Source organism: Pseudomonas sp. RW409 (genome assembly GCF_003184125.1).
GTDB classification, from domain to species: Bacteria; Pseudomonadota; Gammaproteobacteria; order Pseudomonadales; family Pseudomonadaceae; genus Aquipseudomonas; species Aquipseudomonas chlororaphis_I.
In genome coordinates this window covers 512,072-567,655 of the sequence record NZ_QHHP01000021.1, presented here as the reverse complement: position 1 = coordinate 567,655, position 55,584 = coordinate 512,072, and the positions used below count along the sequence as shown (strand labels likewise).

The 55,584-nt window shown below is 62.0% G+C and carries 57 protein-coding genes and 1 tRNA gene (1 of these 58 running past the window's edge); 19 read left to right on the top strand and 39 right to left on the bottom strand.

The features are described from left to right. Nucleotides 1-35 (top strand) — tRNA-Asp (locus DK261_RS11355) (it extends 42 nt beyond the left edge of the window). Nucleotides 36-164: 129 nt separating this feature from the next. On the opposite strand, the gene DK261_RS11350 is transcribed toward DK261_RS11355, so the two are convergent. Further along, nucleotides 165-1,301 (bottom strand): catalase family protein, encoded by a 1,137-nt coding sequence (locus DK261_RS11350; RefSeq protein WP_110175711.1) that lies wholly within the window; start codon nucleotides 1,299-1,301, stop codon nucleotides 165-167. A 28-nt stretch (nucleotides 1,302-1,329) separates the two neighbouring features. Beyond that, the gene (locus DK261_RS11345) at nucleotides 1,330-3,138 is read right to left on the bottom strand and encodes a di-heme-cytochrome C peroxidase (RefSeq protein WP_110175710.1); all 1,809 of its coding nucleotides are present in this window, start codon (nucleotides 3,136-3,138) and stop codon (nucleotides 1,330-1,332) included. 258 nt (nucleotides 3,139-3,396) lie between these two features. Between DK261_RS11345 and DK261_RS11340 the strand changes: the two genes are divergently transcribed. The 5 genes from DK261_RS11340 to DK261_RS11320 all read left to right on the top strand — a co-directional run bounded on the left by DK261_RS11340 (nucleotide 3,397) and on the right by DK261_RS11320 (nucleotide 6,104). After that, nucleotides 3,397-4,110: an FKBP-type peptidyl-prolyl cis-trans isomerase gene (locus DK261_RS11340; RefSeq protein ID WP_007927823.1), complete on the top strand. Its 714-nt coding sequence runs from the start codon at nucleotides 3,397-3,399 to the stop codon at nucleotides 4,108-4,110. 289 nt (nucleotides 4,111-4,399) lie between these two features. Continuing rightward, nucleotides 4,400-4,855, top strand: coding sequence for a YkvA family protein (locus tag DK261_RS11335; protein ID WP_007927824.1), 456 nt, complete (start codon nucleotides 4,400-4,402; stop codon nucleotides 4,853-4,855). 107 nt (nucleotides 4,856-4,962) lie between these two features. Beyond that, nucleotides 4,963-5,304 (top strand): helix-turn-helix domain-containing protein, encoded by a 342-nt coding sequence (locus DK261_RS11330; RefSeq protein WP_028683112.1) that lies wholly within the window; start codon nucleotides 4,963-4,965, stop codon nucleotides 5,302-5,304. Next, nucleotides 5,301-5,672, top strand: coding sequence for a hypothetical protein (locus DK261_RS11325; RefSeq protein WP_003179080.1), 372 nt, complete (start codon nucleotides 5,301-5,303; stop codon nucleotides 5,670-5,672). The genes DK261_RS11330 and DK261_RS11325 overlap by 4 nt, the downstream gene beginning before the upstream one ends. Beyond that, the gene (locus DK261_RS11320) at nucleotides 5,673-6,104 is read left to right on the top strand and encodes a hypothetical protein (protein WP_038634234.1); all 432 of its coding nucleotides are present in this window, start codon (nucleotides 5,673-5,675) and stop codon (nucleotides 6,102-6,104) included. Here DK261_RS11320 and DK261_RS11315 read toward each other — a convergent pair. Continuing rightward, complete coding sequence (locus tag DK261_RS11315; RefSeq protein ID WP_110175709.1) at nucleotides 6,040-7,866, bottom strand: bifunctional diguanylate cyclase/phosphodiesterase; 1,827 nt, start codon at nucleotides 7,864-7,866, stop codon at nucleotides 6,040-6,042. The genes DK261_RS11320 and DK261_RS11315 overlap by 65 nt on opposite strands. 133 nt (nucleotides 7,867-7,999) lie before the next feature. Further along, a complete protein-coding gene (locus DK261_RS11310) occupies nucleotides 8,000-10,084 on the bottom strand; it encodes a carboxy terminal-processing peptidase (RefSeq protein WP_164485204.1) in 2,085 nt (694 codons plus the stop codon). Nucleotides 10,085-10,222: 138 nt separating this feature from the next. On the opposite strand from DK261_RS11310, the gene DK261_RS11305 reads away from it, so the two are divergent. Next, nucleotides 10,223-11,185, top strand: a complete 963-nt coding sequence (locus DK261_RS11305) for a zinc-binding dehydrogenase (protein WP_009050232.1) — start codon at nucleotides 10,223-10,225, stop codon at nucleotides 11,183-11,185. A gap of 112 nt (nucleotides 11,186-11,297) precedes the next feature. Here DK261_RS11305 and DK261_RS11300 read toward each other — a convergent pair whose 3' ends face one another. The 6 genes from DK261_RS11300 to DK261_RS11275 all read right to left on the bottom strand — a co-directional run bounded on the left by DK261_RS11300 (nucleotide 11,298) and on the right by DK261_RS11275 (nucleotide 16,687). Then, on the bottom strand, nucleotides 11,298-11,951 hold the full coding sequence (locus tag DK261_RS11300; RefSeq protein WP_009045076.1) for an HAD family phosphatase: 654 nt from the start codon (nucleotides 11,949-11,951) through the stop codon (nucleotides 11,298-11,300). A 120-nt stretch (nucleotides 11,952-12,071) separates the two neighbouring features. Next, entirely contained in the window at nucleotides 12,072-13,061 is a 990-nt protein-coding gene (locus DK261_RS11295) for an ABC transporter ATP-binding protein (RefSeq protein WP_016704401.1), read from the bottom strand. Further along, nucleotides 13,058-13,858 carry an ABC transporter permease gene (locus DK261_RS11290; RefSeq protein WP_009050230.1) on the bottom strand — a complete coding sequence of 267 codons (801 nt, stop codon included), beginning with the start codon at nucleotides 13,856-13,858 and terminating at the stop codon, nucleotides 13,058-13,060. Before DK261_RS11290 ends, DK261_RS11295 begins: the two co-directional genes overlap by 4 nt. Continuing rightward, complete coding sequence (locus tag DK261_RS11285; protein ID WP_164485203.1) at nucleotides 13,845-14,708, bottom strand: ABC transporter permease subunit; 864 nt, start codon at nucleotides 14,706-14,708, stop codon at nucleotides 13,845-13,847. Before DK261_RS11285 ends, DK261_RS11290 begins: the two co-directional genes overlap by 14 nt. Further along, nucleotides 14,687-15,493, bottom strand: coding sequence for an alkaline phosphatase family protein (locus tag DK261_RS11280; RefSeq protein ID WP_009050228.1), 807 nt, complete (start codon nucleotides 15,491-15,493; stop codon nucleotides 14,687-14,689). The genes DK261_RS11285 and DK261_RS11280 overlap by 22 nt, the downstream gene beginning before the upstream one ends. A gap of 126 nt (nucleotides 15,494-15,619) precedes the next feature. Then, on the bottom strand, nucleotides 15,620-16,687 hold the full coding sequence (locus tag DK261_RS11275) for an ABC transporter substrate-binding protein (protein WP_009050227.1): 1,068 nt from the start codon (nucleotides 16,685-16,687) through the stop codon (nucleotides 15,620-15,622). A 352-nt stretch (nucleotides 16,688-17,039) separates the two neighbouring features. Between DK261_RS11275 and phnR the strand changes: the two genes are divergently transcribed. Further along, nucleotides 17,040-17,753, top strand: a complete 714-nt coding sequence (phnR, locus tag DK261_RS11270) for a phosphonate utilization transcriptional regulator PhnR (RefSeq protein WP_009050226.1) — start codon at nucleotides 17,040-17,042, stop codon at nucleotides 17,751-17,753. Between the two features lie 58 nt (nucleotides 17,754-17,811). Here phnR and DK261_RS11265 read toward each other — a convergent pair whose 3' ends face one another. From DK261_RS11265 to minC, 9 genes are all read right to left on the bottom strand, one after another. Continuing rightward, nucleotides 17,812-19,158, bottom strand: a complete 1,347-nt coding sequence (locus DK261_RS11265; RefSeq protein WP_038634229.1) for an amidohydrolase — start codon at nucleotides 19,156-19,158, stop codon at nucleotides 17,812-17,814. A 107-nt stretch (nucleotides 19,159-19,265) separates the two neighbouring features. Beyond that, nucleotides 19,266-21,422 carry a mechanosensitive ion channel family protein gene (locus DK261_RS11260; protein ID WP_009050224.1) on the bottom strand — a complete coding sequence of 719 codons (2,157 nt, stop codon included), beginning with the start codon at nucleotides 21,420-21,422 and terminating at the stop codon, nucleotides 19,266-19,268. A gap of 79 nt (nucleotides 21,423-21,501) precedes the next feature. Further along, nucleotides 21,502-21,678, bottom strand: coding sequence for a hypothetical protein (locus tag DK261_RS33180; RefSeq protein WP_007927853.1), 177 nt, complete (start codon nucleotides 21,676-21,678; stop codon nucleotides 21,502-21,504). 202 nt (nucleotides 21,679-21,880) lie between these two features. Then, a complete protein-coding gene (locus tag DK261_RS11255; RefSeq protein WP_007928670.1) occupies nucleotides 21,881-23,170 on the bottom strand; it encodes a M18 family aminopeptidase in 1,290 nt (429 codons plus the stop codon). 105 nt (nucleotides 23,171-23,275) lie between these two features. Next, nucleotides 23,276-24,112 (bottom strand): hypothetical protein, encoded by an 837-nt coding sequence (locus DK261_RS11250; protein ID WP_009050223.1) that lies wholly within the window; start codon nucleotides 24,110-24,112, stop codon nucleotides 23,276-23,278. A 157-nt stretch (nucleotides 24,113-24,269) separates the two neighbouring features. Then, complete coding sequence (locus tag DK261_RS11245) at nucleotides 24,270-24,905, bottom strand: RluA family pseudouridine synthase (RefSeq protein ID WP_007928667.1); 636 nt, start codon at nucleotides 24,903-24,905, stop codon at nucleotides 24,270-24,272. 117 nt (nucleotides 24,906-25,022) lie between these two features. Then, nucleotides 25,023-25,277, bottom strand: a complete 255-nt coding sequence (gene minE, locus DK261_RS11240) for a cell division topological specificity factor MinE (RefSeq protein ID WP_007928666.1) — start codon at nucleotides 25,275-25,277, stop codon at nucleotides 25,023-25,025. Further along, the gene (gene minD / locus DK261_RS11235) at nucleotides 25,278-26,090 is read right to left on the bottom strand and encodes a septum site-determining protein MinD (protein WP_009050222.1); all 813 of its coding nucleotides are present in this window, start codon (nucleotides 26,088-26,090) and stop codon (nucleotides 25,278-25,280) included. Between the two features lie 168 nt (nucleotides 26,091-26,258). Then, nucleotides 26,259-26,996 (bottom strand): septum site-determining protein MinC, encoded by a 738-nt coding sequence (gene minC / locus DK261_RS11230; protein ID WP_009045065.1) that lies wholly within the window; start codon nucleotides 26,994-26,996, stop codon nucleotides 26,259-26,261. Nucleotides 26,997-27,117: 121 nt separating this feature from the next. On the opposite strand from minC, the gene DK261_RS11225 reads away from it, so the two are divergent. Then, nucleotides 27,118-28,050 (top strand): lipid A biosynthesis lauroyl acyltransferase, encoded by a 933-nt coding sequence (locus DK261_RS11225; RefSeq protein ID WP_009050221.1) that lies wholly within the window; start codon nucleotides 27,118-27,120, stop codon nucleotides 28,048-28,050. A gap of 193 nt (nucleotides 28,051-28,243) precedes the next feature. Next, nucleotides 28,244-29,416 carry a patatin-like phospholipase family protein gene (locus DK261_RS11220; RefSeq protein ID WP_103331204.1) on the top strand — a complete coding sequence of 391 codons (1,173 nt, stop codon included), beginning with the start codon at nucleotides 28,244-28,246 and terminating at the stop codon, nucleotides 29,414-29,416. Between the two features lie 90 nt (nucleotides 29,417-29,506). Here DK261_RS11220 and DK261_RS11215 read toward each other — a convergent pair whose 3' ends face one another. From DK261_RS11215 to puuE, 9 genes are all read right to left on the bottom strand, one after another. Beyond that, complete coding sequence (locus tag DK261_RS11215) at nucleotides 29,507-30,361, bottom strand: pirin family protein (protein WP_016704393.1); 855 nt, start codon at nucleotides 30,359-30,361, stop codon at nucleotides 29,507-29,509. Between the two features lie 142 nt (nucleotides 30,362-30,503). Further along, nucleotides 30,504-31,289, bottom strand: a complete 786-nt coding sequence (locus DK261_RS11210; RefSeq protein WP_009050218.1) for an outer membrane protein OmpK — start codon at nucleotides 31,287-31,289, stop codon at nucleotides 30,504-30,506. Between the two features lie 385 nt (nucleotides 31,290-31,674). Then, nucleotides 31,675-32,460: an outer membrane protein OmpK gene (locus tag DK261_RS11205; protein ID WP_110175708.1), complete on the bottom strand. Its 786-nt coding sequence runs from the start codon at nucleotides 32,458-32,460 to the stop codon at nucleotides 31,675-31,677. 145 nt (nucleotides 32,461-32,605) lie between these two features. Next, nucleotides 32,606-33,964: a nucleobase:cation symporter-2 family protein gene (locus tag DK261_RS11200; RefSeq protein WP_053269693.1), complete on the bottom strand. Its 1,359-nt coding sequence runs from the start codon at nucleotides 33,962-33,964 to the stop codon at nucleotides 32,606-32,608. Nucleotides 33,965-34,132: 168 nt separating this feature from the next. Beyond that, on the bottom strand, nucleotides 34,133-35,443 hold the full coding sequence (locus DK261_RS11195) for a urate hydroxylase PuuD (RefSeq protein ID WP_028683104.1): 1,311 nt from the start codon (nucleotides 35,441-35,443) through the stop codon (nucleotides 34,133-34,135). 51 nt (nucleotides 35,444-35,494) lie between these two features. Next, nucleotides 35,495-35,998 carry an ureidoglycolate lyase gene (locus DK261_RS11190; RefSeq protein WP_009050214.1) on the bottom strand — a complete coding sequence of 168 codons (504 nt, stop codon included), beginning with the start codon at nucleotides 35,996-35,998 and terminating at the stop codon, nucleotides 35,495-35,497. A gap of 148 nt (nucleotides 35,999-36,146) precedes the next feature. Further along, complete coding sequence (alc, locus tag DK261_RS11185; protein WP_009050213.1) at nucleotides 36,147-37,142, bottom strand: allantoicase; 996 nt, start codon at nucleotides 37,140-37,142, stop codon at nucleotides 36,147-36,149. A 78-nt stretch (nucleotides 37,143-37,220) separates the two neighbouring features. Continuing rightward, the gene (gene uraD, locus DK261_RS11180; protein ID WP_009050212.1) at nucleotides 37,221-37,736 is read right to left on the bottom strand and encodes a 2-oxo-4-hydroxy-4-carboxy-5-ureidoimidazoline decarboxylase; all 516 of its coding nucleotides are present in this window, start codon (nucleotides 37,734-37,736) and stop codon (nucleotides 37,221-37,223) included. Then, nucleotides 37,733-38,659, bottom strand: a complete 927-nt coding sequence (gene puuE / locus DK261_RS11175) for an allantoinase PuuE (protein WP_023966466.1) — start codon at nucleotides 38,657-38,659, stop codon at nucleotides 37,733-37,735. Before puuE ends, uraD begins: the two co-directional genes overlap by 4 nt. Nucleotides 38,660-39,080: 421 nt before the next feature. On the opposite strand from puuE, the gene uraH reads away from it, so the two are divergent. Next, a complete protein-coding gene (uraH, locus tag DK261_RS11170; protein WP_009050210.1) occupies nucleotides 39,081-39,434 on the top strand; it encodes a hydroxyisourate hydrolase in 354 nt (117 codons plus the stop codon). 189 nt (nucleotides 39,435-39,623) lie between these two features. On the opposite strand, the gene DK261_RS11165 is transcribed toward uraH, so the two are convergent. From DK261_RS11165 to DK261_RS11155, 3 genes are all read right to left on the bottom strand, one after another. Then, nucleotides 39,624-40,250 carry a LysE family translocator gene (locus DK261_RS11165; protein ID WP_009050209.1) on the bottom strand — a complete coding sequence of 209 codons (627 nt, stop codon included), beginning with the start codon at nucleotides 40,248-40,250 and terminating at the stop codon, nucleotides 39,624-39,626. Nucleotides 40,251-40,313: 63 nt separating this feature from the next. Continuing rightward, nucleotides 40,314-41,663, bottom strand: a complete 1,350-nt coding sequence (locus tag DK261_RS11160) for an NCS2 family permease (RefSeq protein WP_009050208.1) — start codon at nucleotides 41,661-41,663, stop codon at nucleotides 40,314-40,316. A gap of 328 nt (nucleotides 41,664-41,991) precedes the next feature. Next, the gene (locus DK261_RS11155; protein ID WP_009050207.1) at nucleotides 41,992-42,426 is read right to left on the bottom strand and encodes a MarR family transcriptional regulator; all 435 of its coding nucleotides are present in this window, start codon (nucleotides 42,424-42,426) and stop codon (nucleotides 41,992-41,994) included. Between the two features lie 82 nt (nucleotides 42,427-42,508). Here DK261_RS11155 and DK261_RS11150 point away from each other — a divergent pair, with 82 nt between their 5' ends. Both DK261_RS11150 and DK261_RS11145 read left to right on the top strand, forming a co-directional pair. After that, nucleotides 42,509-43,675, top strand: coding sequence for a PLP-dependent aminotransferase family protein (locus DK261_RS11150; protein ID WP_110175707.1), 1,167 nt, complete (start codon nucleotides 42,509-42,511; stop codon nucleotides 43,673-43,675). Nucleotides 43,676-43,687: 12 nt separating this feature from the next. Beyond that, nucleotides 43,688-44,290 (top strand): glutathione S-transferase family protein, encoded by a 603-nt coding sequence (locus DK261_RS11145; protein ID WP_023966454.1) that lies wholly within the window; start codon nucleotides 43,688-43,690, stop codon nucleotides 44,288-44,290. A 172-nt stretch (nucleotides 44,291-44,462) separates the two neighbouring features. Here the strand turns inward: DK261_RS11145 and DK261_RS11140 are convergent, their stop codons facing one another. From DK261_RS11140 to DK261_RS11120, 5 genes are all read right to left on the bottom strand, one after another. Beyond that, complete coding sequence (locus DK261_RS11140) at nucleotides 44,463-44,834, bottom strand: glutathione S-transferase N-terminal domain-containing protein (protein WP_009050204.1); 372 nt, start codon at nucleotides 44,832-44,834, stop codon at nucleotides 44,463-44,465. Between the two features lie 101 nt (nucleotides 44,835-44,935). Beyond that, nucleotides 44,936-45,481: a GTP cyclohydrolase I FolE gene (folE, locus tag DK261_RS11135; protein WP_003204506.1), complete on the bottom strand. Its 546-nt coding sequence runs from the start codon at nucleotides 45,479-45,481 to the stop codon at nucleotides 44,936-44,938. Nucleotides 45,482-45,558: 77 nt separating this feature from the next. Beyond that, entirely contained in the window at nucleotides 45,559-46,116 is a 558-nt protein-coding gene (locus DK261_RS11130) for a Smr/MutS family protein (protein WP_110175706.1), read from the bottom strand. 75 nt (nucleotides 46,117-46,191) lie between these two features. After that, nucleotides 46,192-46,512, bottom strand: coding sequence for a hypothetical protein (locus tag DK261_RS11125; RefSeq protein WP_007932271.1), 321 nt, complete (start codon nucleotides 46,510-46,512; stop codon nucleotides 46,192-46,194). Between the two features lie 130 nt (nucleotides 46,513-46,642). Further along, nucleotides 46,643-47,233: a cysteine hydrolase family protein gene (locus DK261_RS11120; RefSeq protein ID WP_009050202.1), complete on the bottom strand. Its 591-nt coding sequence runs from the start codon at nucleotides 47,231-47,233 to the stop codon at nucleotides 46,643-46,645. Between the two features lie 237 nt (nucleotides 47,234-47,470). Here DK261_RS11120 and prmB point away from each other — a divergent pair, with 237 nt between their 5' ends. Continuing rightward, on the top strand, nucleotides 47,471-48,379 hold the full coding sequence (gene prmB, locus DK261_RS11115; RefSeq protein WP_009050201.1) for a 50S ribosomal protein L3 N(5)-glutamine methyltransferase: 909 nt from the start codon (nucleotides 47,471-47,473) through the stop codon (nucleotides 48,377-48,379). Between the two features lie 126 nt (nucleotides 48,380-48,505). On the opposite strand, the gene DK261_RS11110 is transcribed toward prmB, so the two are convergent. Then, nucleotides 48,506-49,294, bottom strand: a complete 789-nt coding sequence (locus DK261_RS11110) for a hypothetical protein (RefSeq protein ID WP_028683100.1) — start codon at nucleotides 49,292-49,294, stop codon at nucleotides 48,506-48,508. Nucleotides 49,295-49,392: 98 nt separating this feature from the next. Beyond that, complete coding sequence (locus tag DK261_RS11105; RefSeq protein ID WP_009050199.1) at nucleotides 49,393-50,346, bottom strand: alpha/beta hydrolase; 954 nt, start codon at nucleotides 50,344-50,346, stop codon at nucleotides 49,393-49,395. A 141-nt stretch (nucleotides 50,347-50,487) separates the two neighbouring features. Here DK261_RS11105 and aroC point away from each other — a divergent pair, with 141 nt between their 5' ends. From aroC to mtnC, 5 genes are all read left to right on the top strand, one after another. Further along, on the top strand, nucleotides 50,488-51,579 hold the full coding sequence (gene aroC, locus DK261_RS11100) for a chorismate synthase (protein WP_007932265.1): 1,092 nt from the start codon (nucleotides 50,488-50,490) through the stop codon (nucleotides 51,577-51,579). 34 nt (nucleotides 51,580-51,613) lie between these two features. After that, complete coding sequence (locus DK261_RS11095; RefSeq protein ID WP_110175705.1) at nucleotides 51,614-52,762, top strand: MFS transporter; 1,149 nt, start codon at nucleotides 51,614-51,616, stop codon at nucleotides 52,760-52,762. Further along, nucleotides 52,759-53,379 carry a methylthioribulose 1-phosphate dehydratase gene (locus DK261_RS11090; RefSeq protein ID WP_101283133.1) on the top strand — a complete coding sequence of 207 codons (621 nt, stop codon included), beginning with the start codon at nucleotides 52,759-52,761 and terminating at the stop codon, nucleotides 53,377-53,379. The genes DK261_RS11095 and DK261_RS11090 overlap by 4 nt, the downstream gene beginning before the upstream one ends. Before the next feature lie 97 nt (nucleotides 53,380-53,476). Then, nucleotides 53,477-54,022, top strand: a complete 546-nt coding sequence (locus DK261_RS11085) for an acireductone dioxygenase (protein ID WP_053269685.1) — start codon at nucleotides 53,477-53,479, stop codon at nucleotides 54,020-54,022. A 4-nt stretch (nucleotides 54,023-54,026) separates the two neighbouring features. After that, complete coding sequence (mtnC, locus tag DK261_RS11080) at nucleotides 54,027-54,710, top strand: acireductone synthase (protein ID WP_110175704.1); 684 nt, start codon at nucleotides 54,027-54,029, stop codon at nucleotides 54,708-54,710. Nucleotides 54,711-54,805: 95 nt separating this feature from the next. Here mtnC and DK261_RS11075 read toward each other — a convergent pair whose 3' ends face one another. Continuing rightward, a complete protein-coding gene (locus tag DK261_RS11075) occupies nucleotides 54,806-55,084 on the bottom strand; it encodes a DUF3509 domain-containing protein (RefSeq protein ID WP_016704385.1) in 279 nt (92 codons plus the stop codon). Between the last annotated feature and the right edge of the window lie 500 nt (nucleotides 55,085-55,584).

Below are 55,584 nucleotides of genomic sequence, written 5' to 3'. Positions count from 1 at the left end.
GGGGGTCGCGGGTTCGAGTCCCGTCCGCTGCGCCATATTCGATGAGTTGGAACACTGAACGCCAGCTCATTACAGAAAGCCCGCTAACGCGGGCTTTTTGCTGTCTGGGGTATGCAAATACTCCCCAAAAAAGCGGCCTGCGGGCCGCTTTTTTCGTTTGTGGCTCACTGCTCGGCGTTGCGGCTGTGCCGGTAGTCGCTGACCGCTTCGTACACCGCCTTGCGCAGGCGGTTGATGCCGCCGATAGGGCGGTGCGCCTCCAGGCCGAACCAGGGGTTGAAGGACAGGTTGTCGCATTGCAGGTTCTGCTGCGGGGTATCGAAGTCCTGGGCGGGAATCCTGATCCGTGCCACGGTTTCGAAGGGCGCATCGCTTTCTCGCCATTCGATGCTGGTGTCTTCGATGGGCATGTAGTGGCTCGGGTCCTGGCGTTGCACCTGCAATACGAAGCAGGCCGGCACCCGGTCGGTCGACAGCTGCTGGTTCAGGGCGTTGCGCAGAAAGTTGGGCAGGGCCTGGTTCTGTGGGGGCAGGTTGTACGCCGGGCAGCTGTCCGGATCCGGTGCGACGCGGAACTTGGCGTTGGCACTGCCGAACTTGTAGGGCGAAACCGAAAAATAGCGGGTTTGCGTCGGGCTGGCCGGGGGCGGCGACAGGGTGGCCAAGGCGATGAACAGATGACGAACCTGCCAGGTGCGTGGGTCCCAGCCGGGGAAAAAGGCCCCGACCTTTTTTCCGTCCGCCTGCGCGGCGACATTCTGCCGATACTCGGCGACATCGCTGACGAAGAAGTTCGGATGGTTGAACATCACGAAATCCTGCTCGCCACGGCCCTGTTGCTCCTTCAATAGCTGGGTGCCGGGCACATTCAACAATTTGATCGCCATCCCGCGCGCATCACGAATGCTGTCGAACTGTGGATAAGCATTGCCGTTGGACAGCCGTACCATGGCTTGCCAGGTCTTGCCGGGTTCGGCGAACACGCCCTGGCGCAACGGCGGCGTCAGTTGCTCGAGCACCTGGACCTCGGCCTTTACGCAGCCGTGGGCCTTGGCGTGGGCGTCGCGCAGGTAACGGGTGTTATCCCGGTGCTGATCGACGATGCGCACGGCGGTCTGGATGATGTCCTGGGTCATGGCGGCTTCGCCGGGCGGGACCTGTTCTTCGGTCGAGACCGGCCCATGGTAGCGCCAGATCGACCAGGCGCTGCTCAGCGCCCAGCCGAGCAACGCGATCAGCACCAGCAGCACAAGTGTCTTGAGCAGCAGCGCACCGATGCGCAGCCATAAGGTGATCAGCATGAAAGCATCCTTTCGATGAGGGCCAGGGTCATGGCAGCTGCGCCTCCAGCGCCCCGCCCAGCACTTTCAGGTATTCCAGCAGCGCCCAGCGTTCCTCGGGTTGCAGCAAGCGGCCGATCACCCCGTCGCCACGCTTGCCCGAGCGGAACTCATGTCCACCGTTGTGGTTGCCACTGATCCGCGTATCGAACAGGAAGCCGTTCTTGAACGGCTCGGTGCGGTAGCCCAGGTGCTTTGGATCGTATTCGAAGGTGCCTTTATAGAAGGTGCTGGCGCGTTCGGCCTGAGGCGAGAGCAACTGGTACAGGCTGGGCACCGAACCGTTATGCAGGAAGGGCGGGGTGGCCCATACCCCAGCCAGCGGCCGGGCCTTGTAGGCACGCAGTTCGCGGACACCGATCGGCAGGCCGTAGCCGTCGAGTCGCGGGCGTTCGGCCGGGGTCACCTGGGCGTCCCGATAGGCGCGTTCCTCGACGAAGGCCGTGACATAGGCCAGGCCCTTGGCCACGGACAGCTGACGCATGTCCAGCGGTTCGCCGGGCGTTGGGTGCAGCTCGACATTCGACTGGGCCAGCTCGGCGGCATCCCATTGCAGCGCGCTCAGGTCATAGCGCTGGTCGGCAATATTGTTGGCGGTATTGGGGTCGGTACCGATCACCGCAACCGGCAACATCTTCAGCTGCTGCACCGGGCGCCCGTTGACCTCGGTGACCGGCGGGACATGGCAACCCGCGCAGTTTTCCGCGAACAGTGCTCGCCCCTTGGCCGCCAGCGGCTTGTCGATGCTGCCGAACAGGCCTTCCGGCCAGGTCGGCGGTTTCAGCCGTTGCAGGGTTTCTTCGATGCGATTGAGGTCGCGCACCCGAACGCTCGACGGGTAGCGGGCATCGCCCTTGAGCGGCTGACCCTGGGCATCGAAGAAATTCAGGGTGGCGCCGACGCCCAGCGCCTCGCCGATATTGCGGGCCATGGGTTGCTGGGCCGAGCCGTTCCACTGCACCCAGTCGAAGCTCCAGATGTCCCACAGCTGGGGGTAATCCACCGGCGCGTTGGACACCCGATAGTTGTCCGGGGAGATGGCGTCGCCGAAGCTGGCGTTGGCGATCCGGCCAAAGGCATCGGTACGCCCGGGGCCTTCTTCGGTGGGGTAGAGGCCACGATGCGTGTCGTTCCAGGCGACGCGCAGGAAGGTGTCCAGCGATGCCTTGAAGTCCTTGCGCAGCTGTTCATGCTCGGCGTCGTAATTCTGGCCCAGCACGTTGCGGGCGAACCGCTCGAATTTCCACGGGTTGTAATAGGTCGACGCCAGGCTGGCGACCAGCGCCTGGCCGAAGCTGCCGCCGCGCAAGGTCGGCACGCTGGAGGGCAGTACATGCTGCGCCGAGCCGCCGTCGATCCGCAGGGCCTGCTGGTTGTAGCGCAGCTCGCCGGTGTGGCAGGCGGCGCAGGTGATGTCCAGGTGCTGTTGCGGGCTGCCAGGGTTCTGATGACGGGTGAAGCCGACCGGCAGGTTCGCCGGGTTATCGGCGCTGGCCCGCTGCGCCGGATCCACCAGGAAGCCGAAGCGGGCCAGGTACTGCGGGGCGGCGAAGCGTTGCGTGGAGAAGGGCAGTTCCAGGGCGGCGAACCACTCATAGCGCAAGCCTTTCACCTGAGTGCCCTGGGGCGTGAAGTAATAGGTCTGGCGGTCGGCGGCGCTCCATTGATCCTGATAATGCACCTGCCGGGCGGGCACATAGTCGGGCAATTTCGGATTGGCCACGTAATACAGGACCACGGCCAGGGCGACGCCGATCAGGGCGAGGATCAGCAGCAAAACACGGGATAAGAGGCGCAAGATAAACATCCTTGTCGAGTTGTGGCTCTCTTATGCCTCAGGGCAAACTGCCGGGCAAGTGGCCATTACGTCCGGTGTCATGACTTTGTGTTCGAGGCGTTCTTTCCCGCACTCGTAGTATTGGCTGGCGAAATGCTTTTAAACACGTGAACTTATCGGACTAATCCGGCTCTCATGCCGGTAGCCATTGGTCGTGGCCGCCTGATAAGCTCGCGGCTTTACTCGAATGCCCTTTAGGCGCATGAACAAGGAAATAGCATGAAACAGCATCGGTTAGCGGCGGCGGTAGCCCTGGTTAGCCTGGTACTCGCGGGTTGTGACTCGCAGACCAGCGTGGAGCTGAAAACCCCGGCGCAGAAAGCTTCCTATGGTATCGGCCTGAACATGGGTAAAAGCCTTGCCCAGGAAGGTATGGATGACCTGGATTCCAAAGCGGTAGCCCAGGGCATCGAAGATGCCATCGGCAAGAAAGAACAGAAGCTGAAAGACGACGAACTGGTCGAAGCCTTCGCCGCACTGCAAAAGCGTGCTGAAGAGCGCATGGCCAAGATCAGCGAAGAGTCGGCAGCAGCCGGCAAGAAATTCCTCGAAGAAAACGGCAAGAAGGCTGGCGTGACCACTACCGCCTCGGGCCTGCAGTACGAAGTGCTGAAGAAGGCCGATGGCGCCCAGCCTAAGCCGACTGACGTGGTGACCGTTCACTACACCGGCACCCTGACCAACGGCACTGTGTTCGACAGCTCGGTCGAGCGCGGCAGCCCGATCGATCTGCCGGTCAGCGGCGTGATTCCGGGCTGGGTCGAAGGCCTGCAACTGATGCACGTCGGCGAGAAGTACAAACTGTACATCCCGAGCGATCTGGCCTACGGCGCACAGAGCCCGAGCCCGGCCATTCCGGCCAACTCGGTGCTGGTGTTCGAGCTGGAACTGCTGGGTATCAAGGATCCAGCGAAACAAGACGACGCCAAGTAATCTTCGTCTGGTTCAATGACAACGCCCCGTCCTTACGGGGCGTTGTCGTATCTGGTCGTTGGTCCGGGAAAAAATGCGAACCCACGGCATAAGGCATAGTCTTAACAAGACGCGCTGCGGCTAGCCGCATGAAGCTGCCAAGTCAATGAAATTATGGGTTTTTTTATGTGAGTAAAAAACGCCCGATCTGAGCCGAGCCCTTGTAAAACGGGGCTTTCAGCTGTGAAAAGCGGCTCTGTTCACAAGGTTATCCACAATTTGTGTGGATAACATTTCAGTGGGAGTGACGATGAAAGCACCCTGGAATTTCGCCCGCTTCCTGCCCCTGGCCGGCCGCTTGCTCAGCCGTGGCCGGCTGCCGACCCTGTTGTTCGCCGTGGCCAGCAAAGGCGCCTTGCAAGGCGGCCGTCTCGGCAAGCTCAAGGACGATCTGCGCCTGCTGCAGGCCCTGTGCCTGGCTTACTGGCGTGGCGAGTACCGCGCCATCAGCCCCAAGGCGCTGCTGTCGGTGGTCGCGGGCCTGATGTACTTCCTCAGTCCGCTGGATGCCATCCCGGACTTCCTGCCCATGTTCGGCATGCTCGATGATATCGCTGTGCTGGCCTGGATCATGAAAACCCTGGACGGCGAACTCAGCGCCTTCCGCGCCTGGCGCAATCGCCAGCAACCGGAGAAGCTGGCGGTGGTGGAGCGTTTGCCCGACACCCCGGAACAACTGCAATTGGAAGGTCCGAAGAAAAACTGAGGTGAATTCGGATCCATACAACGATGCCCCCGCGACCTTAGTGACTGTTAGGATTACACTTCATAAGGAAAAGTCCGACTCGTTATGTGTCGTCCTACGGGGTAGTAATGGATATTCAGATAATTGCACGCGATGGCGAGCCCGAGTATGCGGTGCTGCCATGGGCTCAGTATCAGGCTTTGCTAAAGGCCGCAGGTATCACCGATCAATCTCCGCGAGAGGCCAGGGGACCTGTCGCGACCGCAGCCGACCAGCCACTTCCGGGTCTGGATCAACTCCGCAGTTTGCGTGAAACCAAGGGCATCGCCATCGAGGCGCTTGCCCGTACGGTAGGTATCAGTCCGTCATATCTGGCCATGATTGAAAGCGGTGAGCGTCAACCGGACGCCGCTATACGCCGTAGCCTGGCCTGGGAATTGACGGTTCCGGGTTGGAGGGATGAATCGTGAGCGTAAGGATCAGTCGTCAACATTGGGATGGCCTGTTGGGGGAACTCGACCAGGCCCGTCGGCAACGCCATCTTTTGACCTATCGCGCTCTGCTTGAGCGCTTGCAGCTACCCAGCCCCGCCATGCAGACCCTGACAGCGGCCCTCGAGCATCTGGCCGCGCTGGATGCGCGTGCGGAGCAGCCGTTGCGCAGTTCGCTGGTGATCAGCCAGGGGGCGAGCCGTTTGCCGCGCACCGGTTTTTTCGAGTGTGTGGAGCGCCTCGGGCGTTTTTCCGGGCCTTCCGACGGGGTGGCGGCCGCCTCATGGCATGCCTCGGAAGTGGTGCGTGTATTCGAGTACGAATACCCTGAGTCGGCGGAGGCCTGAGTGTACTGGCGCCTCAAGGCGCGGGCCGGCTACTGGCTGGCCCGCCGGTTGTTTCATTGGCCCTGGTTTGTGCGTCAACCCCGGGGCTGGCACTGGCTGGAGGGGCAACTGGCGCGCATGGCGAACCTGGGGGACGTCGGCGCGCAGAGCTTTTATGGCCATATCCTGACCTTTCGTGGCCAGGGCCTGGGGGCCCGTGAAGAAGGCATACGCCTGTTGCGTCTTGCCGGCTTGGCCGGGGACGCCAAGGCGGCCTATCAGATGGGCGTCATCAGCCTGGCCGGTTCACCCAGCAAGGCGGCGGATGCGGCAGAAGCGGCCCGTTGGTGGACCCTGGCGGCGAAGGCCGGGCACCCCTTGGCCGAGGTCAAGCTGGCGCAGCTGAATCCGTCGAGTACGCCGGATCCGCTAGCCGGTCCGCGCCAGCCGTAAAGCCGCCGGCCACCTGGCGGCTGTCGATCACATGAATGCTGTAGCCCGGCACGTTCTTGGCGTGGTGCTTGGCTTGCGAGGCCAGTTCGGCCAGCTGGCTGGCATCGAGTTTTCCACAGGCCTGTGGATACAGATGCACCACGCCAATGGACAGTGACAGCAAGGCGAACTCCTGGCGAATGCCCTGGCGGTTCGGGGCGATGAAACAGCCGGCTTCCAGGTGTTCGCTGCGATAGAAGCGCCGGCACTGGCTGTGGAAATCGTCCAGCAGCTGGTTCAGGCGCTTTTGCCAGTCCTCGGGGCCCAATACCAGGAGAAAGTCGTCGCCGCCGATATGGCCGACGAAATCGCGGCTGGGGTCCACCCGGTCATTCAGGCACTGCGCCAGACACAGCAGCACTTCATCGCCACGGCCGTAGCCATAGATATCGTTGAAGGGCTTGAAGCTGTCGATATCCACGTAACAGATCAGTGATTCCCGCCCTTGTTGCAGCAGGTGGGTCAGGCACTGCTGGATCGGCACGTTGCCAGGCAGCAGGGTCAACGGGTTGGCATAACGCGCCTGCTGGATCTTCAGTTCGGTTATCAGCTTGAGCACATCGATCACCCGTCCCAGGCCCAGGTAGCCGCCGTTGAGGGTGATGATGAAATCCTCCTCGATCCGTTGCCGCGCGCGGCTGGTGATCAGGCGGCTGACCTGTTGCAGCGACTGGCTGAGCTCCACCGCGAGGAAGTCGTCGTTCATCAGGCGGCTGATGGGCTTGCGGGCAAACAGGTCGGTGGCGAAGGGCTTGAGCAGGGCGTCGGACAACGAATGGCGGTGCACGATGCCGCAGGGCTGGCCCTGTTCATCGAGCACCGCCAGCGAATTGAGGTTGGCCTGGCGGCGGAAGGCTTCCAGCACCGTGGCCGTCGGTATGTCGCGTGCTACCGCTGGTTGTTCGTTGAGCAGGGCACTGAGGTCGCTGCCTTCGTCGTTGAGCGTCGCGGGAGTGCTTTCGCGCTTGGGCAGCAGGTTGCGGCCATCGCGGGGCGGGTGCTCCTGGGGGCGGCAGAGCAGGTAACCCTGCAGCAGGTCCACGCCCATTTCCGTGAGCACCGCCAGCTCTTCCGCCACTTCGATGCCCTCGGCGATCACCTGGGCGCGGGAGGCCTTGGCAATTTGCAGGATCGAACCGACGAACTCGCGCTTGAGGGCATCCTGGTGAATGCCGTCGATAAAGTGCCGGTCGATCTTCACGTAGTCCGGGCGCAGCTCGGACCACAGGCGCAGGCTCGAATAACCGGCGCCGAGGTCGTCCAGCGCGATCGAGAACCCCATGTCCCGATAGTGATGCAGCGCATCGTGCAGCAGCTGGAAGTCATCGATCGGCGTCTGTTCGGTGAGTTCGATCACCACCTGGCTCGGCGGGATACCGAAGTCCTGCAGCAATTGCAGGGTGCGCCCTGGCTGGTGGGCGGCTTCCAGCAGCGATTCCGGAGAGACGTTGAGAAACAGCTTGCCGGGCAACCGCTGCTCGCTGAAGCCCTTGCAGGCGCTCTGGCGGCAGGCGATTTCCAACTCGCTGAGGCGTCCGACCTGGCGGGCCACGGCAAACAGGGCGACAGGGGAGTGCAGCGGGCTGTTGGACGGGCCGCGGGTCAAGGCTTCGTAGCCGAGAATGCGCCGCTCGGAGAGACAGATGATCGGCTGGAACAGACTGTGCAAACCGCTTTGAGCCAGGATTGAGCTCAAGGCACTCAGCTGTTCGGTCGTGGTCATGGCGATCTCTGTCGATAAAAAAAGGACCGGGCGTGCCCTTGATTCAAGAGCAGCGCCCGGTCCTTTATTTCACGACAGAATGATGACTGTTTGATGACGCTCCGAGGAGCGTCAGCATTAAATTGCCATCATCTCAGTGCTTGGCTACCGCGGTGTTGAGCTTCAGGTAATCGAGGAGGATTCGCCCGGTTTCGCTCAGGTAAGCATCGTCTTCCGGCTTGGTCTTGTCCGGATCGGCGGCCGCGATGGCGTCTTCGTCTTCTTTCTTCAACTCCTTGAGCGGCTCTTCACCCTTGGCCTTGCGGCGGATGTTTTCCAGCGTCAGCTGCTTGGCCTCGATGTCGGCATGCTGCGCCCGACGCTCGGCTTCGTTGAGGCTGACGGTTTTTTCCGCCATCAGCTTCTTGGCCAGGGCCAGCTTGTCGCGGATGAAGACGAATTCGGCGTCCTTGGCCGAGCGCACGTCATGCTCGGATTTCAGCTGCGCGAGGAATGGCTTGAACGGATCCACCGCCGGCTTGATGGCCGGGCGAATGGTGTCCCACGGCATGGCTTCGGGCAGGGCGCTTTCGCCGATTTCCTTGGTGTCGATGATCGACGGGTAATCGATGTCCGGCAGCACGCCCTGATGCTGGGTGCTCTGCCCGGAAACCCGGTAGAACTTGGCCAGGGTCAGTTTCAGCTCGCCATGGTTGAGCGGCTGGATGGTCTGCACGGTGCCTTTGCCGAAGGTCTGGCCACCGATGATCAGCGCACGGTGATAGTCCTGCATCGCACCGGCGAAAATCTCCGAGGCCGAAGCCGAGAGACGGTTGACCAGCAGCGCCATCGGCCCTTTGTAGAAGGCACCAGGGTTTTCGTCTTCGAGCACGTCGACCCGGCCGTCGGCGTTACGCACCAGCACGGTAGGGCCCTTGTCGATGAACAGGCTGGTCAGCTCGGTGGCTTCCTGCAGGGAGCCGCCGCCGTTGTTGCGCAGGTCAATGACCACGCCGTCGACCTTGTCTTTCTGCAACTCGGTCAGCAGCTTCTTCACGTCACGGGTGGTGCTCTTGTAGTCCGGATCGCCGGCACGGAAGGCCTTGAAGTCCAGGTAGAAGGCCGGGATCTCGATGACCCCGAGCTTGTAGTCCTTGCCATCCTGCTTGAGGTTGAGGATCGACTTCTTCGCCGCCTGCTCCTCCAGCTTCACCGCTTCGCGGGTGATGGAGACGATCTTGCTGGTCTGGTCGTTCGGCGCGTTGCTCGCCGGGATGATTTCCAGGCGCACCACCGAGCCTTTCGGACCGCGGATCAGCTTGACCACTTCGTCCAGGCGCCAGCCGACCACGTCGACCATTTCCTTGTCGCCCTGGGCCACGCCGATGATCTTGTCCGCCGGAGCCACCTGCTTGGTCTTGTCCGCCGGGCCGGCCGGCACCAGGCGCACGACCTTGACCTGGTCGTTGTCGCTCTGCAACACGGCGCCGATGCCTTCCAGCGACAGGCTCATGTTGATGTCGAAGTTCTCCGCGTTATCCGGCGACAGATAGTTGGTGTGCGGGTCGTAGGACATGGCGAAGGTGTTGATGTACGCCTGGAAGATATCTTCGGCGCGGGTCTGGTCCAGGCGGGCGAGCTGATTCTTGTAGCGCTTGGTCAGCGTTTCCTGAATCTGCTTGGGTTCCTTGCCAGCGATCTTCATGCGCAGGACTTCGTCCTTGACGCGCTTGCGCCACAGGTCGTCGAGTTCCGCGGTGGTCTTGAGCCAAGGCGCGTCCTTGCGATCGATCAGCAAGGATTCCTTGGTAGTGAAGTCGAATTTGTCGACGCCTTTGCCCAGCTCGGCCAGGGCGAAGTCCAGACGCGCCTTGACGCGGTCCAGGTAGCGCTTGTAGATGATGAAGCCGGCGTTCAGGTCACCGCTTTTCAGGAAGTCGTCGAACTGGGTTTTCCACTTGTCGAATTCCGCGATGTCACTGGCCATGAAGTAGCTGCGCGACGGGTCCAGCAGCTTCAGGTAGCTGTCATAGATGATCGCCGAGCGCGCGTCGTCCAGCGGTGGCTTGCTGTAGTGATGACGCTTGAGCAGCTCGACGACATTGAGGCTGGCAATTACCTCGTCGCGATCCGGCTGAAGTTTGTCCCAGCTATTGGCTGCGAACGTATTGGTCGACATCGGCAGCAGACCGAGACCAATGAAAAGAGCGAGGGCGGTGCTGGGGAACAAATGCTTCATGCTGATTCGACGCGGGGGCAATTGATAACGCATATTAGGCCGTCTTTGAAGTCGCCGGTTCCACAAGGGCCGGTCGCATAATGCAAAAAGCCCGGTGCTACAGCTCCGGGCTCAGTCCAGACTCACTATGGAGGCACTGTGAAAGCATTGCAAGGCGTTGAAGGTCATGTGGAGTGGGTTGAAGAGCCAAGTCCGACGTGCGACGTAGGACAAGTGCGAATCCGCGTGGCGGCCGCAGGGTTGAACCGGGCCGACCTGTTGCAACGGGCCGGGCTCTATCCGCCGCCACCGGGCGCCAGCAAGGTGCTGGGCCTGGAGTGCTCGGGCGTGATCAGCGAGGTCGGGCCGGGTTCGGCGTGGCAGGTCGGCGATCGGGTCTGCGCGCTGCTGGCTGGGGGCGGCATGGCCGAGGAAGTGGTGGTCGACGCCCGTCATGTCCTGCCGGTGCCGGAAGGACTGTCCCTGGCGGAAGCGGCGGCGCTGCCGGAGGTGTACAGCACCGCCTGGCTGAACCTGTTCCAGCTGGCGGCCCTCAAGCCGGGGGAAAAGGTGTTGCTGCACGCTGGCGCCAGCGGCGTCGGTTCGGCCGCGATCCAGTTGTGCAAGGCGTTTGGCAACCCATGCTGGGTCAGCGTCGGTTCCGCCGACCGCCTGGCCTACTGTGAAGCGCTGGGCGCCCAGGGCGGCGTGGTGCGCACCGATGGCCTGGAAGGCCTGCGGGATTTCGGGCCGTTCGATGTGATCCTGGATCCGGTCGGCGCCAACTATGCGGCGCACAACGTCAAGCTGCTGGCCCTGGACGGGCGCTGGGTGCTGATCGGGCTGATGGGCGGGCGCGAGGCCCAACTGGACCTGGCGCAGATCCTCGGCAAGCGCATCCAGTTGCTGGGCTCGACCCTGCGCAGCCGCAACGAACAGTTCAAGGCCGATCTGTTCAGCGACCTCAGCCAGCATGTGTGGCCGCTGTTCGCCGAAGGACGTTTGAGCCCGCAACTGGCCATGACCTTCCCGATCAAGGACGCCGAGGCGGCCTTTGCCGAGCTGGCGACCAACCAGGTGTCGGGCAAGCTGGTGCTGCTGATCGACGAAACGTTGGTCTGATCCTGTAGCCGCTGCCGCAGGCTGCGATCGCCCACAACGTGGGCGCAAGATCTGAAGATCACTGAAGCCCTTCGGGCTTATCGCAGCCTGCGGCAGCGGCTTACAGTGGCGCTTATTTCCACTGGTGAATCGGCCAGCCGGCCTTTTCCGCGTGTTCGCGCAGCACCGGGTCCGGGTTGACCACGTGCGGGTAATCGACCTTCAGCAGCAACGGCAAATCGTTGCGCGAATCGGAATAGAAGCTCGCGCCCTCGAGGTTTTCTTCTTCGGCATCCAGCCATTCCAGCAGGCGGGTGACCTTGCCTTCGCGGTAGGTCAGGGTGCCCAGGGTATTACCGCTGTAGACCCCGTGCAGCACCTCCAGCTCGATCCCCAGGACTTCATCGATGCCCAGGCGTTCGGCGATGGGCTGGACCAGATGAGTGCCCGAGGCCGAGATCACCAGGATCCGGTCGCCGGCCTTGCGGTGTGCGGCGATGGCCTTGCAGGCGTCGCTGAAAATGATCGGCTCGATCACGTCCTCGACCCAGGGGCCGACCAGGTGCCCGACCTCTTCCGGGGTGCGGCCGGCCATCGGCTCCAGGCTGAAGGCCATGAACTCCTCCATGGCCAGCTTGCCATGGCTGTAGGCGTCCATCAGTTCATTGTTGCGGCGCATGAAAGACTCGCTGTCGACCCAGCCCAGGCGCCCCATCTGTTCGCTCCAGAGGGTGGCGCAGTCGCCGTGGATCAGGGTCTCGTCCAGATCAAAAATTGCCAGGGCCATTAGTGCAGTTCTCTCCGAGAACAGCTTCAAGCTATAAGCTTCAAGCTGCAAGAATTGGTTTTAGGTGCTTAGCAGTCTATCTATAACTTGAAGCTCGCTGCTTGAAGCTTATCGCTGCCGTCAAGCTACCTCACAGAGGGCCGCGGGATCGATGGAAAGGGCCAGGCGTTGACCGTCGGGGTGCAGATCGTCCGGCGAGCGATTCAATACATCCACCACCAGCTCCACGCCACGGGCCTCGACCCGGTAGCGGATCACGTTGCCCAGCAGGCTGTGGCTGCGGATCTGCGCGTCGGGTTCGCCGTCCTTGCGCAGTTCGATGGCTTCGGGGCGTATCGCGATACGCCCGTTGATCGGCCGCTGCAACAGCTTGCTGGCGCTTTCGGCGTCCAGCAGGTTGTAGTTGCCGATGAAGCCTGCGGCGAACACATCCACCGGGGCGGTGTAGAGCGTCTCGGCGTCACCGCTCTGGACGATCTTGCCCTGGTTCATCAGGAAGATGCGGTCGGACATGGTCAGGGCTTCTTCCTGGTCGTGGGTGACGAAAATCGTGGTCAGCCCCAGTTCGCGCTGGATCTGCCGGATCTGCTCGCGCAGGTGCTTGCGGATCCGTGCGTCCAGCGCCGACAGCGGCTCGTCCAGCAGCAACAGGCGCGGGCGGGTCACCAGCGAGCGGGCCAGGGCCACGCGCTGGCACTGGCCCCCGGACAGTTGATGGGGATAACGGCTGGCGAAGTCGTGCAGCTCCACCAGGCGCAGGACTTCGAGCACGCGCTTGTGGCTCTCGTCGGCGTTGACCTTCTGCATGCGCAGGCCGAAAGCCACGTTCTGTTCCACGGTCATGTTGGGGAACAGCGCATAGCTCTGGAACACCATGCCGATCCCGCGTTTCTGCGGGCTCAGGGGCACGATGTCGTGGCCGTCGAGGAGGATCTTGCCGGCGTCCACCGGGGTCAGGCCGGCGATGCAGCGCAGCAGGGTGGACTTGCCGCAGCCGGAGGGGCCGAGCAGGGTGACGAATTCGCCCTTGTGGATTTCGCAGTTGATGTCGCTGAACACCGGGGTGCCACTGTAATTTTTCTGCAGGTGTTGGACGCTGACGAAGCTCATTGGCTTTTGTCCTTGTTCAAGATGTTGGCGGCCCAGGTCAGAACCAGCACAAAGAAGAAGTAGGAAATCACCAGCGCGCTGGTGAAGTGGCCGCTGCTGTTGCGCATGTTGTTCAGGTAGACCTGCAGGGTTTCATAGCGGGTGCCCACCAGGATGTTGGCGAACACGAATTCGCCGAACAGGAACGAGAACGACAGCAACAGGGCCACCATCAGGCCCTTGCGCAGGTTCGGCAGCACCACCAGGAAGGCCGCCTGCCAGGTGCTGGCGCCCAGCAGCTGGGCGGCGTCCATCAGGTCGCGCAGGTTGATCGCCTGCAGGTTGTTGGTGATCGCCCGGTACATGAAGGGCAGGGCCACGGTGAAGTAGCAGCCGACGAGGATCCACGGCGTGCCAACCATGGCGAACGGCCCTGAACCGTAGAGTTGCAGCAGGCCCACCGAGGACACCACCGGCGGCACCGCGAACGGCAGCAGGATCAGGATGTTCATCAGCGCATCGAGCCGCGGGAAGTGGTAGTGCACCACGAACAGCAACGGCAGGATCAGCACCACCGACAGGATCAGGGCGCCGACGCAGACCAGCAGCGACTGGCCGAAAGCGTGCAGGAAGCGCGGGTCGCTCCACAGCTGGATGTACCACTTGAAGGTAAAGCCGCTGGGCAGGATGGTCGCCGACCAACTGCTGGCGATGGAGTAGACCAGGGTCCCGGCCAGCGGCAGCAGGAGGATGGCGAACAGCAGGTACACCACAAGCCGGTGATAGAGGGCGGCGGAGCCGGGTTCAGCGCGAGACATGGTAGCTCCTCTTCAACAGCAGCTGATGGACGATGGTCACCAGGGTCATCAGCGCCACCAGGACCACGGCCAGGGCGCTGGCCATGTTCGGGTCCAGGGAGATGTCGCCGGAAACCATGGCGGCGATGCGGATCGGCAGCACGTTGAAGTTGCCGGTAGTTAGCGCATAGACCGTGGCATAGGCGCCCAGGGCGTTGGCCAGCAGGATGACGAAGGTCCCCAGCAGCGCCGGGGTCAGCACTGGCAGGCCGATGTGGCGCCAGAACTGCCAGCCGCTGGCGCCGAGTAAGGCCGCGGACTCGCGCCAGTCTTCGCGCAGGGCGTCGAAGGCCGGGTAGAGCAGCAGCACGCCGAGGGGGATCTGGAAGTAGGTGTAAAGGATGATCAGGCCGGTCTTGGAGTACAGGTTGAAGTCCTGAATGATCCCCGCCTGTTTGAGCATGATGGTGATGCTGCCGTTGAAACCCAGCAGGATGATGAAGGCGAACGCCAGGGGCACGCCGGCGAAGTTGCTGGTCATGTTGGCGAAGGCGTTGACGAAGTTGCGCAGCTTCGAGTCGACCCGGCGCAGCGAATAGCTGCCGAGGATCGCGATGACGATACCGAACAGGCTCGACCAGAAGCTGATTTCCAGGCTGTATTGGATGGCTTGCAGATAGAACCTGGAACTGAAGATCTTGTTGAAGTTGGCCAGGCCCCAGCCGAACTCTTCCGATTGCAGGCTGTTGACCAGCACCCAGAGCAGCGGGGCGATCTGGAACACGATGAAGAACAGGGCAAAGGGCAAGAGGCACAGGATCGCCAGCCATTTGCCACGGGTGAATGCATTCACTTCAGCAACTCCCGGCATACAGGTTTGTCGTGGGGCGCGCCGAGCAATTCGCAGATGGTGCCGCACAGCTCGGTCTGATCCGGGGTGGCGACGGGGCTGAAGCTGAACGCATCGCCGAGGACGAACAGCGGCACTTCCCGCTCCTCGGGTAACAGGCCGTTGTGGGAACGGTCGTTGTTCATGCCGTGGTCAGCCGTCACCAGCACCTGGTAGCCGGCGTCGAGCCAGCCTTGCAGGTAGTCGGCGAGGATGATGTCGGCCGAGCGTGCGCTGTTGCGGTATTGCGGGCTGTCGAGGCCATGCTTGTGCCCGGCATCGTCGATGTTCATCGGGTGCACCAGCAGAAAGTTCGGCGCATGGCGCAGCCGCAGGTGCTCGGCATCGGCGAACAGATGGGAATCGGGATAGTGGTCGTTCCAGTAGAAATGCCCGTGCTGGATCGGCAGCTTCTTGTTGTCGGTATGCCGGTCCCGGGCTGGCTCGAACGGTGAGCGGTTGTACAGCTCGCTGACCCAGTGATAGGCCGCGGCGGCGGTGCTGAGCCCGGCGGCGCTGGCATAGTGGAAAATGCTGCGCTGGTTGGACAGGCGCGAGACGTTGTTGTGCACGATGCCGCTGTCCAGCGGTGGCACCCCGGTCAGGATGCATTCGTAGAGCGGTCGGGACAGGGCCGGCAGTTCACATTCCAGCTTGTACAGCGCGGCGCGTCCTGCGCCGACGTAGGCCTGAAGGTGTCCCATGGCATGGCGGGCGACCTCGTGGTTGAGGCCGTCGAGCACGACAAGGATGACGTTGTGTGGCATGGGGGAGGACTCCGCAAGACAACCAGGTGCCTGTAGGAGCGAGCTTGCTCGCGATGGCGTCTCTGCGGTTCCAGGGCAGACCGCAGTGCCTGGATCGCGAGCAAGCTCGCTCCTACAGATGCAGCATTACTGCATGTTGATGATCACTTCTTCCTGCCATTTCTGTGGCAGGGCCTTGGAGGTCTTCTCCCAGGCATCGGCGTCCTTGATCGGCGTGACTTTCTTGTACTGCTCGTTGGGCAGCAGGTTGGCCTGGACTTCGGCGGGCAGGGTCAGGTGCTCGGCGCGGATCGGACGCGCATTGCCGCGTGCCAGGTTGATCTGCCCGGCATCGCTGAAGATGTATTCACGGGTCAGCTTGGCTGCGTTCGGGTGCTTGGCGTATTTGTTGATGATAGTGGTGTAGCCGGAGATCACCGAGCCGTCCGACGGGATCAGCACGATGTAGTCGTCCTTGTTGACCATCTTGTTGCGGTAGCTCAGGCCGTTGAAGTCCCAGACCACGCCGACTTCCACTTCACCCTTTTCCATGGTGGCGATGGTCGGGTTGGCCAGCGACAGGCGCCCTTGCTTGGCGATCTCGGCGAACATCAGCAGGGCGGGCTGGATGTTCTTTTCATCGCCGCCCTTGGCGATGGCCGCGGCCAGCACGCCGTTGGCGGCCTGGGCGGCGGTGCTTACGTCGCCGATGGAGACCTTGTATTTGCCTTTCTCCAGGTCGGCCCAGCTTTTCGGCGCTTCGGAACCGTGCAGCAGCTTCTTGTTGATGATGAAGGCGATGGTGCCGGTATAGGCCAGCGCCCAGTTGCCGTCCTTGTCCTTGGCCCAGTCCGGGACCTGGTCCCAGGTGCTTGGCTTGTAAGGCTGGACCACGCCCTGCTTGACCGCGATCGGGCCGAAGGCCGCGCCGACGTCGCCGATGTCGGCGCTGGCGTTGTCTTTCTCGGCGGCGAACTTGGCGATCTCTTGGGCCGAACTCATGTCGGTGTCGATGTGCTTGAGGCCGTAGTTCCTGGCCAGGTCTTCCCAGGTCCCTTTCCAGTTGGCCCAGTCGTCGGGCATGCCGACGCTGTTGACGGCGCCTTCGGCTTTCGCCGCGGCTTCCAGGGTCTTCAAGTCGGTATCAGCGGCCATGGCGGCGGTGCACAGGGCGATGGTCGAGCCTAACAGTGATGCCAGGAAAAGCTGTTTCATCCGAAGCTCCTTTGGGCGTGTTCAACGCTGTGTTTGTCTAACGTTGTTGGTCTAGGTCAGCAATACCTGAGCCAATTTAAGCCGGCTGGATGACACTTTAATGTCGGCATCAGTCCTGCAAGGCATTCGCGGGCGGCAGGTGCGGGGCTGCGAGATAAGCGTAGACCAAGGCTAAGCGGCTGATATGAAAGGACTTGGCCAGCCAATTGCAGGCGTCTGGCACAGCCGTTGGGCGGCTTTGTCATCTGTCAGTCATATGCATTGCCTAGGCTCTCGGTGAAGGCTGAGTGCCTTTTTTCCAGGCACGTTTTGCCCTGAAACAGTGCTGGTCTAGTCCAGATAGGTAACGTTGATGCGCGAAGAGGCAGTCAAGGCGGTGACAGCCATTGGGCAGGTCCTGCAGGAACAGATCGATCACGGGTTGTTGGCGCCCGGTAGCAAGCTGCCGGCCGAGCGCAAGCTCAGCGAGTTGTTCGGTACTACCCGGATTACCGTGCGCGAAGCCTTGTTGCAGCTGGAGGCCCAGGGCCAGATCTATCGCGAGGAGCGACGCGGCTGGTTCGTCTCGCCACCGCGGCTGGCCTACAACTTGATGCAGCGCAGCCACTTTCACGCGATGGTCAGTGCCCAGGGACGGGTGCCGTCGACCGAGATGATCTCGGCGCGCCTGCAACCGGCTTCAGCAGCGGTCTGTGCCTGGCTGCAGCTGCCGGCGCTGTCCAGCGTGATCCAGATCCGTCGGGTACGGCGCATCGACGAGCGCCTGGTGCTGTATGTGGAGCACTACCTCAATCCGCAGTACTTTCCGGGCATCCTCGAATTCGACCTGAACCAGTCGATCACCGAGCTGTACGCGCGGCACTACGACCTGCATTACGGTCGGGTGCGTTTCGAGATCGTGCCGACTTCCTTGCCGGTGGAAGCCGCGGCGGCGCTGAAGGTGTCGGCGGGCAGTCCCGGGCTGCGGATCGCCCGGGTCAATTACGACCAGCACCAACGGCTGATCGACTGCGACCTGGAGTTCTGGCGCCACGATGCGATCCATGTCGGCGTCGATGTGGTCTGAGCCCGCTCCCGTTGCAGGAGCGGGCTTGCTCGCGATGACGCCAGGAGCGTTTCAATCCTTAGGGTTTGGCCCCGGCGAACAGATAATCGGTGGTCAATGACGCCAGGGTACGCACGCCCACCAGCAGCGCCGATTCATCGACAAAGAACCCCGGGTTGTGGTTCGGCGCGGCCTTGGCCATGTCCTGGTCCCGTGGCGTCACGCCGAGGAACACGAACAGCCCCGGCGCCTCCTTGGCATAGAAGGAAAAGTCTTCCGCGCCTCCCACCAACGGGCCCTGCACCACATCGTCCTTGGCCGCCCAGCGCAGGCTCGGCAGCATTTTCTCGGTCAGGGCCGGGTCGTTGATGGTCGGGTCGTACTTCTCGATGATGCTTACCTCGGCCTTGGCGCCACCGCTTTCGGCGATCTTTTCCACGGTCTGGCGCACATCGCTGTGCAGCTTCTGGCGGATGCCATAGTCGTAGGAGCGGATGGTGCCGGTCATGTCCAGCGACTCGGGGATGATGTTGTAGCGCGTGCCGCCGTTGATGGTGCCGATGCTGACCACCGAGGGGAACGATGAGATATCGGTGCGCCGGCTGACCACGGTTTGCAGTCCGACCACGGTCTGGGCGCCGACCGTGATCGGGTCGATGCCGTCCCAGGGGCGGCCGGCGTGGGTCTGCTTGCCGAGGATCCTGATACGCAGGTCGTCGGAGCTGGCCAGGGTCGGGCCCGGGCGATAGGCGATGCGCCCGGCCGGAATCCCGGCCCAGACATGCAGGCCGAACACCGCGTCCGGCTTGGGCGATTTCATGACGCCTTCCTGCACCATCATCTTCGCGCCCCAGGTGTTCTTGCCGTCGGGGACGAAATCGCTCGGGCCTTCTTCGGCGGGCTGGAAATAGAACACCACGGTGCCGGGCAGGCGCTCGCGCATGTTGCTGAGGATTTTCGCCGTGCTCAGCAGGATGGCGGTGTGGGCGTCATGGCCGCAGGCGTGCATGACGTCCACTTCCTTGTCCAGGTAGCGACCCTTGGCCTTGGAGGCGAACGGCAGGTCCGCGACTTCCTTGACCGGCAGCGCGTCCATGTCGGCGCGCAGGGCCACGGTCGGGCCGGGCAGGGCGCCCTTGAGCACCGCCACCACGCCGGTACGGGCGACGCCGGTCTTGACCTCCAGGCCCAGGGCGCGCAATTGCGTGGCCACCAGTTCGGCGGTGCGTTGTTCGGTGTTGCCGAGTTCCGGGTGGGCGTGGATATCGCGACGGGTTTCCAGCAGCGCCGGCTCCAGGGCCTTGGCCTGTTCGGCGATGTGCTGGCGGGCCTGTTCCATGGCGTTGTCGTCGACGGCGTTGGCGGCCTGGCTGGACAAGGCCAGGACGCCGATCAAGCAGGCTTGGGCGATAGCGGATAGCTGCATAGGGACTCTCTCCATGATTATTGTTGTGCTGCTCAGGTGGCAAAACCTGTGACCGCCCCAACCGTGGAGAGTGCGGCCGCGCCCTTGCCAGTACGCGGCCGGACGCCTTACTCCTCTTGCTGGGGCCCGCCGCCGGCGGTGATCACTTGCACGCTCATGCGTGGCGTGGCCAGGTCCATTCCGGCTTCGTCGAGGTGGCGCTTGAGGGACAGGTTGAAGGCCCGTGACACCTCCCATTGTTTGATCGGCGCGGTCTTGAAGCGGGCGCGCAGAATCGCGTTGCCAGACTCGAAGCTTTCCACCCCCTGGAACTCCAGCGGCGACCAGATGTTGCGCCGTTGCAGCGGGTCGGTGCGCATCTTCTGGCCGACATCGCGCATCAGCTTGATGGCCTCGTCTATGTCCATGTTGTACGGAATGGCCACCCGGAAGATCGCGTAGCCGAACTCCCGGGAGTAGTTCTTGATGCTCTTGATTTCGCTGAACGGGATGGTGTGCACGATGCCGTCGATGTCCCGCAGGCGCACGGTGCGGATGGTCAGGCCTTCGACGGTACCCAGGTGGCCGCCGACGTCCACGTAGTCGTCGATGGCCAGGGAGTCCTCGATGATGATGAACAGGCCGGTGATCAGGTCGGCCACCAGCGACTGGGCGCCAAAACCGATGGCCAGGCCGATCACACCGGCACCGGCCAGCAGCGGCGTGACGTTCATACCCATGTTCGCCAGGGCGACGATCAGGGCGATGATGAAGATCGCCACGAACAGCACGTTGCGGATCAGCGGCATCATGGTCTGCGCCCGGGCATTGGCCAGGCCTTTGCGCGAACGGGTCAGGGCGTGGTGCACCGCGGTGTCGCTGAGGATCCAGATCAGCCAGGCGAACAGCAGGGTGCCGCCGAGGCTGAACAGCTTGACGCTGATTTCATGGCCGTCGCCTTCGGTGAAGCGGATCAGCGACATACCCCAGACCCGCAGGCCGAGTTCGATGAATACCAGCCATACCATCAGGTGGGCGAGGGTGTAGAAGAAGCCTTTCAGGCGCTCGGAGTACAGGGCGTGGCGCTTGTGCCCGCGCTGGGGCTTGAGGGAATGGCGGCGCACCAGGCCGTTGATCACCATGCACAGCACCAGCAGCACGGTGCAGATCAGCGACTGGCGCAGGGCAGTGCTGGTGTCGCCGGCGGAAATGAAGGTGGCGAACAGAGAGATGGCCACCAGCACCAGCGCTGGCAGGTACCAGAAGGTGCCGATGATCTCGATGGTGTCGCTCAGGGCGCGGCGGGTCAGGCGCCGGGACAGCGGCTGGTTGCGGATCAGGTGCGCGATCGGCCGCCGGAAACGCAGGATGAACACCCCGGTGGACAAGGCCGCCATGACATTGGCGAAGGTGGCCGCGGTGTGCGCCAGGTGGCTGCCCAGGCTGGCGATCAATCGTGGGTCGCTCAAGGCCTCGCCGAAGGCGGCGAAACTGCCGATCAGCCACAATGGGCGGAACGCCTGGCGGCGCAGAATGTACAGCGCGCGGTGACGGTTCGGACCGTCCAGCACGGAAAAGGCGATCACGCAGATCGCCGAGAAACAGGTGCCGACCACCAGCGCGTAAGCCAGGACCATGGCCAGGTCCTTGCCCAGGGACGACGGCAGTTTGTAGGTCATGTACACGGTCATGATCAGCGCGATCAGCCAGGGCCCCAGTTTGCGCAGGGCGAAGCGCAGCAGGTCCCAGGTCTTGGGGTGCTGCGGCAGTTCTTCGGTGAGGCCGAAACGCTCCCGCAGGCGGTGACTGAGCCAGATCAGCGCCGCCGCCAGCAGGCTCCAGACCATCAGGATCAGGGCGAAGGCGAAGATGATCGGCAGCCATTCGCTGGCCGGCAGCATCAGGGCCGCCAGTTCATCCTGGGCCTGATCGAATTCGTTCGACCAGCGGGTGATCGGGCTGTCGGCGCCGGAGAACTGTTTTTCGAAGCTGGACAGGGTGCCGCCGATCAGGCCGAGCACGCCTTCTTCGGCGGGCGTCTGGGCTTTTTTCGTGGCGTCGCGGAGCTTTTTCAGGTCGGTCAGCAACTGGCTGCGTTGCTGGTCGTTTTCCAGGGATTTGATGACCTCGTCCAGCGACTGTCCCAGGGGCTGCTCGGCTTGTGGCTGGGTTTTACCGCTGTTGAGCAGGCCCGGCAGACCCACCGCCTGGGCTGATGACAGCGGCAATAGTGTCAGGAGACAGAGAAACAGGCAGTAGGGCAGAACGGAAAGACGAGCGAACACTGGGCGGTCAACCTCAGAAAAAGCGGATCGACCGAGTGTACGAGGCAGCTAATACCAATGCGAGCCTGGACGGCGCATTTTATTCGGCGAGTTTGGCGAGGATCTTGTAGATCACGGTGCCAAGGATCAGCAGCATACCGGCCCACATGCTGAAGATGCCGGCATTCTTGTCGCGGAAGTTGTAGCCGATGGCCAGCAGGATCATCCCCGAGAGAATGGGAATGAGCATGGCGTGGAACGAAGACATCGAGATCATGGCGACAGCCTTGTCGGAGGGGATACTCACCAGTCTAGGTGGCTTTGGCGGAGTTCGGGTTGATGTGCATCAGAAATGCCTCGATGCCTGGATTTTCGCGTCTTGTAGGAGCGAAGCTTGCTCGCGATGGCGGCGACGCGGAGGTACTGGACGACCGCGTCATCGTTCATCGCGAGCAAGCTTCGCTCCCACAGAAGGGGGCTTACGGCAGGTCGCGGCTGGCGTAGAACGCGCTCAGTACCTTCACTAGATGCGCCAGGTCGTGGCTGCCGCACAGTTCGCGGATCGAGTGCATGGCGAAGGTCGGCAGGCCGATATCCACGGTGCGCACGCCCAGGTGGCTGGCGGTGATCGGGCCGATGGTCGAGCCGCAGCCCATGTCGCTGCGCACCACGAAGCTTTGCACCGGCACTTCCTCGGCCATGCACAGATGGCGGAAGAAACCGGCGGTTTCGCTGTTGGTGGCGTATCGCTGGTTGCTGTTGACCTTGATCACCGGGCCGGCGTTGAGTTTCGGGCCGTGATTGGCATCGTGCTTGTCGGCGTAGTTGGGGTGCACGCCGTGGGCATTGTCGGCCGAGACCAGCAGCGACTTCTGGATGGTGCGCACGAATTCGTCGCCTTCGGGCAGCAGGCGACGCAGGGTCTGCTCGAGCATCGGGCCGTCGGCACCGCAGGCCGAGCAGGAGCCGACTTCTTCGTGGTCGTTGCAGACCAGCACGCAGGTTTCCTCGGTGTCGGCGTTGAGCAAGGCTTGCAGGCCGGCGTAGCAGGACAGCAGGTTGTCCAGGCGCGCGCCGGCGATGAAGTCGCCGTGCAGGCCGATCACCGCGGCGCTTTGGGTGTCGTAGAAGCTCAGCTCGTAATCGAGCACCACATCGGCGTTCAGGCCGTGTTCGCGGGCCAACTGGTCGGTCAGCACCGCGCGGAAGTCGACCCGCTCGTCGCCGGCGAATTGCGCGAGGATCGGCGGCAACTCGGTCTGGGCATTGATGGCCCAGCCCTGGTTGGCTTCGCGATTGAGGTGAATGGCCAGGTTGGGGATGATTGCGATGGGCGCCTTGAAGTCGATCAACTGGCTTTCGACCTTGCCGTCGCGACGGAAGGTGACGCGGCCGGCCAGCGACAGGTCGCGGTCGAACCAGGGCGCCAGCAAGGCGCCGCCGTAGACTTCCACGCCCAGTTGCCAGAAGCCCTGGCGTTGCAGCTCCGGTTGCGGCTTGACCCGCAGGCACGGGCTGTCGGTGTGCGCGCCGACCATGCGGATCCCGCCTTGCAGGGGCGAATGCCGACCTAGCTTGACGGCCACGATGGAGGAGTCATTGCGGGTGACGTAGTAGCGACCGTTGGCTTCGGTGGTCCACGGCTCGCGCTCGTCGAGACGCTGGTAGCCCGCGGCCTCCAGGCGTTGAACGAGGCTGGCGGTTGCATGGAAAGGGGTAGGGGAGGCCTTGAGGAAGTCGATCAGGCCCTGGTTCAACTCTTCGCGCATAAGTAACTCCAGACAGCAGTGGCGCGAGTTTACCGTATCGGCTCGCGGCATTGCAGGCGCAATGCCGTTGAGGGAGACAACATTCATCGCGGCAGGGAGAACGGCTCAGCCGGTGATCAGGTTGCCTTTGAGGAACACTTCGCGGCGTTGCTTGCGGCCCACATATTCATGCTTGCTGGCCTGGTAGACCTGGTTGAATTTCTCTGCGCAAATGCCCGGCAGTTGATCGAGGTATTCCTCCACCAGCGCGTCGTACTGCGCTTCGGTGATCAGTTTGTAGACTTCGCGACGGTAGAAGAACCCCAACTGAAAACCCAGGGTTTCGCTGGGATGGGGCGTGATGGTCGCGAAGCAGTTCTCGAAGTCGATGGCCTTGAGTGGAGCCTGGGGGCTGATCATGATGTTGCCGGCCCAGAAGTCCATGTGGGTGATGTTCTTTTGCGCGAGGGAGTGCAGCAGGCCGAATGCATCGCGGATAAAGGGCTCGATCTTGTCCGGGTTGTTGCGTAACCACTGTACGCCGTCGACGTAATCGTCCAGCAGGCGGGTAAGGATGAAGTATTCCTGTACCAGTCCCAGGCGATCCCGGGTATAGCCGAATCCTTCAAGGTCGGACATCTGTACGCCGCGTCGCTGGGCTTCGACGGTGTTGATCAGCTCTTCCAGCGGCCAGTCGAAGCGGCCATTGCGCTGGGGTTTGCCCAGGGTGACGCGAACTTTCGCCTTGAGTGTATCCAGAGGCTGCACCTTGGCGAACAGCGGTGTCTCGCCGTTCGCCAAAGGCGCGCTGGCGCGGGTCTGTTTGTGTGCGTGACGTTGGCGGATAAGTTGTTCGAGGGCTGTGCAGGCGTTTGCCGAAGGTTTTTCGCGAAGGTGCAGGGTGGTATTCAGAAAGCAGAAGGTGAAAGGGTAATCGCGTTGAAATGGCTGACTGCTGAGCACGGGGGCTTCCTGCCTTAATGTCGAATAGCCACTATTTTAATATTTTTTTCACAAATTCATAACAAATTATTCAGATTAATCTTAATTTTTGGTCGGATTTTTCTGAGGTTGTATGCCCCTCAATCGAGGGGCGTCCCGCTACGGTGGCCGCTCTCGATCAGAACGGTGCCGGGCATTCGAAGCGCAGGCGTTCGCCACTCTGCGGATGGGTGAAGCTGAGCATGCTGGCGTGCAGGCACAGGCGTGGCCAGGCGGCCAGCGCTTGTGGATGCGCGTACAGGCCGTCGCCCAGCAGCGGGTGACCGATGGACAGCATATGCACCCGCAACTGGTGCGAGCGCCCGGTGATCGGGGTCAACTCGACACGGCACCAGTCGCCGCAACGTTCCAGCACGCGCCAGAAAGTCAGGGCGTTCTTGCCGAATTCGTGGTCCACCACGTGCCGCGGTTTGGTCGGCGGGTCGTAGCGCAGTGGCAGGTCGATGCTGCCGCTGTCCAGTTCCGGTTGGCCCCAGCACAATGCGGTGTAGGCTTTTTCGGTCTCGCGGTCGTGAAATTGCCGGGACAGTTCGCGGTGGGTATCGGGGTCGCGGGCCAGCAGGATGATGCCGGAGGTTTCCCAGTCCAGCCGGTGGACGATGCGGGCTTCGGGGTAGCCGTTTTCCTGCAGGCGGGTGATCAGGCAATCCTTGTTGTCATCGGCCCGGCCAGGCACTGAGAGCAGCAGGGTAGGTTTGTCCACCACCAGGACAGCGGCGTCCTGGTGAATGATGCGGATATTCGACAGCGGCATTAAAACAGCCTCGTAACAAACGCCAACGGCGGCTCGATCAGCCCGGCTTCTACAGGAGCAGGCTTGCTCCTGTAGAAAAACCGAGGGATCGAGCCGCCGTGGCTCCAGCCTGGTCGATCAGCGATCAGGCAGGGTGATATTGAGTTCCAGGATCGAGCAGCTGCCCTGGTTTTCCAGAGCGACATGCACGTCATCGGACCCGATATTGACGTACTTGCGGATTACTTCCACCAGTTCCTTCTGCAAGGCAGGCAAGTAATCGGGGGTAGTGCGTTGGCCGCGTTCATGCGCCACGATGATCTGTAGACGCTCTTTCGCTACCGACGCGGTGCTTACTTTTTTGCTGGCACGAAAGAAGTCAAAAAGGTTCATTTACCTACCTCCAAACAGGCGCTCGAAGAATCCCTTCTTCTCGACATTGAGGAACCGGTGTTCCTTTTCCTTGCCCAGCAAGCGATCAACGGTATCGCTGTAGGCCTGGCCGGCATCGCTCTGGTCGTCGAGAATCACCGGCACGCCCTGGTTGGAGGCCTTGAGCACCGCCTGGGATTCCGGGATCACGCCCAGAAGGCGCACTGCAAGGATTTCCTTGACGTCCTCGACACCGAGCATTTCCCCTTTTTCGACGCGCTCCGGGTGGTAGCGGGTGATCAGCAGGTGTTCCTGGATCGGCTCTTCGCCTCTTTCGGCGCGGCGGGACTTGCTGGCCAAAAGGCCGAGCATACGGTCGGAGTCGCGCACCGAGGAAACTTCAGGGTTGGTCACGACAATCGCTTCGTCGGCGAAGTACATGGCCAGGTGGGCGCCTTTCTCGATACCGGCCGGGGAGTCGCAGACCACGAAATCGAAGGTCTCCTTGAGCTCCATCAGCACTTTTTCCACGCCTTCCTGGGTCAGCGCGTCTTTGTCGCGGGTCTGGCTGGCGGCCAGTACGTAGAGGTTTTCCAGGCGCTTGTCTTTGATCAGGGCTTGCTGCAGGTTGGCTTCGCCGTTGACCACGTTGACGAAGTCATACACCACGCGACGTTCGCAACCCATGATCAGGTCGAGGTTACGCAAGCCGACGTCGAAGTCGACGATGACAGTTTTGTGGCCGCGCAGAGCGAGGCCGGTACCGATAGCGGCGCTGGTGGTGGTCTTACCCACACCACCCTTGCCGGATGTAACCACGAGAATCTTGGCCAAGGTGTTTCACCCCTAAGGAAGAAGGACTTTTTAGCCCCTGAAAAACATCTCTATGAAAACTACTGCAGTCGGACAGCCTTGGCTGGAGGTCGGTTAACACCTGCTCCTACTTCGTTTGAGCCGTATTCGCTAGGTTTTAGAGATGCCTGGAAAATGCGGCAGTATCCGTTAAAGACGTGTGATGTTCAACACGTCACCCGACAGGCTGACCTGGACCCCGGCGCCCCACAACGGGTCGCGCCGCAGGTCCTCGGAAACCTTGTACTGGCCGGCGATGGACACCAGTTCAGCGCTCAACTGCTGACAGAAAATCCGTGCCTTGGTGTCGCCCTTGACCCCGGCCAGCGCTCGACCGCGCATCGGGCCGTATACATGGATGTTGCCATCGGCCAGAAGTTCCGCACCCGGGCTGACCGACGAGGTCACTACCAGATCGCCACCCTGGGCATAGATCTGCTGTCCGCCGCGTACTGGCGAAGTGATGATGCGGGTGGGCTTGATGGTCGGTTCAGGCGGTTTTTCAGGCTTTTTCCGGGCTTCGTTTTCCTGCGGTTCCAGCGGCCGCTCGCGGGCGCCGGAGGGCGGCAGGACCGGCAGGTCGACGGCGATCGCCGCGGCGATGTCTTCGATGCGGCTGGCGCGGATCGCCAGGGTGCGCAGACCATGGTGACGGCAGACGCGCATCAGACCGGGCAGATCGACGGCGCCTTCGCTGGCCGGCAGTTTGTCCAGCGCCAGCACCAGCGGGGCGTTACTGAAGAAATTCGGGGCTTGCGCGACCTTCGCCGCCAGTTGGCGATCGAGGCCTTCGAGGTCGTTGCGGGCCAGTTCCAGCACGGTGATGGCCAGCATGCTGCCCTTCAACTGGAACACAGGATCCAGGTCTTGCGATTCGGTTTGGCTCATGGTCGGCATAAAGCGGCTTGTCACTAAAAGTGCCGAGACTTATAACGAGAACGCCCGCGGGCCGCAAGCCGGGTCGAACCGATGTAGAATGCGCGACCTTGTTGTCTGTCCGGAATCTGTAATGGATCGCCCGCGTTTTCGAGCTGCATTTCTTTATCCCCGTTTTTGGCCGCTGTGGCTGGGCCTGGGCCTGCTATGGCTGGTGGTCCAGTTGCCCTATCCGCTGCTGCTGTGGATCGGCCGTGCCCTGGGCGCGTTGATGTACCGGGTGGCCGGCGAGCGTCGGCGGATCGCCAAGCGCAACCTGGAACTGTGTTTCCCCGAGAAGTCCGCGGCCGAGCGCAAGCGCCTGCTCAAGGAAAACTTCGCCTCCACTGGCATCGCCTTTTTCGAGATGGCCATGAGCTGGTGGTGGTCCAAGCCGCGCCTGGCGCGCCTGGCCCATGTCGAAGGGCTGGAGTACCTCAAGCAGGCGCAGCTGGAAGGCAAGGGCGTGATCCTCATGGCCCTGCACTTCACCACCCTGGAAATCGGCGCGGCGTTGCTGGGCCAGCAGCACACCATCGATGGCATGTACCGCGAGCACAAGAACCCGCTGTTCGATTTCATCCAGCGCCGTGGCCGCGAACGGCACAACCTGGATTCCCTGGCCGTGGAGCGTGAAGACGTGCGCGGCATGCTCAAGCTGCTGCGTGCCGGGCGTGCCATCTGGTACGCACCGGACCAGGATTACGGCGCCAAGCAGAGCGTGTTCGTGCCGCTGTTCGGCATCCAGGCGGCGACGGTTACCGCCACCAGCAAGTTCGCCCGGCTGGGCAAGGCCCTGGTGGTGCCTTTCACTCAGCAGCGGCTGGCCGATGGCAGTGGTTATCGCTTGGTGATTCACCCGCCGTTGCAGGATTTCCCGGGTGAGACCGAAGAGGCCGATTGCCTGCGCATCAACCAGTGGATCGAAGGCGTGCTGCGCGAGTGCCCGGAGCAGTACCTGTGGGCGCACCGCCGCTTCAAGAGCCGCCCGCCAGGCGAGCCGAAGCTGTATAAGAAGCGCGGTTGAAATTATCGCGTTAGGCTCTAGGACGAAAGGTCGGCGAGCGAAGGTCAGGCAAGGCAAAAACAGGCGAGGAAGCGGAGTGTAGGGGCCTACATGAGCATTCCGAGCCTGTTTTTAACGCAGCATGGCCGAGCGTAGCCACTTTTCGTACAGAGCCAAGATTGAAAGCCCTTTATCAGCGCCATGGAGTGTAGCGATGAGCCCAGCGGAACCGGTCACAGGATTGATTCTTTCCGGCGGCGGGGCTCGTGCGGCATATCAGGTGGGGGTATTGGCGGCAATTGCCGAGTTGCTGCCGGCGGGGGCGAGCAATCCGTTTCCGGTGATTGTCGGGACCTCGGCCGGGGCGATCAACGCGGTCAGCCTGGCCAGCGGCGCGCTGGATTTCACCGCGGCCATCGAACGTCTCACGGCGTTCTGGCAGGGCTTTCGCAGCCATCAAGTGATCCGCAGCGACTGGCCCGGGGTGATCCGCCAGGCCACCCGGTTCGTCGGCCACAGCCTGCTCGGCCTGGGCGCGCAGGTGCCGGTGGCGCTGCTCAACAGCTCGCCGCTGCGGCAGTTGTTGAACGATAAGCTGCAACTGTCCGGCATTCGTCAGGCGATCGCGCAAAAGCACCTGCAGGCGGTGGCGGTCACGGCCTTCGGTTACGAATCGGGCCAGGCGGTGACGTTCTACCAGGGCGGCGGCACCATCGATGCCTGGCTGCGCCATCGGCGTATCGGCCTGCCCACCGAACTCACGGTCGAACACTTGCTGGCCAGTTCGGCGATTCCGTTGCTGTTCGCTCCAGTGAAAATCGACCAGGAGTTTTTCGGCGACGGCGCGGTGCGGCAATCGGCGCCCATCAGTCCGGCGTTGCACCTGGGGGCCAGCCGGGTGCTGGTGGTCGGGGTCAGCGGCAACCCTCGCGGCATCGATCCGCAGGTGCCCCAGCAACGCAGCTACACCGGACAGCAGCCGACGCTGGCGCAGATCGGCGGCCACATGCTCAACAGTACCTTCATTGACAGCCTGGAGAGCGACATCGAACTCTTGCAGCGACTCAACCAGTTCAGTCATCTGCTGCCGTCGGGCACGCCCGTCCGCGCCCTGGGCGTGGCACCGGTGGAGGTGCTGGTGATTGCGCCCAGCCAGCCGATCGACGAGATCGCTGCCCGGCACCGGCATGAGCTGCCGGCGGCACTGCGCCTGTTTCTGCGCGGGCCGGGGGCAACCAAGACCAGCGGTGCCGGAGTCCTGAGTTACCTGTTGTTCGAGTCGGGGTATTGCAGCGAACTGATCGAACTGGGACGCAGCGATGCCCTGGCCAAGCGCGACGAGCTGCGGCGCTTCCTGGGATTGGCGGCAGAAGTCGAGACGGCCTGAAAAAGCATCGCGAGCAAGCTCGCTCCTACAGGGAGTTCATTATCTCTGTAGGAGCGAGCTTGCTCGCGATAGCGTTTCTAAGGGCAATGCTCAGGCCGTCAGTTTGTCATCGCGAAAATCCCGCAACGCCTGCTCGATCTCTTCCCGGGTGTTCATCACGAACGGGCCGTACTGCACGATCGGCTCGCCCAGGGGCTTGCCGGCGATCAACAGCACACGGGCGCCATTGGCACTGCTCAACTGGATCTCGCCCTGGTCGGACAGGCGCACCAGCTTGCTGCTGGCGACCGGTTGCGGATGCCCGGCCAGCTCAACCTGGCCTTCATAGACATACAGCAGGGCCCGATGTCCTTCAGGCAGACGCGGGCTGATGCTGGCGCCAGCAGGCAGGCGCAGGTCGAAGTAGTGGGGCTCGGTGTCTGGTCGCTCCACGGCGCCGGTCTGTTGCACCTGGCCGTCATCGAAGCGGCCGGCGATCACCACCACTTCCACGCCATTGGCGGTGGTCAGGCGCGGGATGTCCTGGGGTTGAATGTCCCGGTAACCGGCCTTGTCCAGCTTGTGCTTGCCCGGCAGGTTCAGCCATAGCTGGAAGCCGCGCATCACGCCTTCTTCCTGCTCCGGCATCTCGCTGTGGATGATGCCCTTGGCAGCGGTCATCCACTGCACGCCACCGCCTTCCAGCAGGCCGACGTTGCCCAGGTGATCCTCATGGCGCATGCGGCCTTCGAGCATGTAGGTGACGGTTTCGAAACCGCGATGGGGATGGGGCGGGAAGCCGGCGATGTAATCGTCGGGGTTTTCCGAGCCGAACTCGTCGAGCATCAGGAACGGGTCGAAACGCTCGACACCCTGGCCACCGAAGACCCGGGTCAGTCTGACGCCGGCGCCGTCCGAAGCGGGCTGGCCGGTATGGACGCTGAGTACTTTGCGAAATTGAGTCATCGATGCAACTCCTGATCAGATTGGAATGAGCGACATGCTATGCCAGCTCAACTGATCGATGGTTGCGAATATCGGCGCGTTACTATCGATTTGTTCGATGTAATCCGTTCCCGCGACCCGCACGGGAACGGTGCTCACAGCATCAGAAGTGGTACTTGAGCAGCAGGCTGGCGGTGTTCTGGTCGGTGTCGAAGTACGGGGTGTCCTTGACCCCGTACTTGTTCTTCCAATAGTCGTATTCGATACCGACATACAGCTGTTTGTCGCCCAGTTTCAGCGCCTTGCCCAGGTCGTACTTGATCTGCGGGTTGATGTGCAGGTTGGCGTGGTACTCGCCTTTGGAATTCTTGTCGTTGTCCACTACCCAGTCGATGAAGCCGTCGATCAGGATGTCCGAACGGCCCACCGGAATGGTGTAGGACCATACCGGGGTGATCTGCCAGACATTGTCGCCGGCACGGCTGCCTTCGGTCTGGCGGTTGTAGAAGTTCAACTGGAAGTAATCGAACCCGGGGATCGCCAGGTCAAAACCCGGACCGATCAGGTAGGACTCGTTATCGCCTTCGCCGAACTCGTAAGTCATGGCCAGTAATACATCCTTGATCGGACCGAACTCCAACTTCTGATCAAAGATCTTGCCGAATGAAAGACGCGGGCTGAACTCGCCGTAATAAGTATTCGGACCGACGTTGCCGTCCTTTTTACCGTTGTAGAAGATCTTGTCGATAAACAGGAAGTTGTCGCCGTACTTCCAGGCATCGGCATGTTCGAACGTAACGGTCTGTTGGATTTCTGGATTGATCGCGAAGTCTTTGCCGTAGAGGTAAGTCAGGCTGTTGTTCTGCCATTGCAGCAGATCGCCGGCGGTGGCCTGGGCCCCTGCCAGCAAGGATCCGGCAAGCATCAGGCCTTTACAGATGCGGTTCATTCGGTTGCTCCCAAAAAGTAAGTGGTTCCACGTTTTTTTCTTTAAAGCCGGTGCTCTGGTGTGGCACCTTTCAGTGGCTGAAAAATCATCCGATCGGTCAGCTTTGTTGCTGATAGCAAGAGCTGAGCCAAGGCGAAAAAAAAACGCAAAAACTCCCGCGCGGCTGTACGAATACAGTCGATCGAGAGTGAATTCGGTTCTAAATCGGTACGCCTTGGTACTTTCCAGAGGCCTGGATAAGTTGGCTTTCTGGTCAGTTTTTAAATCCGGGCTTTTTTTTTCACCGGATTCAGGCGGCCGCGGAGAATACTGACTCCCACGGCCTTGCTCAAGTGCTCTGCAATAGCGCACTTGAAACAACTTTGGAGCACGTTTGCCGGCCATCCTAGAAATGCACCTTCACCAGCAGGCTGGCGGTGTTCTGGTTGGTGTCCAGGTTCGGGCTGTTCTGGATGCCGTACTTGTCTTTCCAGTAGCTGTATTCGAGGCCGACATACAGCTGCTTCTCGCCCAGGCGCAGGGCCTTGCCCAGGTCGTATTTGATCTGTGGGTTGATATGCAGGTTGGCGTGGTAGGTGCCGCGGTCGTTCCGGTCGTTGTCCACCACCCAGTCCAGGTAGCCGTCGATCAACAGGTTCGAGCGACCCAGCGGGATGCTGTAGGACCAGGAGGGGGTGATTTGCCAGACACCGTCGCCGGGGCGCGGGCCTTCGGTCTGGCGGCGGTAGAAGTTCAGGGTGAAATAGTTGAAGCCCGGAACGGCGAGGTCGAAACCGGGGCCGATCAGGTAGGCCTCGCTGTCGCCTTCGCCATATTCGTAGGTCATGGCCAGCAACACATCCTTGACCGGGCCGAAGGCCAATGAGCGGTCGAGGATCTTGCCGAACGACAGCCTGGGGCTGAACTCGCCGTAAAAGGCGTGGCGGCCTTTGTTACGGTCTTCCTGGCCGTTGTAGAAAATCTTGTCGACGAACAGGAAGGTGTCGCCGTACTTCCAGCGGTCGGCGTGTTCGAAGGTCACCGTCTGCTGGATCGACGGGTTGATCGCGAAGTTCTTGCCGTACAGGTACGTCAGGCTGTTGGTCTGCCACAGCAGCAGGTCGCCAGCCATGGCCTGGGTTGTCGCCAGCAGTGTGCCGCTGAGCAGCAGGCGTGCGTGTGCATGTCTCATCGTGTTGCTCCCTGTTTGTTTTTATTGTCAAGGCGCAGGCAGCCGCCGACTGCGACCGGGCGCGGTGCCGGGTCTGCCTGTCGTGCGTGTATTTCGGGTATCGACGGTCAAGCAGGGGCGACCGCCAGGCCGCCCCGTTCAGGCTTCAATGCTGGTGGGCGTGTCGGGGATTGCTGGCGGCCCGTTCGGTACCGCCCAGGATGTTGAACAGCAGGTTCAGGGCCAGGGCACTGAGAGTGGCCATGGCGATTCCGCTGTGGGTGATCGGGCTCATCCACAGCGGCAGGTGGGCGAAGAATTCCGGGCGGACCACCGGAATCAGGCCCATGCCGATGCTCACCGCCACCAGCAGTTGATTGCGGCGGTCGGCGATGTCGGCTTCCTGGAGGATCTTGATCCCGGTCGCCGCCACCATGCCGAACATGGCGATGGCTGCGCCACCCAGTACCGCCGGTGGAATCGAGGCCACCAGGAAAGCCGCCTTGGGCAGCAGGCTCAGGACTATCAGCAGGCCGCCGGCGACTAGGGTCACCGAGCGGCAACGCACGCCGGTCATCTGTACCAGGCCGATGTTCTGGGCGAACGAAGAGTGGGTGAAGGTGTTGAGGAAACCGGCGAAAAACGAGGCGCCGGCATCACACAGCAGGCCGCGACGCAGCATGTGCGGGGTGACTTCCTGGCCAGTGATCTTTCCCAGGGCGAGGAACATCCCGGTGGACTCGACGAAGATGATCACTACCACCAGGCACATCGAAAGGATCGGCGCCAGATGGAACTGCGGCATGCCGAAATGCAGCGGAGTGACCACCTGCACCCAGGGCGCCTGGGCCATGCCGCTGAGGTCGACCATGCCGATCAGGCCGCAGAGCACGTAGCCCAGGCCCATGCCGATCAGCACGGAAATATTCACCCAGAAACCGCGCATGAAACGGTGCACCAGCAGGATGGTGCCCAGTACCAGCGCGGCGATGGTCAGGTAGATCGGGGAACCGAATTCGGTATTGTGGCTGCCGCCGCCCGCCCAGTTCACCGCGACCGGGAACAGCGACAGGCCGATGGAGGTGATGACGGTGCCGGTGACCAGGGGCGGGAAGAAACGCACCACCTTGGACATGAAGGGCGCGATCAGCATGCCGAAGAAACCGGCGGCGATGGTCGCGCCAAAGATCCCCTGCAAACCGATGCCCGGCATGCCGGCCATGGCCACCATGCTGCCCACGGCGGCAAAGCTGGCGCCCATCATCACTGGCATGCGGATGCCCATGGGGCCGATGCCGAGGGATTGCACGATGGTGGCGATGCCGGCGACCAGCAGGTCGGCATTGATCAGGAAAGCGATTTCTTCACGACTCAGACCCGCGGCCTGTCCGATGATCAATGGCACCGCGATGGCGCCTCCGTACATCAGCAGGACATGCTGCAAACCGACCAGGATCAGTTGCAAAAGGGGCAGTCGCGCAATGGCGGGTGCGTCGGGGATGCGCGGTTCGGTTAACGCGGACATGCAACACCTCGGATCTTTTTTATTCTTGTGATTAGAAAGCTGTGTGGTTGCGAACAGCTTTTTTGCAGCAGGCCAACCGCGTGGCGGCTGATCGCGAGCAAGCTCACTCCCGTAGTAAGCTCACTCCCGTAGGAGCGAGGCTTGCCCGCGATGTTTTTCAGCGGTGACTCAGTTGGTGCGCGCCCCCTGGTTGATCCAGGCGCCGATCAGGTCACGTTCCTGCTGGGTCATCTGGGTGATGTTGCCCAGCGGCATGATCTGGCTGGCGACTGCCTGGGCCTGGATCCGTGGGGCCTGGAGCTTGATCTGCTCCGGGGTATCGAACATCACGCCGGCCGGCGCGGCACTGAACAGCGGGCTGGTGGGCTTGGCCGAGTGGCAGACGGTGCAACGTTCCTGGATCACGTTGTGCACCTTGTCGAAGCTCGGGCCCTGGGTTGTGGTGGACGCTTGCGTCGGAGCAACTTCGGGAGCCGCCGGAGCCGCTGCGGCCTCAGGCTTGGCGCCGCCGCCGATGGCGGTTTCCGGCAGTGGCTGGTACTCGATCTTTGCCGGGGCCTTGGCCACTTCCGGACCCTTGGCCATTTGCGCAGGGCCGGTGACGTAGGCCAGGCAGATCATGCCCAGGGCCGCGACCGGCAGGGTCCAGGCGAACTTGTGGCTGTCGTGGCGGGTGTTGAAGTAGTGACGCACCAGCACTGCCAGCACCGCGATCCCGGCCAGGATCAACCAGTTGTACTGGCTGCCGTAGGTGCTCGGGAAGTGGTTGCTGATCATGATGAACAGCACGGGCAGGGTGAAGTAGTTGTTGTGGCGCGAACGCAGCAGGCCCTTGGCCGGCAGGGTCGGGTCCGGCGTGCGGTTTTCCGCGATGGCGGCCACCAGCGCGCGCTGGGCCGGCATGATGATGCGGAACACGTTGCCGACCATGATGGTGCCGATGATGGCGCCGACATGCAGATAGGCGCCGCGACCGCTGAACACCTTGCTGAAGCCATAGGCCGCGGCGATCAACAGCACAAACAGGATGAAGCCGAGCAGGGCGGGTTTCTTGCCCAGGGGCGAGTCGCAGAGGAAGTCGTAGACGAACCAGCCGGCGATCAGCGAACCGATGCCGATGGCCACGCCTTCAGGGCCGGTCAGGCCGCTGCCGGGCGCTACCAGGTAGAGCATCGGGTTGTAGTAGAACACCAGGCAGAGCAGGGCGATCCCCGACATCCAGGTGAAGTAGGCTTCCCACTTGAACCAGTGCAGGTTCTCCGGCATGGACGGTGGGGCCAGCTTGTATTTTTCCAGGTGATAGATGCCGCCACCGTGGATTGCCCAGAGGTCGCCCGACAGGCCGTCCTTGGGGTTGACGCGATTGAGGTTGTTTTCCAGCCAGACGAAGTAGAACGACGCGCCGATCCAGGCCACGCCAGTGATCATGTGAACCCAACGCACGCTCAGGTTGAGCCATTCCAACAGATGTGCTTCCACAGTCTTTACCTCTCGCCTGTCACCCTTGTTTTCGGGTGATCAGACCTTCTCTTATTGGTGGGGGGCGAGGATCAAACACTCATCCTCTTCAAAGAAATGCTCATCGCAGTTATTGCCTGTGCCACTGCGATCAACCACCAGGAAGTCATCCCGCTTTTCGATCGTCAGCACCGGGTGGTGCCAGACGCCGCGATGGTAATTAATGCCCTGCCTGCCATTGCTGACGAAGGCGCGGACCAAGCCCGATACAGGTGCATCGCCAAGTGGCGCGACCACGATCAGAAAGGGGTTGCCGAGCAGCGGAATGAAAGCCTGGCTGCCCAGCGGATGGCGCTCCAGCATGCGTACGGTCAAGGGCATGTCCAGCGCGTCGGCGCGGAAGATGCTGATGATCGCCTTGTCGTCCGGCGTGGCGGTTTCCACGGTAGCCAGACGATGGAAGCGCATGGTCGAACCGTTGTTGATCATGAAGTGATCGCTGCCGTCGGTTTCGATCACGTCACCGAAGGGGGCGAAGGCTTCTTTGGTCAGCGGTTCGATCATCAATGTGCGCATGCTGTTCTTCTTAATCTGTGAGTTCGGTTTTTCGGCAAGTCATGTTTTTTGCAGGAGCGAAGCTTGCTCGCGATGGCGTCAAACCAGACAGCAGATGTCGACCTGACAACCGCTATCGCGAGCAAGCTTCGCGCCTACAGGCTCGGCATTACTTCGCGACCTTGCCGAGGATCCGCAGGCGGCTGACGCCACCGTCCGGGAACACGTTCAGGCGGATATGGGTGATCGGGCCCAGGGCCTTGATCTGCTCGGCGAAGGTGTGTTCGGCGTGCATTTCCAGCTTCTGGCTCGGCAGCAGTTCGCGCCAGAACAGCGACTGGGTTTCGATCTGGCTGTCGGTGCCACCCTTGACGAAGGCGCCCTGGATCGAGCAGCTGTCCGGGTAGTTGCCCTTGAAGTGCAGGGTGTCGACGATGATCTTCTCGATCTCGCCCGGATGGCCCAGGGCGACGATCACCCAGTCATTGCCCGGCGTGCGGCGGCGGGCGGTTTCCCAGCCATCGCCCATGTTGATGCCGCGGCCCGGGTTGAGGATGTTGCTCATGCGGCCGAAGTGTTCATCGGAGCAGGCCAGGGCGCGGCCACCGTTGAGGGCGGCTGCCAGGTCGACCTGTTCGTTGTCGCCGACCGCCGACCAGTCGCGGTACGGGATGCCGTGCACGCGCAGACGGGCCACGCCGCCATCCGGGTAGATGTTGAAGCGCAGGTGGCTGAACGCCTGGTCGTTGCTGATCTCGTGGTAGTGATGGCTGTTGCCTTGCAGCTCGACGGCCGGCAGCACTTCCACCCACTGGGTGTTTTCGTTCGGCTCGCCTTCGGTCAGGAAGCAGGCTTCCAGGGAGGCCGATGGCGGGAAGTTGCCGGTGAAGAATGAGGTGTCGATGTCCACACCCTTGATCTGGCCAGGCACGCCCAGGCGGATCACAGCGCTGTCGTAGCCTTCGAAGCGCTTGCGGCGCGACTCCCAGCCGTCCATCCACTTGCCGTTGTCATCGAATACGCCCTCCTTCCATACGGCCGGGGTCGGCTGGAACAGACGGTTGGCGTCCGCGAACCAGTCATCGGTCACCGAGATGATCTTGGTGCCCAGGCGGGCGTCGGCCAGGTTGACGAACTTCTCGAAAGGTACGGCGTAAGCTTTCATTCTTCTTGTCTGCCTTTAATTGAGTGGCTTGGGATGCTTGCAGGGCCCTGGGTACGTTTCGTACTCGGGCCAGGCTTGCTAGAGAGTCAGTAATCGGAACAGGGCGATCTTGTTGATCTCCGCCAGCGCGCACCGGAATTCGGTGTCCACCGAGTTGTGGATGCGGGCTTCGAACGCCGCGAGGATCTGATGCCGGTTGCTGCCTTTTACCGCCATGATGAAGGGAAACTTGAACTTGGCCTTGTAGGCATCGTTCAGCTCGGTGAAGCGCTGGAACTCTTCGGCCGTGCATTGGTGAATACCGGCGCCAGCCTGTTCATGGGTGCTGGCTTCGGTCAGCTGCCCCTGGACGGCGGCTTTGCCGGCCAGGTCCGGGTGAGCGTTGATCAGGGCCAACTGGCTCTGGTGATCAGCGCTCAACAGGATGTCGCTCATGCGCTGGTGCAGGGTGTCGATCCGGTCGATCGATGCGTCCTGGCCCAGGTCGAAGGCCTTTTCGGCGACCCATGGCGAATGTTCGTAGATATCGGCGAAGGCTTTGACGAAGGCGTCGCGGCTCAGGGTCGAGGGTTTCAGGGTTTGGAAGGTGCTCATTTCGCAGCTCCCGGGAACGGGTGGGTTTGTTGCCAGTGGCGGGCGATATCCACGCGGCGGGTGAACCAGACCTGATCGTGACCCTTGGCGTACTCGATAAAGCGTTTCAGGGCGGCCAGGCGCGCCGGACGGCCGATCAGGCGGCAGTGCAGGCCGATGGACAGCATCTTCGGCGCCTCGGCGCCTTCGGCGTACAGCACGTCGAAGGCATCCTTGAGGTACTGGTAGAAATCGTCGCCCTTGTTGAAGCCCTGGACCTGGGTGAAGCGCATGTCGTTGGTGTCCAGGGTGTAGGGGATCACCAGGTGCGCCTTGCCGGTCGGGTTGTTGGGTTCCCAGTAGGGCAGGTCGTCGTCGTAGGTGTCGCAGTCGTAGAGGAAACCGCCTTCTTCCATCACCAGGCGCCGGGTGTTCGGGCCGGTGCGGCCGGTGTACCAGCCCAGCGGGCGTTCACCGGTGATTTCAGTGAGGATGCGGATCGCCTCGAGCATGTGCTCGCGTTCCTGGGCCTCGTCCATGTACTGGTAGTCGATCCAGCGGTAGCCGTGGCTGCAGATCTCGTGGCCGGCTTCGACCATGGCGCGGATCACGTCCGGATGGCGCTGGGCGGCCATGGCGACGGCGAAGATGGTCAGCGGAATGTCGAATTCCTTGAACAGCTTGAGGATCCGCCAGACGCCGGCGCGGCTGCCATACTCGTACAGCGATTCCATGCTCATGTTGCGCTCGCCCTGCAGGGGCTGGGCGGCGACCATTTCCGAAAGGAAGGCTTCTGATTCCTTGTCGCCGTGCAGGATATTGCGCTCGCCGCCTTCTTCGTAATTGAGCACGAACGACAGGGCGATGCGGGCATTGCCCGGCCAGTGAGGGTGAGGAGGGTTGGAGCCGTAACCGATCAGGTCGCGTGGGTAGTCAGCGCTCACTGCAGTCTTCCTTCTTATCGTGATAACGGTGGCGTGGCGGGGCCTGAGGGGGAAAGGCAGGCTGGCGTCACAGCGATGGAACGATTGTATACAACTTTTCAATCAGTTTGTAAGCCCGATTTTTTGCATTTTTCATCGATTGTGTTCATCCCTGGGTACTGCAAGAAACCTGCCTGGTTGGTCAGCTAATGGATGAAAAGTCTTCTGCTCTCATGGTCTAGCCGCTGATCAAGGGAATACGGGGACTTGCTCGAAGTACCCGGAAATGGGTGATTTTTATTGTGTACAATTTTTTTTAAAAGTGTCTTAATAAATTCCTTGCCGCATCCTTTCGTGCTCCGAAATGGTGCGGTCTCCTTATCAACTGACTTCAGGAGGCGCGAGGTCTGGACGTGTGAGCGCGCACAGACACGCAGAATCAATGGGACGTTTGACTACACACGTGTTGGATGCCGCGCATGGCTGCCCAGGCAGCGCCATCAAGGTCGAGCTGTACCGGGTCGAAGGTGCCCAGTTGGAACTGGTCGCCAGTGCCCTGACCAACAGCGATGGCCGTTGCGATGCGCCGTTGCTGCAAGGCGATGACTACCGCACCGGGGTTTACCAGCTGCAATTCCATGCCGGCGATTACTACCGTGCTCGCGGCGTGCAACTGCCTGAGCCAGCGTTTCTCGATGTGGTGGTGCTGCGTTTCGGCATCTCGGCCGAGCAGGAGCATTACCACGTACCGCTGCTGATCTCGCCCTACAGTTATTCGACCTACAGAGGAAGCTAGGACTTTCCCCCCACGAAGCCTGCGCAAATAGCTTCTTTGGTCTTTCGCCCGCTCACACTGCGGGCTTTTTTTCGTCCCCGGAAAAGTGCTGCTTGTGAGGACGCTATCGCGGACAAGTCGGATTGCCGCCCGCGCGCTCCTACAGGATTTGCACTGCTTCTGTAGGATCGAGGTTTGCCCGCGATGCTCTCAGCGGCTCAACAGCGATGCAGCGCCCGCGCCGCTGAACAGCCCGGCGCTGACCCGGTTGAACCAGCTCTGGCCCTTGCCGCTGCGCAGGTAGCGCGCCGCGCCATGGGCGCCCAGGCCGTAAGCCAGCTTGCACAGCAGGTCGAGCAGGGTCCAGGTGACGATCATGATCAGCAGTTGTGGCAGGAAGGGTTGTTCGGCGCTGAGAAACTGCGGCAGAAATGCGGCGAAGAACAGAATGTCTTTCGGGTTGCTCGCGCCCAGCACAAAAGCGCGCCCGAACAGTGCGCGAAAGCGCGGTTTCGGTGCGGCCTGGGGCACTTCGGCGCCGAGGGAGGGCTGCCGCGATTGCTGCCAGCTTTGCCAGGCGAGATAGAACAGGTACAGCGCACCGACGATTTTCAGGGCGCTGAACAGCTGCTCCGAAGCCAGCAGCAGGGCGCCCAGGCCCAGGGCCGAGGCACTCAGCAGGCAGATCGAGGCAAACACGCCGCCGAGAAACGCCGGGTAGGACCGGCGCAAACCGTAATTCAGACTGTTGCTGATCATCAGCAGGGACAGCGGGCCCGGAATCAGGATCACCACCAGTGCCGCGCCGCTGAACAGCAGCCAGGTTTCCACGCTCATTGCCTTTCTCCTTATGTGCAAAAGCCTCACCCGACGGGGTGAGGCCGTTTGAAACCGATGTGCCTACAAGAAAATGAACTTGGCGATAAAGATCGCGCACAGCACCCACAGGCTGATGGAGATTTCCTTGTACTTGCCCGTCCCGGCCTTCAAGGCTACGTAGGTGATGAAACCCAGGGCGATACCGTCGGCGACCGAGAAGGTCAGCGGCATCATGATTGCGGTCACGATCGCCGGGATGCTGTCGGTGGCCTCTTCCCAATCGATGTGGGCCATGCCGCCCATCATCAGCATCGCCACATAAATCAGCGCACCGGCGGTGGCATAAGCGGGGATCATGCCAGCCAGCGGTGCGAAAAACATGGCTGCGATAAATAGCACACCTACGGTCACTGCGGTAAGACCAGTCCGACCACCCGCGGCGACACCCGCGGCACTTTCCACGTAGCTGGTCACGGGTGGAACGCCAACCACCGCACCGAATACGCTGGAGGCGCTGTCCGCCTTCAGGGCGCGGGAGAGGTTCTCGATCTTGCCGTCGGGGTTGACCAGGCCGGCGCGCTGGGCCACGCCCATCAGGGTGCCGGCGGTATCGAACATGTGCACGAAGAGGAAGGCCAGCACCACGCTGATCATGCTGACGTTGAACACCCCGGCGACGTCCATGGCCATCCAGGTCGGTGCCAGGCTCGGCGGGGCCGACATGATGCCCTCGTAGTGCACCAGGCCCAGGCCCCAGCCGGCCAGGGTCACGGTGATGATGCTGATGAGGATCGCGCCGAACACCCGGTGGTAACTGAGCACGGCAATCATCAGGAAGCAGATCGCCGCCAGCAGCGGGCCGGGTTCGCGCAGGGAGCCGAGCTTGATCAGGGTGGCCGGGCTATCGACCACGATGCCCGCGGTCTTCAAGCCGATCAGCCCGAGGAACAGGCCCACGCCGGCGCCCATGGCGAAGCGCAGGCTGGCCGGAATGCTGTTGAGCAGCCATTCGCGGATCCTCGAGAAGGTCAGGAACATGAACAGCACGCCGGACACGAACACCGCACCGAGGGCGGTTTCCCAGTTGTAGCCCATGGTTCCGACCACGGTGTAGGTGAAAAAGGCGTTCAACCCCATGCCGGGCGCCAGGCCTACCGGCCAGTTGGCGTACAGCCCCATCAACAGGCAACCCAGGGCGGCGGCGATGCAGGTGGCGACGAAGGCCGCGCCGTGGTCGATGCCGGCGTCGGCCATGATGTTGGGGTTGACGAAGATGATGTAGGCCATGGTGATGAAGGTTGTCAGACCGGCGATCAGCTCGGTCTTCACCGTGGTGCCATGCAACCTGAGTTTGAAGATGCGCTCCAGCCAGCCACTGTTCAGCGGCGGCGAGAGTTCCAGCGTAGGGGCTTCGGATTTGCGGCTTTCCACAGCGAGTACTCCTCAAGAGTTTTATTATTTTTTCCAGAGCCGGACACGCGAGGGTGGGCAGCGGCTCTTTGAGGCATGTAAGGCTTGCGGGCTTTTATTGACCTATGGGTCAGGAACTCGCACGTGGCGAATTATGCTTTTGTATACAAAGAAAGCAAATAATGTTTTTTGGGTTGTGTGCGAAAAGTTCGCCAGAAAGGCTATATGCCTGTAGCCGCTGGCGCAGCCTGCGATCGAGCGCGCAGCGCTCGTAATGGGGCTGACGCGGGTCTTGCAGAAGCATCGGCTATGCAGGTTGACGACCGCTGTGCGCTCGCAGGCTGTGGTGTCAGCGGTTTTCGCCCAGGGCCTTGTTCACCGCCAGCCAGCCATCCACCGCCGCCTCGCCGGCCTCGGCGAACACCCGTTGCAGCAGCTTCACCTGCTCGCGCCGCAGCGATTGCTCAAAGCGCGCACCGTCCTCGGTCAGTTCCAGCAGGCGTTTACGCTTGTCGCTCTCTGGGGCAACGCTGTTGACCAGGTGCATCTCCATCAATTGGCGCAGCGGAATGTTCAGCGCCTGCTTGCTCACGCCCAGTGCCGTGAGCAGTTCCTTCACACTCAGCCCCGGATAACGGGCAATGAAAAACACGATGCGCTGATGCACGCGACTCAGGCCGCGGCGCTCGAGCATTTCGTCGGCCTTGGCGGTGAACGCCTGGTAACCAAAGAAGAAAGCTTCCATGGCGGCTTGTTGCGTGGTCTGGTTTTTAAGGTCAAGCATATTGACGTATCTGCGAAAGTCGGCGTAATTTCGGTCAAGCAGTTTGACGTATTTTCCTCTGCCTTCGCTACGGGTGACCCTCATGGCCTTCTCCGAACGTGTTTCGCGTCTTAAAAGCTCACTGATCCGTGAAATCCTTGCCGCCGCGCAGCGTCCGGAAGTGATGTCGTTCGCCGGAGGGCTGCCCGCCGAAGCGATGCTGCCGAAGACCGATTGGCAGGCGATGCCGGTGTCCATGGGCCAATACGGCATGAGCGAGGGCGAGCCACAGCTGCGCGAGGCCCTGGCGGCACAGGCCCGGGCGCTGGGCGTGCCGTGCGAGGCCAGCCAGGTGCTGGTGGTCAGCGGTTCCCAGCAGACCCTCGATCTGGCGGCCAAGCTGTACATCGACAAGGGCACCGAGATCATGCTGGAAGCGCCGACCTACCTGGCGGCGTTGCAGATCTTCCAGCTGTTCGGCGCCGATTGCCTGACCGTGCCGCTTGAGGCCGATGGGCCGGACCTGGCGCAATTGCGCGCCCGCCTGGAGCAGCATCGTCCCGCGTTCATCTACCTGATCCCGACCTTCCAGAATCCTTCGGCGGTGCGCTACAGCGAGACCAAGCGCGATGCCGTGGCGGCGTTGCTCGATGAGTTCGAGGTGACCCTGATCGAGGACGAACCTTACCGCGAGCTGACTTTCGATGGCGGTAACGCCACGCCCATCGTCGGGCGCCTGCGCAAGGCCAGCTGGATCTACACGGGCACCGTGTCGAAGACGCTGCTGCCGGGGCTGCGAGTCGGTTACCTGATCGCCAGCCCGGACCTGTTTCCCCATCTGCTGCGGTTGAAGCAGTCGGCGGACCTGCACACCAACCGTGTCGGCCAATGGCAGGCGCTGCAATGGATAGGTACCGAGCAGTATCAGCAGCATCTGGGCGAGTTGCGTGATTTCTACCGGGTCCGCCGCGACGGTTTTCAGGCGGCCCTGCAACGTCATTTCGGCGATCTGGCCGACTGGCAGGTGCCCCAGGGCGGGCTGTTTTTCTGGTTGACCTTGAAACAGCCGCTGGACACCCGCACTTTGCTGAAGGCGGCGCTGGAGCAGGATGTGGCATTCATGCCGGGCGAACCCTTCTTCTCCGAGCCGGACCGCAATCCAGGTCACCTGCGGTTGAATTTCAGTCATATCGATCCGGCGCGTCTGGACGAAGGTCTCAAGCGGCTGGCCACCGTGGTACGTCAAGCACAGGCTGCACAGGCAGCCTAAGAGGAGAGGGCCATGTACAAGGTTTATGGGGATTACCGGTCCGGCAACTGCTACAAGGTCAAGCTGATGCTCAATCTGCTGGGCCAGCCTTATGAGTGGCACGCTGTGGATATCTTGAACGGGGATACGCAGACCGAGGCGTTTCTGGCGAAGAACCCCAACGGCAAGATCCCGGTACTGGAGCTGGAAGACGGCACCTGCCTGTGGGAGTCGAACGCGATTCTCAACTTCCTCGCCGATGGCAGCGAATTCCTGCCGAGCGAGCCGCGTTTACGCACGCAAGTGCTGCAATGGCAGTTTTTCGAGCAATACAGCCATGAGCCGTACATTGCCGTGGCGCGTTTCATCCAGCTTTATCTGGGCCTGCCGCAAGAGCGCCTTCACGAATACGAGAAGCTGCAAAAGCGCGGCTACAAGGCGCTGGACGTGATGGAGCACCAGTTGGCGCGCACGCCGTATCTGGTAGGCGAGCAGTATTCGATTGCCGATATCGCGCTCTATGCCTACACCCATGTCGCCCATGAAGGTGGCTTCGACCTGGCGCGCTACCCGGCGATCCAGGCCTGGATGCAACGGGTGGAAAGCCATCCGCGGCATGTCGGGATGCTCGACTGAGCTTCTGCGGGAAACAAAAAACCGACCCTTGGGTCGGTTTTTTATGGTCTGGTTCTTGTGGGGGCTGTTCTGGCGCTATCGCGGGCAAGCCTCGCTCCTACAGAAACTCGGTCGTAAACCTGTAGGAGCGTGGCTTGCCCGCGATGACGTCCTTCAGAACGCCAGCAACCATTCAAGCTGTTGCAAAGCGCTTGTCCAGATAATCGATGATCACCTTGGACTCGTACATCCAGGTGGTCTGGCCGTTTTCTTCGATGCGCAGGCACGGCACCTTGATCTTGCCACCTTGCTCCAGCAGGGTCTGGCGGTCCTGCTCGTTGTTTTTCGCGTCACGCAGGGCCACCGGAACGTTCAGGCGGTGCAGGGTGCGGCGGGTTTTCACGCAGAAGGGGCAGGCGTGGAACTGGTACAGGGTCAGGCCCTTGGCGGCCTGTTCGACCTGGGCTTGGGCCGCGGCGGGGCGCTGCTGCTTGCGTGGGCGGGTGATGAAGTCGATGAAGATGATGAGCTGGCCCAGGCCGACTCGAAGCGCTTTGACGATCACGATATTGCCTCTTGCCCATGAAAGAAGGGGCGGCAGCTTACCTGATTTTTGCCAGGCGAAAAAAAACCGGCGATGAACGCCGGTTCTTTCGGGCGGCCGTGTTACTTGATCAGGCTGAGAAACTCGCTGCGGGTCGCCGCGTTTTCGCGGAATTCGCCCAGCATCACCGAGGTGATCATCGACGAGTTCTGCTTCTCCACACCGCGCATCATCATGCACATGTGCTTGGCCTCGATCACCACCGCGACGCCCAGGGCGCCGGTCACTTGCTGGACCGCATCGGCGATCTGGCGGCTGAGGTTTTCCTGGATCTGCAGGCGACGCGCGTACATGTCGACGATGCGCGCGACTTTCGACAGGCCCAGCACCTTGCCGCTTGGAATGTAGGCGACGTGAGCCTTGCCGATGAAAGGCAGCAGATGGTGCTCGCACAGCGAGTAGAGCTCGATGTCCTTGACCAGCACCATTTCGCTGTTATCGGAGCTGAACAAGGCACCGTTGGTGACTTCTTCCAGCGTTTGTTCATAACCGCGGCAGAGGTACTGCATGGCTTTGGCGGCACGTTTTGGCGTGTCGAGCAGGCCCTCGCGGGAGACGTCTTCGCCCAATTGGCCGAGGATCGCCGTGTAATTCTGTTCCAGGGACATGAAACTACCTGTGGGATTTTACGCAAAGGGCAAGGGTACGGTGGCGGACTCGACGCTGCAAGCGCGACGAAGCGGCTTTACTCGTCGCGACCTTCCATCATGGTGCGCTTGAGCATCACATAGACCGCCCCAGCGCCGCCGTGCCTGGCCTGGCACGAGGTGAAGCCGAGCACCTGGGGATGCTGGCGCAGCCAGGTGTTGACGTGGCTCTTGATCATCGGCCGCTTGCCGTCCAGGCGCACGGCCTTGCCGTGGGTGACGCGCACGCAGCGGATTTCGAACTTGGTGGCTTCGGCGAGGAACGCCCAGAGGGTTTCCCGGGCCTTTTCCACGTTCATGCCGTGCAGGTCGAGGCTGCCCTCGAAAGGGATCTGGCCGACCTTGAGCTTGCGCATCTGGCTTTCCTGAACCCCGTCGCGGGCCCACATCAACTCGTCTTCCGGGCCGACGTCGATCACGAACTGATCGGACAGCCCGTCGACGGCAGTGGTTTCGGTGCGCACGCTGGCAGCCTGGCGCAGCTTGGCGATCTGCGCCCGGTCAGCCTTGGGTTTGCCGGTTTCGGCGCGATCGTGCTTGATCGGCTTGACGCCTTGGATCGCGCTTTTGAACAGGGAAAAATCGTCGTCTTGCATGTCAGCCTCCGCGAAGACCGAGCAGTTTACCCAACTCGACGGGAGAGGGGCGGGACAAAACGTGTTGCCATCGATTCAGTCATGTTTCTTCATCAGGTGTGGAGCCATGTTCAAGGTCTGCGGCTGGCGCATGCGGCGCCGGCAACGACGCCACAGCCAGACGCCGACATACAGCAGTAACAGACCGACCGCTAGAATCACCGCGGAACCTGCCGGACTTGCATTCAATTCGCCCAGCGCCGGAGGGCGCCCCAACAGGCTGGCGGCCCCGGCCATCGCCAGCAGCACACCGAAGGTCGCCAGCAACGCGGAGAATCCCGCGCCCAGGCGCAAACGCCAGTTCCGCGGGCCTTTGGGCCGCAGACGACGTGCGTCAAAACCATCGGATATCTTCATTCCGACCTTCCTCAATGGGTATCGGCCCTTCGACCGAAAGATGACCGGGTGGTTCCTGAGGCTAAGGCAATTACGGCAAATGAGAGGCTTTTACGGATGAGCGGCCCGTGGACCGCTCATTGCAGGTCGATCAGATCAGATCTTTGGTCAGGGCGAGGGTGGCGAAGTTGTCCGCCATGATGGCCATTTCGGTCTGCTGGACGTGCTCGGCGCTGAGGATGCCGCCCTTGTAGGGCAGGTCGCGGGTGGCGCAGGCGTCTTCCACCAGGGTGCAGCGAAAGCCCAGGTTCTTCGCCGCGCGCACGGTGGTGCTGACACTGGAGTGGCTCATGAAACCGCAGACGATCAGGTCCAGGGAGCCCAGGTCCTGCAGGCGCTTTTCCAGCTCGGTGCCATGGAAGGCGCTCGGCAGCAGCTTGCCGATGATGGTCTCGTCGCCCTGGGGTTCGAGGCCGGGGATGAATTCGCCGCGCTCACCCTGGGGGTCGAACAGACCGCCGACGGTGCCGAGGTGACGCACGTGCACAACCGGGCGGCCGGCGGAGCGGGCGGCAGCGACCAGTTGCTTGATGTTGGCGACCGCGGCGTCCATGCCGGACAGGGCCAGCGGACCGCTGAGGTACTCTTTCTGGGCGTCGATGATCACAAGGGTCGCGTGGCTCAAATTAGCCGCTGCATAACCACGACCGCTGAGTTGAAACATCGTCTTTGGAACGGACATTCTGGGGCTCCTGTGAGTGGGGCTTTTGCGACATTGTCCTCTGGCGGAGCGCTTCTGTGAATCGCTACTAACGTAAGGTGCGTGGTTGCTGGCCTACAGCCGTGTCAAGGGCTATGGAGAATCGGGTCGAATGCGGGGAAAACCGCCTGGACGCCCCGCAGACTCAGATTTTTCATGCGTCGTCCTCAGACGTTTTGGCTGTTAGAATCGCCAGTCGTTTTTTCAGGAGTCTGTCCCGTGATCACTTCCCGCCTGCGCACCCTGCGCGACCACATCCGTTGGGCTGTCAGCCGCTTTCATGGGGAGGATCTGTTTTTCGGCCATGGGACCGACAACGCCTGGGACGAAGCCCGCCAGTTGGTACTGGGTGCCTTGCACCTGCCGTGGGAAATAGCCGACAGCTATCTGGACTGCGCGCTGGAAGATGACGAACTGGTCAATCTGCAGCGTCTGCTCAAGCGGCGCATCGAAGAGCGCGTGCCGACCGCCTACCTGCTGGGCGAGGCCTGGTTCTGTGGCCTGTCGTTCATTGTCGACGAGCGTGTGCTGATCCCGCGTTCGCCGATCGGCGAGCTGATCGAAAAACGTTTCGAACCCTGGCTGGGTGCCGAGCCCGCGCGGATTCTCGACCTGTGCACCGGTTCCGGCTGCATCGGCATTGCCTGCGCCTACGAATTCCGCCATGCGGAAGTGGTGCTGGCCGACTTGTCGTTCGAAGCCCTCGAGGTGGCGAACCAGAACATCGAGCGCCATGGCGTCGATGAGCGGGTGTTCACGGTGCAGGGCGACGGTTTCGAGGGCTTGCCGGGCCAGCGTTTCGACCTGATCGTGTCGAATCCGCCGTATGTGGATGCCGAGGACTTCGCCGACATGCCCGAGGAGTACCAGCATGAACCAGAGCTGGGCCTGGCTTGTGGCGACGATGGCCTGAACCTGGTGCGGCGCATGCTGGCCGAGGCGGCCGATCATCTGACCGAGAAGGGCCTGTTGATCGTCGAGGTCGGCAACAGCCAGGTCCATGTCGAAGCCCTGTACCCGGAAGTCGACTTCGCCTGGCTGGACTTCGAGCGCGGCGGCCATGGCGTGTTCATGCTCACCGCCGAGCAGTGCCGGCAGCACCAGGCGTTGTTCAGCTCCCGGGTCTGATCGGCGTTTCTGTAGGAGCGAGCGGGCGGCGATCCGACTTGCCCGCGATCCAGGCACCGGGGTGTGCCTGGACGGACGCTATCGCGAGCAAGCTTCGCTCCTACAGGTATCCGCGTAAGTCTGGAATCAGCGGTGGGTCGCGATCCAGATCAGCAACCCGGCCTGGAACACCGCAAAGGCCACCAGGCAGGTGATGGTAAAGCGCAGTCCGGTGTCTTCGCGCTTGTACTTGGCAACCTTTTCTTCGTGCTTGCGCAGTTTGACTTCCTGCTCTTCGAGGTTCTGCTCGGCCTGTTGCAGCATCTGCGCGGCTTCGAGGATCTCGACGAATTGCAGTTTTTCGGTGTTCCAGTTGGCCAGCAGTTCGCCGACCTGCACATTCTTGACGCTGCCCTTGAGATGCTGGGCATCGGCGTAAACCACATCGAAACCCTGGACCCGCAGGAAATGATCGCGTCGCAGGCGCGTGGCCTCGTTCAGCGCATCCTTGTTCGCCAGTTCGAAACCGTCCACGCGGTAGTGCGGCCATTTCTTCTGCGCCCAGCTTGCGCCCTGCGCCAGCAGAAAGCGGCCGATGCCACGGTTCGCCGGCTCGATCTGCAGGTTTTCCGGCTCGAAGCGCACCCGCCGAGTCGCATGATCGACCCAGACATCCAGGTGATTCTGCTCCTTGCGCACCCGTTGGCCCGGCAACTGGAGGGTCATGCGCAACAGGCTGCGCTCCTTGTTGCTGCGCTCGGCATAACCGAACTCGATAAAGCGCAGCGGCCGTCCGCCCGTGGCGCGATCGGTTTGCAGCGGGGCCAGGCGAAGCATCCGGTGATGCTCGGCGTGGACATCCGCCCACGGCAACGCCACGGCTTCGGGAGCGGGGTTTTCAACCTCGGTTTCGGGAGGGTTCTGGGTATCGGTCATAACGGCGAGATCCTGTCCAAGCGCTACTTGCCGACGGCAAGTGAACGGCCGGCAAAGGCTTATCGGCCGTTTTTTTCAGGACTGGAGGGGAAAACGCGTCAACGGGCGTGAAGTCCGTCAATAAAACCGATGATGCGGCTGCCGAGTTCCGAGGCCAGGGGCAGTTGCGGGTCCTTGTAGGAGGCCAGTTGCCGCTTGACGTCGTTGGGCACGATGCGCAGCACATGGTTCATGCCCTCGATCAGCGCCAGCTGGGCATCCGGCTTGGCGACCTTGAGCATCCGCGCGTCGTCGACGCCGACCTGGATATCGTTGCTGCCCTGGATGATCAGGGCCGGCATTTTCAGGCGGGCGAACGCGGCGGCCGGGTCTTCTTTGAACAGGGTGATCAGGTACGGCTGCACGCTGGGGCGGAAGATCACTTCCAGCGGCGGCGGCACGTCGGTGTCGACCCGGCCGGCCTTGAGGCTGTCGAGCAGTTCGTTGCTGCGCAGCATCAGCGGTGCCGGCAGGCGATAGCTCAATTGCTGGCGCAGCACCTGGTCCACCGGGCGGGCGGTGCCGGAGATGGAAATCACTGCCGCCGCATCGACCTGGGGCGCCGCCAGGGTGGCGATCAGCGCGCCTTCGCTGTGGCCGAGCATGATCAACGGGCCCAGGCGCGGGTCGCTCTTGAGTTTTTTGCCCCAGGCCACGGCGTCGGCGACGTAGGCATCGAGGGTCAGGTTGCGTTCGTCCGGGGTGGCGGCAAGGCTCGCGGCCACGCCGCGCTTGTCGTAGCGCACGCTGGCGATGTTGTGCTTGGCCAGCACCCAGGCCAGGCGCTTGAGGCTGTCGTTGCGCCCGCCGTCGGGGTTGTTGCCATCGCGGTCGGTAGGGCCGGAGCCGGAGACGATCAGCACCACCGGCACCGGGGCGTCGGACTTGGGCAACAGCAGCGAGCCGTATAACTCGCCATTGCCAGTGTCCAGGCTGATGGGACGTTGCAGCACGGCCGCGTGGACCAGGCCGGTGAACAGGGTAAGGCTCAAGAGAAGAACTCGCAGCATCATCACGCCATCATGGAGAAGGTGCCGGTTGGACTTCTTGGCACGGATAAGGTTCGAGGATGAACTAGTTGGGTAGGCTGCGTATACTGGCGCGCTCAGTAATCCAGATTGAGTTATTTCGGCTGATTTCACGGAGCGTCCCGCATGTCTGGCAATACCTACGGCAAGCTGTTCACTGTCACCACCGCCGGCGAAAGCCATGGTCCGGCGTTGGTCGCCATTGTCGACGGCTGCCCACCGGGTCTTGAGCTGTCGCTGGACGATCTGCAGCGCGACCTGGACCGGCGCAAGCCCGGCACCAGCCGCCACACCACCCAGCGCCAGGAAGCCGATGAAGTCGAAATCCTCTCCGGCGTGTTCGAAGGCAAGACCACTGGCTGCTCCATCGGCCTGCTGATCCGCAATACCGACCAGAAGTCCAAGGACTACTCGGCGATCAAGGACCTGTTCCGCCCGGCCCACGCCGATTACACCTACCACCACAAATACGGCATCCGCGACTACCGCGGCGGCGGTCGCAGCTCGGCGCGGGAAACCGCCATGCGCGTGGCGGCCGGGGCCATCGCCAAGAAGTACCTGGCCAGCCAGGGCATCGTGGTGCGGGGCTACATGAGCCAGCTGGGCCCGATCGAAATCCCGTTCAAGACCTGGGACTCGGTGGAAGACAACGCCTTCTTCAGCCCCGACCCGGACAAGGTGCCGGAGCTGGAAGCCTACATGGACCAGCTGCGTCGCGATCAGGACTCGGTGGGGGCGAAGATCACCGTGGTCGCCGAGGGCGTGATGCCGGGCCTGGGCGAGCCGATCTTCGACCGCCTGGACGCCGAGCTGGCCCACGCGCTGATGAGCATCAACGCGGTCAAGGGCGTGGAGATCGGCGCCGGTTTCGCCAGCGTTGCCCAGCGTGGCACCGAGCATCGCGACGAGCTGACCCCGCAAGGTTTCCTCAGCAACAACGCCGGCGGCATCCTTGGCGGGATTTCCTCCGGCCAGCCGATCGTCGCGCACCTGGCGCTCAAGCCGACCTCCAGCATCACCACCCCGGGCCGCTCGATCGACATCGACGGCAACCCGGTGGACGTCATCACCAAGGGCCGTCACGACCCGTGCGTCGGCATCCGCGCCACGCCGATCGCCGAAGCCATGATGGCCATCGTGCTGATGGATCACCTGCTGCGTCATCGTGGCCAGAACGCCGACGTGCGCGTCAGCACGCCGGTGCTGGGCCAGTTGTAATGGCGTCCCTGCCAGTCGCCACGGTCTGACGGCCGTGGCGGCGCTCCCGTACTGGCGGCTCTCCAGTTTCTATCTGTTCTATTTCGCCTTGCTGGGTTCGACCGCGCCATTTCTGGCGCTGTATTTCGATCACCTGGGGTTTTCCAGCGCGCGCATCGGCGAGCTGGTGGCGATTCCCATGCTCATGCGCTGCGTGGCGCCGAATATCTGGGGCTGGCTCGGCGACTACACCGGCCAGCGCCTGGCCATTGTGCGTTTTGGCGCGATCTGCACGCTGCTGAGCTTTTCGCTGATTTTCGTCAGCAAGAGCTACGCCTGGCTGGCGATGGTCATGGCCTTGCATGCGTTCTTCTGGCACGCAGTGCTGCCGCAATTCGAAGTGATCACCCTGGCGCACCTGCAAGGCCAGACCGCCCGCTACAGCCAGATCCGCTTGTGGGGTTCGATCGGCTTCATTCTCACGGTGGTGGCGCTGGGGCGGCTGTTCGAGTGGCTGAGCCTGGATATCTACCCGGCGACGCTGGTACTGATCATGGCCGGCATCGTGCTCAGCAGCGCCTGGGTGCCCAATGCCCAGCCAGCGGCCCAGGGCAGTCGCCTGGCGGCTGGAGGCTTTCTTGGCCAGCTGCGCAGCCCCGGCGTGCTGGCCTTCTATGCCTGCGTGGCCTTGATGCAAATGAGCCACGGCCCCTACTACACCTTCCTGACCCTGCACCTGGAACACCTGGGCTACAGCCGCGGCTTGATCGGCCTGCTGTGGGCGCTGGGGGTGGTCGCCGAAGTGCTGATGTTCCTGGCGATGAGCTGGATTCTCTCGCGGTTTTCGGTGCGCCGGGTGCTGCTGGCGAGTTTCCTGCTGGCGGCCCTGCGCTGGCTGCTGCTGGGCGCCTTTGCCGAGCACCTGTGGCTGCTGTTGTTTGCCCAGGTGCTGCATGCCGCGACCTTTGGCAGCTTTCATGCCGCGGCCATTCATTTCGTGCAACGCAGCTTCGGTGACCGCCAGCAGGGCCAGGGCCAGGCTCTGTACGCGGCCCTGGCCGGCACCGGCGGCGCATTGGGCGCGCTGTATTCCGGCTACAGTTGGAACGCCCTGGGCGCGACATTGACCTTTAGTATTGCAAGCCTCGCAGCGCTGGCGGCAGCCGTTATCATTGCCACACGTATGCAAGAGGAGAGGCCATGAGCCTTAGCCGCGAACAGCTGGCACAGGACATCATCGAGGTCGGGCGCTTTCTACATGCCCGCGGCTGGTCGCCGGCCACCAGCAGCAACTATTCCACGCGCCTGTCGCCAAGCGCGCTATTGCTCACGGTTTCGGGCAAGCACAAAGGCCAGTTGGGCCTGGATGACGTGCTGGCCACCGACCTGGCGGGCAACAGCCTGGAACCGGGTAAAAAGCCGTCGGCCGAAACCCTGTTGCACACTCAGCTGTACAGCTGGAACCCGCAGATCGGCGCCGTGTTGCATACCCATTCGGTGAACGCCACGGTGCTGTCGCGCCTGACCGCCGAGGACTTTATCGAGTTCGAGGGTTACGAGCTGCAAAAGGCCTTTGCCGGCATTGCCAGCCACGAGTCGCGGGTGCGCGTGCCGATTTTCGACAACGATCAGGATATTGCCCGGCTGGCGAGCAAGGTCCAGCCCTGGCTCGACGCCCATGCCGATTGCGTCGGCTATCTGATTCGCGGTCATGGCCTCTACACCTGGGGGGCGCGCATGAGTGACGCGCAGCGCCAGATCGAGGCCTTCGAGTTCCTGTTCGAGTGTGAGTTGAAGACTCGCGCCCTGTTAAACCGTTAAGGCTTTCTTCGACTGAAGTAGCCACCGCCTGATGACATGCACCGCCTGACCGGCCTGGAAAGCCTGCGGGCACTGCCGATAACGAGGAATTGCCAAGATGAGCAGCCTGTCCGTTTACCACGTATCCAGCCCGGACCTGCCGAACAAGGTGCTGACCCATTTCGACGATATCGCCGCGACCCTGGCCGAGCAGGGCGTGCGTTTCGATCGTTGGCAAGCCGCCACCAGGATCCAGCCGGGCGCCAGCCAGGAGGAAGTGATAGGCGCCTATCAGGAACAGATCGACCGCCTGATGACTGAACGCGGCTACATCACCGTCGATGTGATCAGCCTCAATAGCGATCACCCGCAGAAGGCCGAGCTGCGCGCCAAGTTCCTCGACGAACACCGGCATGCCGAGGACGAGGTGCGCTTTTTCGTCGCCGGTCGCGGCCTGTTCAATCTGCACATCGGTGATTACGTGTACGCCGTGCTGTGCGAGAAGAACGACCTGCTTTCGGTGCCGGCCGGTACCGCGCACTGGTTCGATATGGGCGAGAACCCGTACCTGGTGGCGATCCGCATGTTCAATAACCCGCAAGGCTGGGTCGCCAACTTCACCGGCTCCGATATCGCCAGCCAGTTCCCGCTTCTGGAGGATTGAGCGGATGCCGATCAAGGCCATTCTCACCGACATCGAAGGCACCACCAGCGCGGTGAGTTTTGTCTTCGAGGTGCTGTTTCCCTACGCGGTGCAGCAGCTGCCGGACTTCGTGCGCAAGCACGCCAACCGGGCCGATGTCGCCGAGCAGTTGCAGGCGGTGCGTGAGGCCCGCGGCGAGCCGGCGGCGGATGTCGAGCGGGTGATCGAGATCCTGCTGGGCTGGATCGCGGAAGATCGCAAGTCCACGTCACTCAAGGCGTTGCAAGGCATGGTCTGGGAGCAGGGGTATAGGGCCGGGCAGCTCAAGGGCCACGTCTACCCGGATGCAGTAGAGGCGTTGCAGCATTGGCACCAGGCCGGCTATCGGCTGTACGTCTATTCGTCGGGCTCGATCCAGGCGCAGAAGCTGATTTTCGGTCACTCCACTGCCGGGGACCTGGCGCCGCTGTTCAGCGGTTTTTTCGACACCACCTCGGGGCCGAAACGGGAGATGCAGTCTTACCAGCGCATTACCCAGGCCATTGGATGTGCGCCTGGACAGATTCTCTTTCTGTCCGATGTCGTCCAGGAACTGGATGCGGCCCAGTCCGCCGGCCTGGCCACCTGCGGCCTGGTGCGCGAAGGCGGGGTGTTGACGGGGCATGTGAATGTGGCGAGCTTCGCCGAGATCGATCCGCAGCGTTTCTGAAACCAATCAGGCCGTGTCAGCACAAGGCTGGCACGGCCTGATTGGGGCTATCCGTCATGTCTGAGTTGTCACCGCGAATCCGCAGCGGTACGGATTTAAAGCGAGTGATACGTCGGCAGGGCAAAACGGTTCTGGCTTTGCAGCAGGGAAATCTGCGGCAATTCGCTGGCCTGTTCGGCCAGGTCGCGACGCAACGCACTGATCACCCACGACAGCTGATCGCCCGCATGCAACTGCGCATAAGAGATCGAGCGCTTGAGCTGTTTACCTTCGCTGTTACGCAGCGTCAGCAGGATGCCGCCATCGGGCCGTGGCTGAGTGGTCACTTCGTAGTTGGAGAACAGGGAAGCGAATTTTTCTTGGATCAGGCTCATGTCTATCAGCTCCATTGGTTCTTGAATGGCAAACCTGGAGTGATAGGTGCAGCGATTGTGCCAGCCTCAATTTTTTAAAAAATCTTTATAAATCATATTGTTATAAATATTCGTCATTTGTGCGTCCGTGCAATTTGCATGAATGGCCATCGTGCATCCTGCATTTTGCGAGATCGCAGGCGTGGGCGAGGGCCGGGGCGTAACGCTGTGACTGCCGGTTCACGTAAAAGATTCAACCGGCAAACCGGCCCTCAAGCGCGAGGCACCTGGCGGCGCGGGGGAGATACAAAACTTTGCAAAAACTCCGTGTACAGGCCAAGAAGCGCTGACGTATTTTTTTGCCAGCGACAGGCTGTACAAGTCAATCAGACGCTTCATCGACATGGACAGTCATGCGTCGTGATCCCTAGGGTCATGGGCGCCTGATAATAAGAAAATAGGACGTCATCCATGAACGCCATGCTCCGCATCACTGCCAATAGCGCGCCCCCTGTTTCGCT

Bases quoted from the DNA above. Each gene is read 5' to 3' on its own strand.
- uraD (WP_009050212.1), bottom strand. From the start codon at position 37,736: ATGAGCACCTTCCAAACCCTGAAACCCTCGACCCTGAGCCGCGACGCC.
- DK261_RS11145 (WP_023966454.1), top strand. From the start codon at position 43,688: ATGTACAAGGTTTATGGGGATTACCGGTCCGGCAACTGCTACAAGGTC.
- DK261_RS11245 (WP_007928667.1), bottom strand. From the start codon at position 24,905: ATGCCGCTGTCGAATATCCGCATCATTCACCAGGACGCCGCTGTCCTG.
- DK261_RS11220 (WP_103331204.1), top strand. From the start codon at position 28,244: ATGAGCCCAGCGGAACCGGTCACAGGATTGATTCTTTCCGGCGGCGGG.
- DK261_RS11165 (WP_009050209.1), bottom strand. From the start codon at position 40,250: ATGAGCGTGGAAACCTGGCTGCTGTTCAGCGGCGCGGCACTGGTGGTG.
- DK261_RS11125 (WP_007932271.1), bottom strand. From the start codon at position 46,512: ATGAAGATATCCGATGGTTTTGACGCACGTCGTCTGCGGCCCAAAGGC.
- DK261_RS11110 (WP_028683100.1), bottom strand. From the start codon at position 49,294: ATGACCGATACCCAGAACCCTCCCGAAACCGAGGTTGAAAACCCCGCT.
- DK261_RS11130 (WP_110175706.1), bottom strand. From the start codon at position 46,116: ATGCAAGACGACGATTTTTCCCTGTTCAAAAGCGCGATCCAAGGCGTC.
- aroC (WP_007932265.1), top strand. From the start codon at position 50,488: ATGTCTGGCAATACCTACGGCAAGCTGTTCACTGTCACCACCGCCGGC.
- DK261_RS11225 (WP_009050221.1), top strand. From the start codon at position 27,118: ATGGATCGCCCGCGTTTTCGAGCTGCATTTCTTTATCCCCGTTTTTGG.
- DK261_RS11290 (WP_009050230.1), bottom strand. From the start codon at position 13,858: ATGTCTCGCGCTGAACCCGGCTCCGCCGCCCTCTATCACCGGCTTGTG.
- DK261_RS11200 (WP_053269693.1), bottom strand. From the start codon at position 33,964: ATGTCCGCGTTAACCGAACCGCGCATCCCCGACGCACCCGCCATTGCG.
- DK261_RS11105 (WP_009050199.1), bottom strand. From the start codon at position 50,346: ATGATGCTGCGAGTTCTTCTCTTGAGCCTTACCCTGTTCACCGGCCTG.
- DK261_RS11205 (WP_110175708.1), bottom strand. From the start codon at position 32,460: ATGAGACATGCACACGCACGCCTGCTGCTCAGCGGCACACTGCTGGCG.
- DK261_RS11215 (WP_016704393.1), bottom strand. From the start codon at position 30,361: ATGACTCAATTTCGCAAAGTACTCAGCGTCCATACCGGCCAGCCCGCT.
- DK261_RS11295 (WP_016704401.1), bottom strand. From the start codon at position 13,061: ATGAGCTTCGTCAGCGTCCAACACCTGCAGAAAAATTACAGTGGCACC.
- phnR (WP_009050226.1), top strand. From the start codon at position 17,040: ATGCGCGAAGAGGCAGTCAAGGCGGTGACAGCCATTGGGCAGGTCCTG.
- DK261_RS11265 (WP_038634229.1), bottom strand. From the start codon at position 19,158: ATGCAGCTATCCGCTATCGCCCAAGCCTGCTTGATCGGCGTCCTGGCC.
- alc (WP_009050213.1), bottom strand. From the start codon at position 37,142: ATGAAAGCTTACGCCGTACCTTTCGAGAAGTTCGTCAACCTGGCCGAC.
- DK261_RS11155 (WP_009050207.1), bottom strand. From the start codon at position 42,426: ATGCTTGACCTTAAAAACCAGACCACGCAACAAGCCGCCATGGAAGCT.
- DK261_RS11285 (WP_164485203.1), bottom strand. From the start codon at position 14,708: ATGCCGGGAGTTGCTGAAGTGAATGCATTCACCCGTGGCAAATGGCTG.
- DK261_RS11210 (WP_009050218.1), bottom strand. From the start codon at position 31,289: ATGAACCGCATCTGTAAAGGCCTGATGCTTGCCGGATCCTTGCTGGCA.
- minC (WP_009045065.1), bottom strand. From the start codon at position 26,996: ATGAGCCAAACCGAATCGCAAGACCTGGATCCTGTGTTCCAGTTGAAG.
- folE (WP_003204506.1), bottom strand. From the start codon at position 45,481: ATGTCCCTGGAACAGAATTACACGGCGATCCTCGGCCAATTGGGCGAA.
- DK261_RS11280 (WP_009050228.1), bottom strand. From the start codon at position 15,493: ATGCCACACAACGTCATCCTTGTCGTGCTCGACGGCCTCAACCACGAG.
- DK261_RS11090 (WP_101283133.1), top strand. From the start codon at position 52,759: ATGAGCCTTAGCCGCGAACAGCTGGCACAGGACATCATCGAGGTCGGG.
- DK261_RS11335 (WP_007927824.1), top strand. From the start codon at position 4,400: ATGAAAGCACCCTGGAATTTCGCCCGCTTCCTGCCCCTGGCCGGCCGC.
- DK261_RS11255 (WP_007928670.1), bottom strand. From the start codon at position 23,170: ATGCGCGAAGAGTTGAACCAGGGCCTGATCGACTTCCTCAAGGCCTCC.
- DK261_RS11275 (WP_009050227.1), bottom strand. From the start codon at position 16,687: ATGAAACAGCTTTTCCTGGCATCACTGTTAGGCTCGACCATCGCCCTG.
- DK261_RS11085 (WP_053269685.1), top strand. From the start codon at position 53,477: ATGAGCAGCCTGTCCGTTTACCACGTATCCAGCCCGGACCTGCCGAAC.
- DK261_RS11150 (WP_110175707.1), top strand. From the start codon at position 42,509: ATGGCCTTCTCCGAACGTGTTTCGCGTCTTAAAAGCTCACTGATCCGT.
- DK261_RS11350 (WP_110175711.1), bottom strand. From the start codon at position 1,301: ATGCTGATCACCTTATGGCTGCGCATCGGTGCGCTGCTGCTCAAGACA.
- DK261_RS11300 (WP_009045076.1), bottom strand. From the start codon at position 11,951: ATGGCCCTGGCAATTTTTGATCTGGACGAGACCCTGATCCACGGCGAC.
- DK261_RS11315 (WP_110175709.1), bottom strand. From the start codon at position 7,866: ATGACCACGACCGAACAGCTGAGTGCCTTGAGCTCAATCCTGGCTCAA.
- DK261_RS11310 (WP_164485204.1), bottom strand. From the start codon at position 10,084: ATGAAGCATTTGTTCCCCAGCACCGCCCTCGCTCTTTTCATTGGTCTC.
- DK261_RS11075 (WP_016704385.1), bottom strand. From the start codon at position 55,084: ATGAGCCTGATCCAAGAAAAATTCGCTTCCCTGTTCTCCAACTACGAA.
- uraH (WP_009050210.1), top strand. From the start codon at position 39,081: ATGGGACGTTTGACTACACACGTGTTGGATGCCGCGCATGGCTGCCCA.
- minE (WP_007928666.1), bottom strand. From the start codon at position 25,277: ATGAACCTTTTTGACTTCTTTCGTGCCAGCAAAAAAGTAAGCACCGCG.
- DK261_RS33180 (WP_007927853.1), bottom strand. From the start codon at position 21,678: ATGATCTCGATGTCTTCGTTCCACGCCATGCTCATTCCCATTCTCTCG.
- DK261_RS11340 (WP_007927823.1), top strand. From the start codon at position 3,397: ATGAAACAGCATCGGTTAGCGGCGGCGGTAGCCCTGGTTAGCCTGGTA.
- mtnC (WP_110175704.1), top strand. From the start codon at position 54,027: ATGCCGATCAAGGCCATTCTCACCGACATCGAAGGCACCACCAGCGCG.
- DK261_RS11120 (WP_009050202.1), bottom strand. From the start codon at position 47,233: ATGTCCGTTCCAAAGACGATGTTTCAACTCAGCGGTCGTGGTTATGCA.
- DK261_RS11190 (WP_009050214.1), bottom strand. From the start codon at position 35,998: ATGCGCACATTGATGATCGAACCGCTGACCAAAGAAGCCTTCGCCCCC.
- DK261_RS11330 (WP_028683112.1), top strand. From the start codon at position 4,963: ATGGATATTCAGATAATTGCACGCGATGGCGAGCCCGAGTATGCGGTG.